At 65.7% G+C, this 55,707-nt stretch carries 57 protein-coding genes, 1 tRNA gene and 5 pseudogenes (1 of these 63 only partly in view); 35 read left to right on the top strand and 28 right to left on the bottom strand.

What is annotated here, in order from left to right:
* The 25 genes and pseudogenes from NEZ08_RS22575 to NEZ08_RS22455 form a co-directional block, all read left to right on the top strand.
* Nucleotides 1-266, top strand: the 3' portion of a protein-coding gene (locus NEZ08_RS22575; RefSeq protein WP_367278452.1) for a DUF6499 domain-containing protein. Its footprint begins 43 nt before the window's first position; the window shows 266 of its 309 coding nt (coding positions 44-309); the start codon falls outside the window, past its left edge; the stop codon is at nt 264-266.
* Entirely contained in the window at nt 157-732 is a 576-nt protein-coding gene (locus NEZ08_RS22570) for a DUF2285 domain-containing protein (RefSeq protein ID WP_298112019.1), read from the top strand. Before NEZ08_RS22575 ends, NEZ08_RS22570 begins: the two co-directional genes overlap by 110 nt.
* A 140-nt stretch (nt 733-872) precedes the next feature.
* Nucleotides 873-1,154, top strand: coding sequence for a helix-turn-helix domain-containing protein (locus tag NEZ08_RS22565; protein ID WP_298112016.1), 282 nt, complete (start codon nt 873-875; stop codon nt 1,152-1,154).
* Between the two features lie 18 nt (nt 1,155-1,172).
* On the top strand, nt 1,173-2,333 hold the full coding sequence (locus tag NEZ08_RS22560; RefSeq protein WP_298112013.1) for a replication initiator protein A: 1,161 nt from the start codon (nt 1,173-1,175) through the stop codon (nt 2,331-2,333).
* Nucleotides 2,330-2,968: a ParA family partition ATPase gene (gene parA / locus NEZ08_RS22555; protein WP_298112010.1), complete on the top strand. Its 639-nt coding sequence runs from the start codon at nt 2,330-2,332 to the stop codon at nt 2,966-2,968. The genes NEZ08_RS22560 and parA overlap by 4 nt, the downstream gene beginning before the upstream one ends.
* Nucleotides 2,965-3,219: a hypothetical protein gene (locus NEZ08_RS22550; RefSeq protein WP_298112008.1), complete on the top strand. Its 255-nt coding sequence runs from the start codon at nt 2,965-2,967 to the stop codon at nt 3,217-3,219. Before parA ends, NEZ08_RS22550 begins: the two co-directional genes overlap by 4 nt.
* Nucleotides 3,216-3,737 carry a DUF2840 domain-containing protein gene (locus NEZ08_RS22545; protein ID WP_298112007.1) on the top strand — a complete coding sequence of 174 codons (522 nt, stop codon included), beginning with the start codon at nt 3,216-3,218 and terminating at the stop codon, nt 3,735-3,737. Before NEZ08_RS22550 ends, NEZ08_RS22545 begins: the two co-directional genes overlap by 4 nt.
* Nucleotides 3,734-4,279 carry a S26 family signal peptidase gene (locus tag NEZ08_RS22540; protein WP_298112004.1) on the top strand — a complete coding sequence of 182 codons (546 nt, stop codon included), beginning with the start codon at nt 3,734-3,736 and terminating at the stop codon, nt 4,277-4,279. The genes NEZ08_RS22545 and NEZ08_RS22540 overlap by 4 nt, the downstream gene beginning before the upstream one ends.
* Before the next feature lie 68 nt (nt 4,280-4,347).
* Complete coding sequence (locus NEZ08_RS22535; protein WP_298112036.1) at nt 4,348-4,695, top strand: DUF736 domain-containing protein; 348 nt, start codon at nt 4,348-4,350, stop codon at nt 4,693-4,695.
* Nucleotides 4,696-4,698: 3 nt separating this feature from the next.
* Nucleotides 4,699-5,472 carry a lytic transglycosylase domain-containing protein gene (locus NEZ08_RS22530; protein WP_298112002.1) on the top strand — a complete coding sequence of 258 codons (774 nt, stop codon included), beginning with the start codon at nt 4,699-4,701 and terminating at the stop codon, nt 5,470-5,472.
* A 244-nt stretch (nt 5,473-5,716) separates the two neighbouring features.
* Nucleotides 5,717-7,456, top strand: a complete 1,740-nt coding sequence (locus tag NEZ08_RS22525) for a VirD2 family relaxase/mobilization nuclease (RefSeq protein WP_298111999.1) — start codon at nt 5,717-5,719, stop codon at nt 7,454-7,456.
* Nucleotides 7,457-7,481: 25 nt separating this feature from the next.
* The gene (locus tag NEZ08_RS22520; protein WP_298111996.1) at nt 7,482-9,467 is read left to right on the top strand and encodes a conjugal transfer protein TraG; all 1,986 of its coding nucleotides are present in this window, start codon (nt 7,482-7,484) and stop codon (nt 9,465-9,467) included.
* A 7-nt stretch (nt 9,468-9,474) separates the two neighbouring features.
* Nucleotides 9,475-9,927, top strand: a complete 453-nt coding sequence (locus tag NEZ08_RS22515) for a ribbon-helix-helix protein, CopG family (protein ID WP_298111994.1) — start codon at nt 9,475-9,477, stop codon at nt 9,925-9,927.
* A gap of 167 nt (nt 9,928-10,094) precedes the next feature.
* Entirely contained in the window at nt 10,095-11,111 is a 1,017-nt protein-coding gene (gene trbB, locus NEZ08_RS22510) for a P-type conjugative transfer ATPase TrbB (protein ID WP_298111991.1), read from the top strand.
* Between the two features lie 35 nt (nt 11,112-11,146).
* On the top strand, nt 11,147-11,440 hold the full coding sequence (locus NEZ08_RS22505; protein ID WP_298112033.1) for a TrbC/VirB2 family protein: 294 nt from the start codon (nt 11,147-11,149) through the stop codon (nt 11,438-11,440).
* Nucleotides 11,440-11,721, top strand: coding sequence for a VirB3 family type IV secretion system protein (locus tag NEZ08_RS22500; protein ID WP_298111989.1), 282 nt, complete (start codon nt 11,440-11,442; stop codon nt 11,719-11,721). The genes NEZ08_RS22505 and NEZ08_RS22500 overlap by 1 nt, the downstream gene beginning before the upstream one ends.
* A 14-nt stretch (nt 11,722-11,735) precedes the next feature.
* Nucleotides 11,736-14,174 (top strand): conjugal transfer protein TrbE, encoded by a 2,439-nt coding sequence (gene trbE / locus NEZ08_RS22495; RefSeq protein WP_298111987.1) that lies wholly within the window; start codon nt 11,736-11,738, stop codon nt 14,172-14,174.
* Nucleotides 14,171-14,929, top strand: coding sequence for a P-type conjugative transfer protein TrbJ (gene trbJ, locus NEZ08_RS22490; protein WP_298111984.1), 759 nt, complete (start codon nt 14,171-14,173; stop codon nt 14,927-14,929). The genes trbE and trbJ overlap by 4 nt, the downstream gene beginning before the upstream one ends.
* 10 nt (nt 14,930-14,939) lie before the next feature.
* A complete protein-coding gene (gene trbK-alt / locus NEZ08_RS22485; protein ID WP_298111981.1) occupies nt 14,940-15,341 on the top strand; it encodes a putative entry exclusion protein TrbK-alt in 402 nt (133 codons plus the stop codon).
* A gap of 1 nt (nt 15,342) precedes the next feature.
* Nucleotides 15,343-16,689, top strand: coding sequence for a P-type conjugative transfer protein TrbL (gene trbL / locus NEZ08_RS22480; RefSeq protein ID WP_298111979.1), 1,347 nt, complete (start codon nt 15,343-15,345; stop codon nt 16,687-16,689).
* Between the two features lie 2 nt (nt 16,690-16,691).
* Entirely contained in the window at nt 16,692-17,375 is a 684-nt protein-coding gene (trbF, locus tag NEZ08_RS22475; RefSeq protein WP_298111977.1) for a conjugal transfer protein TrbF, read from the top strand.
* Nucleotides 17,372-18,439, top strand: coding sequence for a P-type conjugative transfer protein TrbG (trbG, locus tag NEZ08_RS22470; protein ID WP_298111976.1), 1,068 nt, complete (start codon nt 17,372-17,374; stop codon nt 18,437-18,439). The genes trbF and trbG overlap by 4 nt, the downstream gene beginning before the upstream one ends.
* Nucleotides 18,436-19,689 (top strand): TrbI/VirB10 family protein, encoded by a 1,254-nt coding sequence (locus NEZ08_RS22465; RefSeq protein ID WP_298111973.1) that lies wholly within the window; start codon nt 18,436-18,438, stop codon nt 19,687-19,689. The genes trbG and NEZ08_RS22465 overlap by 4 nt, the downstream gene beginning before the upstream one ends.
* 1 nt (nt 19,690) lies before the next feature.
* Nucleotides 19,691-19,798, top strand: a pseudogene (locus tag NEZ08_RS22460) (DUF2274 domain-containing protein); the annotation flags it as partial.
* A 44-nt stretch (nt 19,799-19,842) separates the two neighbouring features.
* On the top strand, nt 19,843-20,139 hold the full coding sequence (locus tag NEZ08_RS22455; RefSeq protein ID WP_298111971.1) for a DUF2274 domain-containing protein: 297 nt from the start codon (nt 19,843-19,845) through the stop codon (nt 20,137-20,139).
* Nucleotides 20,140-20,512: 373 nt separating this feature from the next.
* Here the strand turns inward: NEZ08_RS22455 and NEZ08_RS22450 are convergent, their stop codons facing one another.
* Genes NEZ08_RS22450 through NEZ08_RS22440 form a run of 3 tightly spaced genes read right to left on the bottom strand, consistent with a single transcriptional unit; the run spans nt 20,513 to nt 25,820 of the window.
* Nucleotides 20,513-22,678, bottom strand: a complete 2,166-nt coding sequence (locus tag NEZ08_RS22450) for a hypothetical protein (protein ID WP_298111968.1) — start codon at nt 22,676-22,678, stop codon at nt 20,513-20,515.
* Nucleotides 22,675-24,495, bottom strand: coding sequence for a hypothetical protein (locus NEZ08_RS22445; protein WP_298111966.1), 1,821 nt, complete (start codon nt 24,493-24,495; stop codon nt 22,675-22,677). The genes NEZ08_RS22450 and NEZ08_RS22445 overlap by 4 nt, the downstream gene beginning before the upstream one ends.
* Nucleotides 24,492-25,820, bottom strand: a complete 1,329-nt coding sequence (locus tag NEZ08_RS22440; RefSeq protein ID WP_298112030.1) for a tyrosine-type recombinase/integrase — start codon at nt 25,818-25,820, stop codon at nt 24,492-24,494. The genes NEZ08_RS22445 and NEZ08_RS22440 overlap by 4 nt, the downstream gene beginning before the upstream one ends.
* Nucleotides 25,821-26,209: 389 nt before the next feature.
* On the opposite strand from NEZ08_RS22440, the pseudogene NEZ08_RS22435 reads away from it, so the two are divergent.
* Nucleotides 26,210-26,377 (top strand): annotated as a pseudogene (locus tag NEZ08_RS22435) (DUF2274 domain-containing protein); the annotation flags it as partial.
* Here the strand turns inward: NEZ08_RS22435 and NEZ08_RS22430 are convergent.
* The 7 genes and pseudogenes from NEZ08_RS22430 to NEZ08_RS22400 all read right to left on the bottom strand — a co-directional run bounded on the left by NEZ08_RS22430 (nt 26,349) and on the right by NEZ08_RS22400 (nt 30,576).
* A complete protein-coding gene (locus tag NEZ08_RS22430) occupies nt 26,349-27,047 on the bottom strand; it encodes a LysR family substrate-binding domain-containing protein (RefSeq protein WP_298111963.1) in 699 nt (232 codons plus the stop codon). The pseudogene NEZ08_RS22435 and the gene NEZ08_RS22430 overlap by 29 nt on opposite strands.
* A gap of 111 nt (nt 27,048-27,158) precedes the next feature.
* Nucleotides 27,159-27,257: pseudogene (locus NEZ08_RS22425) on the bottom strand (LysR family transcriptional regulator); the annotation flags it as partial.
* Between the two features lie 29 nt (nt 27,258-27,286).
* Complete coding sequence (locus NEZ08_RS22420) at nt 27,287-28,108, bottom strand: alkylmercury lyase family protein (RefSeq protein WP_298111959.1); 822 nt, start codon at nt 28,106-28,108, stop codon at nt 27,287-27,289.
* A 33-nt stretch (nt 28,109-28,141) separates the two neighbouring features.
* The gene (gene merA, locus NEZ08_RS22415) at nt 28,142-29,575 is read right to left on the bottom strand and encodes a mercury(II) reductase (RefSeq protein WP_298111956.1); all 1,434 of its coding nucleotides are present in this window, start codon (nt 29,573-29,575) and stop codon (nt 28,142-28,144) included.
* Nucleotides 29,572-29,871 (bottom strand): mercury resistance system transport protein MerF, encoded by a 300-nt coding sequence (gene merF / locus NEZ08_RS22410; RefSeq protein WP_298111954.1) that lies wholly within the window; start codon nt 29,869-29,871, stop codon nt 29,572-29,574. Before merF ends, merA begins: the two co-directional genes overlap by 4 nt.
* The gene (locus NEZ08_RS22405) at nt 29,837-30,097 is read right to left on the bottom strand and encodes a heavy-metal-associated domain-containing protein (RefSeq protein ID WP_298112028.1); all 261 of its coding nucleotides are present in this window, start codon (nt 30,095-30,097) and stop codon (nt 29,837-29,839) included. The genes merF and NEZ08_RS22405 overlap by 35 nt, the downstream gene beginning before the upstream one ends.
* Nucleotides 30,098-30,165: 68 nt before the next feature.
* Complete coding sequence (locus NEZ08_RS22400; RefSeq protein WP_298111951.1) at nt 30,166-30,576, bottom strand: mercuric transporter MerT family protein; 411 nt, start codon at nt 30,574-30,576, stop codon at nt 30,166-30,168.
* A 60-nt stretch (nt 30,577-30,636) separates the two neighbouring features.
* On the opposite strand from NEZ08_RS22400, the gene NEZ08_RS22395 reads away from it, so the two are divergent.
* The 4 genes from NEZ08_RS22395 (at nt 30,637) to hisI (ending at nt 33,684) form a co-directional block, all read left to right on the top strand.
* Nucleotides 30,637-31,080 carry a helix-turn-helix domain-containing protein gene (locus NEZ08_RS22395; RefSeq protein WP_298111950.1) on the top strand — a complete coding sequence of 148 codons (444 nt, stop codon included), beginning with the start codon at nt 30,637-30,639 and terminating at the stop codon, nt 31,078-31,080.
* A gap of 100 nt (nt 31,081-31,180) precedes the next feature.
* Nucleotides 31,181-32,527, top strand: a complete 1,347-nt coding sequence (locus tag NEZ08_RS22390; protein ID WP_298111947.1) for an NAD(P)/FAD-dependent oxidoreductase — start codon at nt 31,181-31,183, stop codon at nt 32,525-32,527.
* A 330-nt stretch (nt 32,528-32,857) separates the two neighbouring features.
* The gene (locus NEZ08_RS22385) at nt 32,858-33,145 is read left to right on the top strand and encodes a hypothetical protein (RefSeq protein ID WP_298111944.1); all 288 of its coding nucleotides are present in this window, start codon (nt 32,858-32,860) and stop codon (nt 33,143-33,145) included.
* A 146-nt stretch (nt 33,146-33,291) separates the two neighbouring features.
* Nucleotides 33,292-33,684 (top strand): phosphoribosyl-AMP cyclohydrolase, encoded by a 393-nt coding sequence (gene hisI, locus NEZ08_RS22380; RefSeq protein WP_298111942.1) that lies wholly within the window; start codon nt 33,292-33,294, stop codon nt 33,682-33,684.
* Nucleotides 33,685-34,239: 555 nt separating this feature from the next.
* Here the strand turns inward: hisI and NEZ08_RS22375 are convergent.
* The 7 genes and pseudogenes from NEZ08_RS22375 to NEZ08_RS22345 all read right to left on the bottom strand — a co-directional run.
* The gene (locus NEZ08_RS22375) at nt 34,240-34,935 is read right to left on the bottom strand and encodes a cytochrome c biogenesis CcdA family protein (RefSeq protein WP_298111940.1); all 696 of its coding nucleotides are present in this window, start codon (nt 34,933-34,935) and stop codon (nt 34,240-34,242) included.
* Between the two features lies 1 nt (nt 34,936).
* Entirely contained in the window at nt 34,937-35,197 is a 261-nt protein-coding gene (locus tag NEZ08_RS22370; RefSeq protein ID WP_298111937.1) for a thioredoxin family protein, read from the bottom strand.
* Nucleotides 35,187-35,618, bottom strand: coding sequence for a heavy metal-responsive transcriptional regulator (locus tag NEZ08_RS22365; protein WP_298111935.1), 432 nt, complete (start codon nt 35,616-35,618; stop codon nt 35,187-35,189). Before NEZ08_RS22365 ends, NEZ08_RS22370 begins: the two co-directional genes overlap by 11 nt.
* An 86-nt stretch (nt 35,619-35,704) precedes the next feature.
* On the bottom strand, nt 35,705-36,943 hold the full coding sequence (locus NEZ08_RS22360; RefSeq protein WP_298112026.1) for an MFS transporter: 1,239 nt from the start codon (nt 36,941-36,943) through the stop codon (nt 35,705-35,707).
* A 33-nt stretch (nt 36,944-36,976) separates the two neighbouring features.
* The gene (locus NEZ08_RS22355) at nt 36,977-39,430 is read right to left on the bottom strand and encodes a cation-translocating P-type ATPase (RefSeq protein ID WP_298111932.1); all 2,454 of its coding nucleotides are present in this window, start codon (nt 39,428-39,430) and stop codon (nt 36,977-36,979) included.
* A gap of 29 nt (nt 39,431-39,459) precedes the next feature.
* Nucleotides 39,460-39,675 (bottom strand): heavy-metal-associated domain-containing protein, encoded by a 216-nt coding sequence (locus NEZ08_RS22350; protein WP_298111929.1) that lies wholly within the window; start codon nt 39,673-39,675, stop codon nt 39,460-39,462.
* 283 nt (nt 39,676-39,958) lie between these two features.
* A pseudogene (locus NEZ08_RS22345) lies at nt 39,959-40,594 on the bottom strand (FAD-dependent oxidoreductase); the annotation flags it as partial.
* 23 nt (nt 40,595-40,617) lie between these two features.
* Between NEZ08_RS22345 and NEZ08_RS22340 the strand changes: the two are divergent.
* Nucleotides 40,618-40,953: pseudogene (locus NEZ08_RS22340) on the top strand (DUF6088 family protein); the annotation flags it as partial.
* Nucleotides 40,954-41,246: 293 nt separating this feature from the next.
* Here NEZ08_RS22340 and NEZ08_RS22335 read toward each other — a convergent pair.
* Both NEZ08_RS22335 and NEZ08_RS22330 read right to left on the bottom strand, forming a co-directional pair.
* Nucleotides 41,247-41,323 (bottom strand) — tRNA-Arg (locus NEZ08_RS22335).
* Between the two features lie 406 nt (nt 41,324-41,729).
* Entirely contained in the window at nt 41,730-42,794 is a 1,065-nt protein-coding gene (locus NEZ08_RS22330; RefSeq protein ID WP_298111926.1) for a hypothetical protein, read from the bottom strand.
* Nucleotides 42,795-42,996: 202 nt separating this feature from the next.
* Here NEZ08_RS22330 and NEZ08_RS22325 point away from each other — a divergent pair, with 202 nt between their 5' ends.
* Nucleotides 42,997-43,461 carry a (2Fe-2S)-binding protein gene (locus tag NEZ08_RS22325; RefSeq protein WP_298111924.1) on the top strand — a complete coding sequence of 155 codons (465 nt, stop codon included), beginning with the start codon at nt 42,997-42,999 and terminating at the stop codon, nt 43,459-43,461.
* 5 nt (nt 43,462-43,466) lie between these two features.
* On the top strand, nt 43,467-45,710 hold the full coding sequence (locus NEZ08_RS22320; protein WP_298111922.1) for a xanthine dehydrogenase family protein molybdopterin-binding subunit: 2,244 nt from the start codon (nt 43,467-43,469) through the stop codon (nt 45,708-45,710).
* A gap of 20 nt (nt 45,711-45,730) precedes the next feature.
* Here the strand turns inward: NEZ08_RS22320 and NEZ08_RS22315 are convergent, their stop codons facing one another.
* From NEZ08_RS22315 to NEZ08_RS22285, 7 genes are read right to left on the bottom strand one after another with little or no spacing between them, the layout of a single operon-like run.
* The gene (locus tag NEZ08_RS22315) at nt 45,731-46,141 is read right to left on the bottom strand and encodes a PaaI family thioesterase (protein ID WP_298111919.1); all 411 of its coding nucleotides are present in this window, start codon (nt 46,139-46,141) and stop codon (nt 45,731-45,733) included.
* Between the two features lie 7 nt (nt 46,142-46,148).
* Nucleotides 46,149-46,790, bottom strand: a complete 642-nt coding sequence (locus NEZ08_RS22310; protein WP_298111916.1) for a carbonic anhydrase — start codon at nt 46,788-46,790, stop codon at nt 46,149-46,151.
* Nucleotides 46,787-47,206, bottom strand: a complete 420-nt coding sequence (locus tag NEZ08_RS22305; RefSeq protein ID WP_298111913.1) for a heme-binding protein — start codon at nt 47,204-47,206, stop codon at nt 46,787-46,789. Before NEZ08_RS22305 ends, NEZ08_RS22310 begins: the two co-directional genes overlap by 4 nt.
* Nucleotides 47,203-48,573, bottom strand: coding sequence for a glycolate oxidase subunit GlcF (glcF, locus tag NEZ08_RS22300; protein WP_298111911.1), 1,371 nt, complete (start codon nt 48,571-48,573; stop codon nt 47,203-47,205). Before glcF ends, NEZ08_RS22305 begins: the two co-directional genes overlap by 4 nt.
* Nucleotides 48,570-49,781: an FAD-binding protein gene (locus tag NEZ08_RS22295; RefSeq protein ID WP_298111909.1), complete on the bottom strand. Its 1,212-nt coding sequence runs from the start codon at nt 49,779-49,781 to the stop codon at nt 48,570-48,572. The genes glcF and NEZ08_RS22295 overlap by 4 nt, the downstream gene beginning before the upstream one ends.
* A 16-nt stretch (nt 49,782-49,797) precedes the next feature.
* Nucleotides 49,798-51,288 carry an FAD-linked oxidase C-terminal domain-containing protein gene (locus tag NEZ08_RS22290; RefSeq protein WP_298111906.1) on the bottom strand — a complete coding sequence of 497 codons (1,491 nt, stop codon included), beginning with the start codon at nt 51,286-51,288 and terminating at the stop codon, nt 49,798-49,800.
* Nucleotides 51,289-51,295: 7 nt separating this feature from the next.
* Nucleotides 51,296-52,402, bottom strand: coding sequence for an S-(hydroxymethyl)glutathione dehydrogenase/class III alcohol dehydrogenase (locus tag NEZ08_RS22285; protein ID WP_298111904.1), 1,107 nt, complete (start codon nt 52,400-52,402; stop codon nt 51,296-51,298).
* Between the two features lie 356 nt (nt 52,403-52,758).
* Between NEZ08_RS22285 and NEZ08_RS22280 the strand changes: the two genes are divergently transcribed.
* Nucleotides 52,759-53,277 carry a c-type cytochrome gene (locus tag NEZ08_RS22280; RefSeq protein WP_298111902.1) on the top strand — a complete coding sequence of 173 codons (519 nt, stop codon included), beginning with the start codon at nt 52,759-52,761 and terminating at the stop codon, nt 53,275-53,277.
* Here the strand turns inward: NEZ08_RS22280 and NEZ08_RS22275 are convergent.
* Entirely contained in the window at nt 53,253-54,821 is a 1,569-nt protein-coding gene (locus NEZ08_RS22275) for a YifB family Mg chelatase-like AAA ATPase (protein WP_298111899.1), read from the bottom strand. The two genes, NEZ08_RS22280 and NEZ08_RS22275, sit on opposite strands and share 25 nt — an antisense overlap.
* Before the next feature lie 37 nt (nt 54,822-54,858).
* Entirely contained in the window at nt 54,859-55,116 is a 258-nt protein-coding gene (locus NEZ08_RS22270) for an accessory factor UbiK family protein (RefSeq protein ID WP_298111897.1), read from the bottom strand.
* 248 nt (nt 55,117-55,364) lie between these two features.
* Between NEZ08_RS22270 and NEZ08_RS22265 the strand changes: the two genes are divergently transcribed.
* Nucleotides 55,365-55,703, top strand: a complete 339-nt coding sequence (locus tag NEZ08_RS22265) for a P-II family nitrogen regulator (protein WP_298111894.1) — start codon at nt 55,365-55,367, stop codon at nt 55,701-55,703.
* Nucleotides 55,704-55,707 lie beyond the last annotated feature (4 nt).

The raw sequence follows: 55,707 nt of genomic DNA, 5'->3' as shown, positions 1-55,707 counted from the left end.
ATCATGTTGATGACATGACCGCATCCGACCTCGCGTGGGAATGGCTCCGCCGTAACGAGTCCTACGACAAGGACTTCCAGGCACTGAACGATAGCAAGATTGATCCACACCCGCTGACCGACAAGATCCGGCAGCGGTGGGGGTTGCGATTTCGCGGTGGACCCGTTGCAGTCCCCGCCCGAAGCGCCGGTGTTCTGGCTCCCCCGCGAGGACACAAGCGCCATCGTTCTGGGCGAGCCGCCCGCTGTCATTTCCGCAAGCACTGAACAGCAGCCGACGATCGACGCCGCAGTTACCGTTGCCGCTGACGGTGAGACCAACCTGCTCTACGACCTCGGCAACGGCCAGCATGTCCAGCTTGTTCATGCCGCCAACGCGTCGGCGGATAAGCCTCTCGGCGCGTTTGTGCCCCTCGGCCTTGATGGGTTCGACCAGATTGAATCCATCGGCCGCCTGCTCGCTGCCCTCCATGGCCGCGCCATTCCACCGGACACGCGCCTGACCCGCCAGCAGCGGGTGCGATTGCGAAGGATGCTGCAAGCCTTCGATGGCTACCGCGCCGGTGCGACCCAGCAAGAGATCGCACAGGTCATATTCCGGCTCGGCCCTCTCGATCGCGACGACTGGCAGGCATCCTCCGCGCGCCATGCCATCAAATCGCTGCTGCGTGATGCCCGCGCGATGATCGCGGGCGGCTATCGCTCTCTTCTTCGTCATCGCAGGCAAACCTAGCTGCCCAGCCCGCGATTCATGGTGGGCGAATTTAGGCCACCCTGAATTCGCCCTGCATCTCGCCGGTGCTGCTTCGCCATCGTGGCCTTCGTCACCCGCCGTTTTCCGGCAGGCCCAACGAACCCACGGAGGCCCCTCCCATGCGACCAGACCTCGCCGTTCTCCCGCCGCGCTACCTCCGCACCAAGGAAGCCGCCGAGTTTCTCAGCCTGTCGGCGCGCACTCTCGAAAAGCACCGTACCTACGGCACAGGCCCCGCTTATCGGAAGCTGGGCGGGCGCGTGGTCTATGCCATCGACGATCTCGAAGCCTGGGCCGATCGCGGCTCCGTCACCTCGACCTCCGATCCGCGCGGCTCTGTCCTTCCGGCCAAACGCCAAACCTTGCCCGCGGTGCCACAGCCCGGCCGCTACGCACGCTGATCGCGGACGGCTTCCCGAATGGCGGCGCGGCATCAGTCCCTTTCGGAGCGCGGGCAGCTCGACCTGTTCCGGGCGCTCCCCGGCGACTTCGCGCCACGAGACGCGCAAGATCTCATGGCCTATCCATTTTTCTCCCTCGCCAAATCCCATCGCGTCGCCCCGATCGATTTCGCCGCAGGCAACGTTTCGATCCGGGTCGAGGCCGTGCCCGATCACGGCATGGCGACCATCTGGGACGCCGACATCCTCATCTGGGCCGCCAGCCAGATCGTAGAGGCCCGTGACGCCGGCCTTCGCACCTCTCGGCTGATGGCGGCGACTCCCTACGAAATCCTCATGTTCGTCGGGCGCGGCACCAGCCTGCGCGACTATCAGCGCCTGAAAGCGGCGCTTGATCGTCTGCAATCGACCACCGTCTCCACGTCGATCCGCCAACCTGCCGAAGGCCGGCGACATCGATTCTCCTGGATCAATGAATGGCAGGAGCGAACCGATCGCGACGGCAAGCCGGCGGGGATCGAACTGATCGTGCCAGATTGGTTCTATCGCGCCGTCCTCGACGACGCGCTCGTGCTCACGATTGACCGCGCGTATTTCGATCTCACGGGCGGGCTCGATCGCTGGCTCTATCGCCTGGTCCGCAAGCACGGCGGTCGCCAGCGCGGCGGCTGGCGATTCGACTTCCGCCACCTCCATCAGAAGTCCGGCAGCCTGTCGCCGTTCAAGCGCTTCGCATTCGAGCTGCGCGACATCATCCGCCGACAGCCTCTACCGGGCTACACCCTGTTTCTCGAAACGGAGATCGGTGGCCGCGTTCTGCTGGCCTTCGAGCCATCCCCAGCCTGTGGACCGGCTGTGGATAGCCTCGTGCTATCGGGAACCCGAACTATCGTGCCATCGGGAACCCGAGGCTCGTGCTATCAGGAACCGAAACAGGGTCTAACCCACGGAAATAACAGCCAGAATCGCGCCCTTAACTTAGAGTCTAACAGAGAATCTAACTTTGAAGAGCGCGCGCGCGATGTGCAAAAGCTCATCCGCGACACCGCCCGCAGCCTCAGCACGGCCGCCAAGAAGAGCGTCGGACCCGCCTCTGCGTCTGCCGCAGCGCCGGAGCGCGCCGCTCCAAAACCCGCGCCCGAACTGCCCCTTCCGCCGCGGTCAGGAGCTGCGCGATGATCATTGCGCTCCTCAATCAGAAGGGCGGCGTCGGCAAGACGACGCTGGCGCTGCATCTCGCCGGCGAATGGGCTGGCCGCGGTAAGCGCATCACGCTGCTCGACGCTGACCCGCAGGGCTCCGCGCTCGACTGGTCGCAACAGCGTAGTCGCGGCGGCCTTCCGCGCCTGTTCGGCGTCGTCGGCCTAGCGCGCGATACGCTGCACCGCGAGGCGCCCGAGCTGGCGCGCGACGTCGATCATGTCGTCATCGACGGGCCGCCGCGTGTCGCCGGGCTGATGCGATCTGCATTGCTCGCCGCCGATCTCGTGCTGATCCCGGTGCAGCCTTCACCGCTCGACGGCTGGGCATCGGCCGAGATGCTGGCGCTCCTGTCGGAGGCGCGCATCTATCGACCGGAGCTACGCGGCCGCTTCATTCTCAATCGCTGCGGCGCGCGCACCGTGATCGCCCGCGAGACGGCCGAAACGCTTGCCGACCACGATCCGCCAGTGCTGCGCACAGCGATCGGGCAGCGCGTCATCTATGCCGACGCTGCGCAGTCGGGCCGTCTCGCCTTCGAGATCGATGACGACGGTCCCGCGGCGCGCGAGATCGCGGCGCTCGTCACCGAAATCGAGAGGATCGCGCCATGAGCGAGCGATCCAGCAGGCGGACCTTCGCATCGCGCCCGGCCGATCCCGAGACATGGATCAAGACGGCCGAGTCACCTTCGAATCGACCGGGTGATGCATCCAGCTTCACCGCCCGCCTGACCATCGACGTCACGCCGGAACTGCGCGGACGCATCAAGATCATCGCGTTCAAGCGCGGCGTCACCGTCGCCGAGATGCTGCGCGAGCTGCTCGCGCGCGAATTCCCGTCAAGCCCAGGAGACACACCATGACCGACATCGCGGCCTCCCGCATGCGCGGCGGCCCGTCGCCGGCCGCGCTCCCGCACGACAACCTCACCCATGTCGAGCTGACCTGGGTCGAGAAAAAGATCGAAAACTGGATTCGCTTCGGTTCGCACGCACACGAACAGATCCTCGATCGGCGGCGGCGCGTCCTGTCCTTCCGCCCCGGCACGGTCTTCGCCTTCGTGCGCTGGGCCTCGAACGACTTCGGCACGATCATCTCGCGGATCGACATCGTGCGCGCCGTGGCACGCGGCGAGGCCTACCAGACGCTGCCCTTTGTCCGGCCGGGCGGCGACATCCTGCTGAAGATCGAGAGCTGGCCCAAGGTCGAGCGCGTGCTGCAGGCGATCGACGCCATCGAGCGTCAAGGCATCGACCCGGAAGCGGTTTCGCCCGACCACTGGCGTCACGTCCACAATCGATTGACCGCCGGACATGAGCCGCGCGGCTACACGCTCGATCATCACCGCGCCTTCTTGGCTCGCCGGAGGGCCGAGCCGTGAGCCGCGCCGGACTACTCCTCGCGACCACGCTCGCGGCGCTTGGCGCCAGCTATCCCGGCCTCACGCCAATGCCGATCAAGTTGATCTGGAACGCATCGGCGAGTGCGCCAATCGGCTTCTACACGATCGACTTCGACGCACCGTCCGAAGTCACCGATCTGGTCGCCGTGGATGCCCCGGAACCGCTCGCCACCTTCCTCGCCGAGCGTGGCTATCTGCCCAAGGGCGTGCCGCTGATGAAGCGCATCCTGGCCGTATCGGGGCAGACCGTTTGCCGCTCGAACCTCACCATCACGGTGGATGGCGTCGAGGTCGGGGCGGCACTCGAACGCGACCGCGCCGGCCGCGATCTCCCCGTCTGGCAAGGCTGCCGCCGTGTCCAGACCGGCGAAGTCTTCCTCATGAACTGGCAGGTCCGCGACAGCCTCGACGGCCGCTACTTCGGTTTGACCTCCACCGACCAGATCATCGGCCGCGCGGTCCCGCTGTGGACCGACGAGGACGGAGCCGGCCGCTTCGAATGGCGCGCACCGACACGCTGACCGCTTCCCCGTCGACGGGAGCGGTGCCCGCCGATGGTTTTCCCAACCTCACCGCCGAGGAGAAAGTCATGCCGCAAATCGGAGAATTTAAGTGCGGGCCATCCGGCTTCGCCGGGCGCATCGAGACACTGACGCTGTTCCGCGACATCGCGGTCGTTCCGGCCGACCCGTCCGATGCGGAGAACGCGCCAGACTACCGTGTTCATGCGCGCGACGACGGCAGCGACGAGAACGGCCAGGAGATCGGCGCGGGTTGGAAACGCACCGGCGAACGTGCGGGCGAATATGTCGCGCTGCTGATCGACGATCCGGCTTTGCCGCATCCGATCCGGGCCAACCTGTTCCGCGACGACGATGCCGGCAACGCCTGGTCGTTGCACTGGTCGCGTCCGCGCGATCGCGGCGAGAAGGATTGAGCGATGATTGCTCGCCGCCAATCGACGAGCCATCCGCGTGCGTCCGGGCTGCGCAGCGCCGCCCGGCGCATGGCTCTCCTTCTCCTTTCCGGCCTCTCCATCGCGAGCGTCATGCCGGCGATCACGATGGCGCAGGACGCGCAGAGCGCCCGACCGTCGCAGCGCGATCCTTATGCGGATCACGTCGCGGAGGCATCGCGGCGCTTCGGCGTTCCGATCGCATGGATCAGGGCGGTGATGCGCGCCGAAAGCGCCGGAGAGCCCCGCGCCATATCATCGGCCGGGGCGATGGGCCTCATGCAGATCATGCCCGCGACCTGGGCCGATTTGCGCGCTCGGCATGGTCTCGGCCGCGATCCCTACGACCCGCGCGACAACATACTCGCGGGCACGGCGTACCTTCGCGAGCTGCACAATCGCTACGGCTCGCCGGGATTTCTGGCGGCCTACAATGCCGGACCCGGACGCTACGAGGAGTCGCTTGCCGGCCGCTCGTTGCCGGCCGAGACGCGCGCCTACGTCGCCTTGCTCGCTCCCATCATCGACGGTTCGGGCGGCACGAATCCGACCGTCGTCGCTGAGATCGATCGATCGGCCTGGACACGCGCGCCACTATTCATTGTGCAGTCCGAACGCACCGCGGCCGCCGCTTCCGTGTCGGCCGATCGACTTGGCCGTAGCGCGCCGGCCACGACCACCGTGCGCGATGTCTCTGCGATTGAGCCGCAGTCGAACGGCCTGTTTGTGGCGCGCGCGACAGCCGGAGAGCCGCGATGACGGTGCGCAACGGCCTTCGCAACATATCGCACCCCAGCGTGTCCAAGAGGGCGCAGAGGTGGGAGGCAGGCAACACGACCGAAGGATGGCAGGATAAAAGGCCGCGAGGTGCGGCATCGGTCGGTTGTGTTGTTTCAATAGGTTATGAGGCGATTTCGCGAGGTGCGGGATTTCCTCGCACCTCGCGGCTTCGCCGTTTTTTCATGATTTTCCGTGCCTTGGCGCGATGTGCGGGGCATCGGCCATGACCGGCGACAACGATTTCCGTATCCGGCCAGGCCGCATCCGCTCGACGCGCGCGCAGGCTGCGCGCCCCTTCATCGCGCAGGCCCTCGCGGCGGCCAAGAAGGCCGGGGCCGGCGTCTCGCGTTCCGGCCGGATCGTATCCGGCAACCGCTCTCGCTTCGGGCGCGGTCAGCGCGCGAGCATCCAGGCGAACCGGCTGCTCACCGCCCGCTCACGGGGCGCCGTCATCAAGGCGCGCGTCGTCCGCCACACCGCTCGCGCCGCGCCGCTCGCAACCCATCTCAACTATCTGCGTCGCGAGGGCGTGACCCGTGATGGAGAGAAGGCCCACCTGTTCGGCCCCGGCGGTGACGACGTCGATCCGAAAGCCTTCGCGGAGCGATGCCAGGACGATCGCCACCATTTCCGGTTCATCGTCTCGCCCGACGACGCGACCGACATGGCCGATCTCAGATCCTTTGCCCGCGATCTCGTCACGCAGATGAAAAAGGATCTCGACGCCCGGCTCGATTGGGTGGCCGTCGATCACTGGAACACCGAGCATCCCCATGTCCACCTGATCGTGCGCGGCGTCCGCGACGACGGGCAAGACCTCGTCATCTCGCGCGACTACATCAAGGAAGGCATGCGCGATCGGGCGCGTGACCTCATCACGCAGGAATTAGGCCCGCGCACCGATCTCGACATCCGGCGTAGCCTGGAACGTCAGATCGAGGCCGAACGCTTCACACAGCTTGATCGGCAGCTCGCCCGAGACGGCCGCGCCACCGGCGTCATCGACATGGCGCCCGGTCTGAACACCCGGCCCGACGAGTATCACGCACTGAAGGTCGGGCGGCTGCGCAAGCTCGAGACCCTTGGTCTCGCCGATCAGGTCGGTCCGGGCCAATGGGCACTGTCGGAAAATGCCGAGGCGACGCTTCGCGAGCTGGGCGAGCGCGGCGACATCATCAAGCGGATGCACCGGGCGTTGACGGAACGTGGCATCGAACGCGGCTCCGCAAACTATGTGCTGGCGGCCGAGAGCCTGGACACGCCGATCATCGGTCGGCTGGTCGACCGTGGCCTCGACGATGAGCTGAAGGGCACGGCCTATGCCGTGGTCGATGGCGTCGACGGCCGCACCCATCATATCAAACTGCACGACCTCGATGCAGCCGGCGACAGCTCGCCCGGCTCGGTCGTCGAGCTGCGGAGGTTCGATGATGCGCAAGGGCAGCGTCGCGTTGCGATCGCCGTCCGTTCCGATCTCGACATCGACCGCCAGATCACCGCGTCGGGCGCGACCTGGCTCGACCGACAGAATATTGCCCGCGAGCCTATTGCGCTCTCGGAGGGCGGCTTCGGCGCCGAGGTGCGGCAGGCGCTGGAGCGCCGTGCCGATCATCTGGTCGGACAGGGCCTCGGCGAGCGGCAGGGCCAGCGCGTCACCTTCACCCGCAACCTGATCGACACGCTGCGCCGCCGCGAGCTGGAGGCGCTCGGCGAGAAGCTTTCCGCCGAAAACGGCCAGCCGTTCAGCCGCGCCGGCAGCGGCGAGTATGTCGCCGGCACTTACCGTCAGCGCTTCACGCTTGCCTCGGGCCGCTTCGCCATGATCGACGACGGCCTCGGCTTCCAGCTCGTGCCATGGACGCCCTCCCTCGAAAAGCAGCTCGGCCGCCATGTCTCCGGCGTCGCTCGCGATGACGGCGGCATCGACTGGAGCTTCGGCCGCAAGCGCGGCCTCGGCCTCTGATCCCTCGCAGAAAGACTTAACCGCTATGTCCGCTACGAAAATCCTCTGGGGCCAGATTCTCACCGTCTTCGCCATCGTGCTGGTCACGACCTGGGGCGCGACGGAATGGGTCGCCTGGCGGCTCGCCTTCCAACCAGAACTCGGCGCGCCGTGGTTTCGGCTGTTCGGCTTTCCGTTCTATCTGCCGCCCTCGTTTTTCTGGTGGTGGTACGGCTTCGACGCCTATGCCCCCGCGATCTTTGTCGAGGGCGCCTACATCGCGGCATCGGGCGGCTTCATCTCGATCGCGGTCGCGATCGGCATGTCGGTCTGGCGGGCACGCGAGGCCAAGAAGGTCGAGACCTACGGATCGGCGCGATGGGCCGAGCGGCAGGAGGTTCAAGCCGCCGGCCTGCTCGGCCCCGATGGCGTCGTGCTGGGCCGATACGAGCGCGATTATCTTCGGCACGACGGGCCGGAGCATGTGCTGTGCTTTGCGCCGACGCGATCGGGCAAAGGTGTCGGCCTGGTCGTGCCGTCGCTGCTGACCTGGCCGGGCTCGGCCATCGTTCACGACATCAAGGGCGAGAACTGGCAGCTCACGGCCGGCTTTCGCGCCAAGCACGGTCGCGTGCTGCTGTTCGATCCGACCAACGCCAGATCGTCGGCCTACAATCCCTTGCTCGAGGTGCGCCGCGGTGAATGGGAAGTCCGCGACGTCCAGAACATTGCCGACATTCTGGTCGACCCCGAAGGCTCGTTGGAGAAGCGGAACCATTGGGAAAAGACCAGCCATGCCTTGCTGGTGGGCGCGATCCTCCATGTCCTCTACGCCGAAAAGGACAAGACGCTCGCCGGCGTCGCCGCCTTCCTGTCCGATCCGAAGCGGCCGATCGAGTCAACGCTCGACGAGATGATGAAGACTGCGCATCTGGGCGAGGCTGGCCCACACCCGGTCATTGCCAGCGCCGCCCGCGAGCTGCTCAACAAATCCGACAACGAACGGTCGGGCGTGCTGTCCACCGCCATGTCGTTCCTGGGCCTCTACCGCGACCCAGTGGTGGCCGAGGTGACGCGGCGCTGTGACTGGCGCATCACCGACATCGTGGGCGGAAAGCAGCCGACGACGCTCTACCTGGTCGTGCCGCCGTCCGACATCAACCGCACCAAGCCGCTGATCCGTCTGATCCTCAACCAGGTCGGGCGACGGCTGACCGAGGATCTGCACGCCAAGGCCGGGCGTCATCGCCTCCTGCTCATGCTGGACGAGTTTCCGGCGCTCGGCCGTCTCGATTTCTTCGAGTCGGCGCTGGCCTTCATGGCGGGCTATGGCCTCAAGAGCTTCCTGATCGCGCAGAGCCTCAATCAGATCGAGAAAGCCTATGGCGCGAACAACTCGATCCTCGACAACTGCCATGTGCGCGTGAGCTTCGCCACCAACGACGAGCGGACGGCCAAGCGCGTCTCAGACGCGCTCGGCACCGCGACCGAGATGAAGGCGATGCGGAACTATGCCGGGCATCGGTTGTCGCCGTGGCTCGGACATCTGATGGTGTCGCGCTCGGAGACCGCCCGCCAGTTGCTCACCCCTGGCGAGATCATGCAGCTTCCGCCAACCGACGAGATCGTCATGGTGGCGGGCACGCCGCCGATCCGGGCGAAGAAGGCGCGCTACTATGAGGATGCCCGGTTCAAGGAACGCATCCTGCCGCCACCGGCACTCGTGCAACCGAAACAGGGACGCCCCGATGACTGGACGGCGCTGCCGCTTCCGGCCCAGCCGGAGGTGACGGAGGCGAAGCCCGCGGCGGAGGCCGGCGATGAAGATCCAACCGAGTCCGAACGCCGCCTGCAACCCGAACTCAACCGCGTGAAGCCGGTCGAGAAGAAGGTGCCCATCGAGAACGAGTTTGAGATCGGCCTTGCCGACGAGAGCGAAGATGACGCGGCCCGCAACAGCCGGATGAACCGGCTCATGCAGGGCGTTGCCCGGCAAGTCTCGCTGGATCCCGGCGACGATATGGAGCTGTGAGCCGGTCATGATGAAACCACCCAGGAAACAGCGCCTGTCCGTGTATCTCGACCCTGCCGTGATGCGCCGCCTCGCCGAACATGCCGCACGCCGCGATCACTCGCGATCATTGGTCGCGGAAGCGGCCATCGAGTCCTTTCTGTCGCCCGATGCGGCCGAGCGACAGGAAGCAGCCATCACCAAGCGCCTCGACCAGCTCGATAGGCGCATGACACGGATGGAGCGCGATGTCGGAATCTCGGTCGAGATGCTCGCCGTGTTCGTGCGGTTCTGGGTCGCCACTACACCGGCTTTGCCGGAGCCTGCCGCGCAGGCCGCCCGCGCCAAGGCCGGCGAACGCTATGATCAATTCGTCACCGCGCTCGGCCGCCGCCTCGCCAGAGGGCCGAAGTTGCGGCAGGAAATCACAGAAGACATCAGCGACTCGCACACAGGAATGGGGCTAGCGCGCGACGAATAGTGCCTGACATCTGGCGTTCAAGATAAAGCCTGCGCCGCCGTTCTCCTGTATTTGCACGCCACGCTACTACGCCTCCCGTTTCTTGTTGAAGCAGCCCAAAATCTGGCTCCTTTAATCATCCCCGTCCGGGGAAGGACTATCTCGACCCCGATGGAATCGGGGGTCATGTGGCGGCTTCGCATCAAAATTCGGAAGGTCTCGCGCGCGGCGCCAGGATGCTGCGCACGGCGCTCGGGCCGGCCATCGCGCGCTATCTCGACGACGCCGGCATCGTTGAAGTGATGCTCAATCCCGATGGGCGGTTGTGGATCGACCGCCTGTCCGAAGGGCTCGCCGATACGGGTGAGCGACTGTCGGCGGCGGACGGCGAGCGCATCGTCCGCCTGGTTGCCCACCACGTTGGCGCCGAAGTCCATGCCGGAGCCCCGCGCGTCTCCGCCGAACTGCCCGAGACAGGGGAGCGGTTCGAGGGCCTGCTGCCGCCTGTGGTTGCGGCTCCGGCGTTCGCGATCCGCAAGCCCGCTGTCGCCGTGTTCACCCTAGACGATTACGTCCACACCGGGATCATGTCGGCCGGACAGGCCGAGACGCTGCGCCAGGGCGTGACGTCTCGCGCCAACATCCTCGTCGCCGGCGGCACATCCACTGGCAAAACCACGCTGACCAACGCGCTGCTCGCCGAGGTCGCAAAGACCGCCGATCGCGTCGTCATCATCGAGGATACGCGCGAGCTGCAATGCGCCGCGCCGAACCTCGTGGCGATGCGCACAAAAGACGGCGTCGCCTCGCTCTCCGATCTCGTCCGCTCGTCGCTGCGCCTGCGCCCCGACCGCATTCCGGTTGGCGAGGTCCGCGGAGCCGAGGCCCTGGAGTTGCTCAAAGCCTGGGGCACCGGCCATCCCGGCGGTGTCGGCACGATCCACGCCGGCAGCGCCATCGGTGTGCTGCGCCGGATGGAACAGCTCATCCAGGAAGCCGTCGTCACCGTCCCGCGCGCGCTGATCGCCGAGACGATCGACCTCATTGCCGTCCTCTCTGGCCGCGGCTCCGCGCGCCGGCTCTGCGAACTCGCGCGTGTCGAGGGCCTCGGCCCGGACGGCGATTACCGCGTCGTGCCCGCCGTCGTCGAGGGTAGCGGTGGCCCGACCTTGCTCACCCAAAACCCCGAAGGAGAAAGCCTGTGATCCAACGCCTGCGCCTCGCGCGCCGCCATCTCGCCATGACCGTTTCGGTCGCCACGCTGTCGATGGTGATGGCCGCGCCCGCCCACGCCTCCGGCTCGTCGATGCCGTGGGAACAGCCCCTCCAACAGATCCTCCAGTCTATCGAAGGCCCGGTCGCCAAGATCATCGCGGTGATCATCATCATCGTCACCGGCCTGACGCTCGCGTTCGGCGATACCTCGGGCGGTTTCCGCCGGCTCATCCAGATCGTCTTCGGCCTGTCGATCGCCTTCGCCGCGTCGAGTTTCTTCCTGTCCTTCTTCTCGTTCGGCGGCGGAGCGCTGGTCTGATGACGGGCGCTGTCGAACAGGGCGGTGAGGTGCCGGGTTACACGGTCCCCGTTCACCGGGCGCTGACCGAGCCGATCCTGCTCGGCGGCGCCCCGCGCGCGATCGCCATCATGAACGGCACCCTCGCGGGCGCCGTGGGCCTTGGCCTTCGCCTCTGGCTCGTCGGCCTCGCCATCTGGGCGATCGGCCACGTCGCCGCCGTCTGGGCCGCCAAGCGCGATCCTCTCTTCGTCGACGTCGTGCGTCGGCATCTGCGCGTCCCGGCGCATCTCACCGTCTGAACGAGAGCGCACCCATGATGAACCTCGCCGAATATCGCAATCGCAACAGCCGGCTCGCCGACTTCCTGCCCTGGGTCGCATTGGTCGGCGCCGGCATCGTCCTCAATAAGGACGGCTCGTTCCAGCGCACCGCCCGCTTTCGCGGCCCCGATCTCGACAGCGCCGTTCCGGCCGAGCTGGTCGCCGTCGCCGGCCGGCTCAACAACGCCTTCCGCCGTCTCGGCAGCGGCTGGGCGATCTTCGTCGAGGCGCAACGTCACGCGTCGAACCGCTATCCGGACAGCCGTTTTCCCGACGCCGCCTCCGCGCTGGTCGATGCCGAGCGCAAGGCGGGCTTCGAGGAGGCCGGCGCACATTTCGAGTCGAGCTACTTCCTGACCTTCACCTATTTGCCGCCCGCCGAAGACGCCGCGCGCGCGGAAAGCTGGCTCTACGAGGGGCGCGAGAAGTCAGGCATCGACCCGCAAGAAGCCCTGACCGGCTTTGCCGATCGCACCGACCGCATCCTGCGCCTGGTCGAAGCCTTCATGCCGGAATGCCACTGGCTCGACGACGCCGAGACCCTGACCTATCTGCACGGCTGCGTCTCGACCAAGCGCCATCGCGTCCGCGTTCCCGAGACCCCGATCTATCTCGATGCGCTGCTCGCCGATCAGCCGCTCGCCGGCGGACTCGAACCCCGCCTTGGCGCGTCGCATCTGCGAATCCTCACCGTGACGGGTTTTCCGACCGCGACGACACCTGGGCTGCTCGACGAGCTGAATCGGCTCGCGTTTCCGTATCGGTGGTCGACGCGCGCGATCCTGCTCGACAAGACCGACGCGACCAAGCTGCTGACCAAGATTCGCCGGCAATGGTTCGCCAAGCGCAAGTCGATCGCCGCTATCCTCAAGGAGGTGATGACCAACGAGGCGTCCGTCCTCGTGGACACCGACGCCTCAAACAAGGCCGCCGACGCTGACATGGCGCTGCAGGAACTCGGCGCGGATTATGCCGGCATGGCCTATGTCAGCGCGACGGTGACGGTGTGGGACGACGATCCGCGCGCGGCCGACGAGAAGCTGCGGCTGGTCGAGAAGGTCATCCAGGGCCGCGACTTCACCGCCATGGCCGAAGGCATCAACGCGGTGGACGCCTGGCTCGGGTCATTGCCCGGCCATGTTTATGCCAACGTCCGCCAGCCTCCGATCTCCACGCTCAATCTCGCCCACATGATCCCGCTGTCAGCGGTGTGGGCGGGGCCGGAACGGGACGAGCATTTTGCAGCGCCCCCACTGCTCTTCGGAAAGACCGAAGGCTCGACCCCGTTCCGGCTTTCGCTTCACGTCGGCGACGTCGGTCACACGCTGATCGTCGGCCCGACCGGCGCCGGCAAGTCCGTGCTGCTGGCGCTGATGGCGCTTCAGTTCCGGCGCTATGCGCGCGCCCAGGTCGTCGCCTTCGACTTCGGCGGCTCGATCCGCGCGGCGGCGCTCGCCATGGGCGGAGATTGGCACGATCTCGGTGGCGATCTCAGCGATGGCGCGATCGACAGCGTCAGCCTACAGCCGCTCGCCCGCATCCATGACGTTCCCGAGCGCGCCTGGGCCGGCGATTGGATTGTGTCGATCCTGACGCGCGAACGCGTGCCGATCACGCCCGAGGTGAAGGAGCACATCTGGACGGCGCTGACCTCGCTGGCGTCCGCGCCCATCGAGGAACGCACGATCACCGGCATGGTCGTGCTGCTCCAGTCGAACGATCTCAAACAGGCATTGCGGCCCTATTGCGTCGGCGGTCCCTACGGCCGGCTGCTCGACGCGGAACGCGAGCATCTCGGATCGACCGCGGTTCAGGCGTTCGAGACGGAAGGTTTGATCGGCACCGACGCGGCGCCCGCCGTTCTCTCCTACCTGTTCCATCGCATCGAAGATCGGCTCGACGGTTCTCCAACCCTCCTCATCATCGACGAGGGTTGGCTTGCGCTGGATGACGATGGCTTCGCCGGCCAGCTCCGCGAATGGCTGAAGACGCTGCGCAAGAAGAACGCCAGCGTCATCTTCGCCACGCAGAGCCTGTCGGACATCGACGGCTCCGCGATCGCGCCCGCTATCATTGAGAGCTGTCAGACCCGGCTTCTCCTGCCGAACGAGCGCGCGATCGAGCCGCAGATCACCACGATCTATCGCCGCTTCGGCCTCAACGATCGCCAGATCGAAATCATCGCGCGAGCCATGCCGAAGCGCGATTACTACTGCCAGTCGCGGCGCGGCAACCGCCTGTTCGAGTTGGGGCTGTCGGATGTCGCGCTCGCGCTCTGCGCTGCGTCGTCGAAGACCGACCAGGCCGCCATCGCCCGCGTCGTCGCCGAACATGGCCGCGATGGATTCCTCGCCGCCTGGCTCAACCACCGTGAGGTCGGTTGGGCGGCTGACCTCATTCCCACGCTCACTAACAAGGAGAAGTCCTCATGAAACTGCGCCAATCCCGCGCAGCGCGGTTCGCTGCCGCTCTGCTTATCGCTCCCGTCGCGCTCACGCCGATGCTGGCGACGCCGGCCCACGCCATCATCGTGTTCGATCCCTCGAACTATGCTCAGAACGTGCTGACGGCGGCGCGTTCGCTCCAGCAGATCACCAACCAGATCACCTCGCTTCAGAACGAAGCGCAGATGCTGATCAACCAGGCCCGGAACCTCGCGAGCCTGCCATTCTCCTCGCTGCAACAACTTCAGCAGTCCGTGCAGCGGACGCAGCAATTGCTCCAGCAGGCGCAGAACATCGCCTATGACGTCCAGCAGATCGACCAGGCGTTCCAGACCAAATACGCCAACGTCTCGCTGTCGGCCTCCGATCAGCAGCTCGTTGCCGACGCGCGCTCACGTTGGCAGAACACGGTAGGCGGCCTGCAGGACGCCATGCGCGTGCAGGCGGGCGTCGTCGGCAACATCGACACCAATCGTGCGCAGATGTCGGCGCTGGTCGGGCAGAGTCAGGGCGCGACGGGCGCGCTGCAGGCGACGCAGGCCGGCAACCAGCTTCTCGCGCTGCAGGCGCAGCAGCTCGCCGATCTCACCGCCGTCGTCGCAGCGAATGGCCGGGCGCAGGCATTGCAATCAGCCGAACAGGCGGCCGCTGCCGAACAGGGCCGTGAGCAACGCCGCCGCTTCCTGACGCCGGGCGCGGGCTACCAGCCCGGTAACGCGCAGATGTTCTACGGCAATCACTGAGGGCAGCGCGATGGACGGCAAGACCCTCGCTCGCATCGGCGCCATCGTCTTCGTCGCGGTCGCCATCACGGCGACCGCGATCGAGATGAACCGCAAAGATGATCGGCCAATCGACTTCGCGACGCGGGGGCGTCCCGTCGCATCGCAAGATCCTCTCGCGGCCGAATTACTCCGCTGTTCGGAGATCGGCGAGGCTGGCCCGCGCGATCCCGGCTGCCTGAGAGCGTGGGCCGAGAATCGGCGACGTTTCCTCGGCCAGGCAGCGCCACCATCGTCGCCGGCTCCCGGCTCGCCGACGACACTGTTTCCGAGTGCGCCGGCGTCGGCCGATCCCATCCGCAAAGAAAGCGCGCCGGCGGGGCTGACCGCGCCTGCAATGCAGGCTGATCCCACCCGGCCGGAGGTTCGCTGACATGGGGGGCACCGGCGTCATCGACCATTTCCTCGAAGTCTTCACACGCTACATCGATGGTGGCTTCGGCCTGCTCGGCGGCGAGGTCGCCTTCATCGCCACCACGCTGATCGTCATCGATGTGACGCTGGCCGCGCTGTTCTGGTCGTGGGGCGCTAACGACGACATCATGGCGCGCCTCGTCAAGAAGACGCTGTTCGTCGGCGTCTTCGCTTACCTGATCTCCAATTGGAACAATCTCGCACGCATCATCTTCGAGAGCTTCGCGGGGCTCGGCCTGAAAGCCTCGGGCACCAGCTTTTCCGTCAGCGACCTTTTGCGCCCCGGCAAGGTGGCGCAGACGGGACTCGACGCGGGACACCCGCTGCTCGACTCCATCTCAGGCCTGATGGGCTACTGGTCTTTCTTCGAAAACTTCATCCAGATCGCCTGCATGTTCTTCGCCTGGGCGCTGGTACTGCTCGCCTTCTTCATTCTCGCGATCCAGCTCTTCGTCACGCTGATCGAGTTCAAGCTGACGACGCTCGCCGGCTTCGTGCTGATCCCCTTCGGCTTGTTCGGCAAGTCGGCCTTCATGGCCGAGCGCGTCCTTGGCAACGTCATCTCCTCCGGCATCAAGGTGCTGGTTCTTGCCGTCATCATCGGCATCGGCTCGACCCTCTTCTCGGAATTCACCGCAGGATTCGGCGGCAACACGCCGTCGATCGACGACGCCATGGCGATCGTGCTTGCCGCGCTGTCATTGCTCGGCCTCGGCATCTTCGGCCCTGGCATTGCCAACGGCCTCGTCTCCGGCGGACCGCAGCTCGGCGCGGGCGCGGCGGTCGGCACGGGTCTCGCCGCCGGCGGCATGGTCGCGGCGGGTGCAGCTACGGTAGGCGCGGTCGTCTCAGGCGGTGCCGCGCTGGCAGGAGGAGCCGCCGCGGCCGCGCGTGGCGGGGCTGCCCTCGCGGGCGGAGCATCCACGGCCTACAGCCTTGGCGCCGCTGGTCAGTCTGGCGCATCGGGCGTCGCATCTGGTCTCGGCAATGTAGCCAGCACGGGCGCGAAGGCCGCCGTCTCGCCGTTGAAGCGCGCTGCCGGCCGTGCGGCCGACAGCCTGAAGCAGAGCTACCAAGGCGGCAGCCAGGCCGCGACGCAGATCGCCACAGGGTCATCCGACGTAGCGGCGGGTGAAGCCACCGCTGAGGCCGCATCCTCGTCGGCCACCGAAAGCCCGCCAGCCTGGGCGAAGCGCATGAAGCGCTCGCAGCAGATCACCCATGGCGTTCAGGCCGCCGCCCATGCCGTTCGCAGCGGCGACAGTCATGGCGGCGGCTCCTCCGTCAACCTCTCCGAAAGCGACTGAGCATGTTCAAACGACCAACCACCCATTACGGAAAATCCCCGCAGCCAGAGACGCCCTACCAGCGTGCGGCGCAGGTCTGGGACGAGCGCATCGGCTCCGCCCGCGTTCAGGCCCGTAACTGGCGCTACATGGCGTTCGGCTCGTTGGCGCTCGCGGGCGGGCTCTCGGCTGCGCTGGTCTGGCAGTCCGCCAACGGCTCGATCGCGCCCTGGGTCGTGCAGGTCGATCGACTTGGCCAAGCGCAGGCCGTGGCGCCGGCGACCGCCGACTATCAGCCGAACGATCCGCAGATCGCCTTCTACCTCGCGCGCTTCATCGAGCAGGTCCGCTCGATCCCGGCCGACGCCATCATCGTGCGACAGAACTGGCTGCGCGCCTACGATTTCACGACGCAGGGCGGTGCCCTCGCACTCAACGACTATGCCCGCGCCAACGATCCGTTCACCAAGGTCGGGAAGCAGCAGATCGCGATCGAGGTGTCGTCGGTCATACGCGCCTCGCCGTCGAGCTTCCGCATCGCCTGGATCGAGCGTCGCTATCAGGATGGCTCTCTGGCTTCCACCGAACGCTGGTCCGCCATCCTCACCGTCGTCGTGCAGCCCCCGCGCGATGCCGACACGCTGCGGAAGAATCCTCTCGGAATCTACATCAACGCCATCAACTGGTCGAAGGAGCTTGGACAATGATGCCAGCACTCCGTAAAGCCGCCCCCTGGAGTGCAGGGCGTCCGGCTTTCCGCATCCACGTAATGCCGGCTTTCCGTAAATCCGCGTTGCCGGCGATCCTGCTCGCCGGTTCGGCGTTGGCAGGGTGCGCCACCCATACGCCGCCGCCGGAGATCTCCTACGACAATGCGGCCCCGGCCGTGCAAACGAGCGATCTGCCAGCGCCCGTCAGGGTGGTGGAGCTGCCAAGGCCGCTGCCGCTTCCCGGCCAGTTGAAGCCGATCGGCAAGGACGGCAAGCCCGAGCCGGAACCGGCCGATCCCGCTGCACGCGTCAACCAGGCCAACGCCGCCGCACGCGTCCAGCCCGTTCGCAACGGTTTCATCAACTCGATGCAGATCTATCCCTTCGTCGATGGCGCGCTCTATCAGGTCTATGCCTCGCCGGGGCAGATCACCGACATCGCGCTCCAGCCGGGCGAGCAACTCGTTGGCTCCGGTCCTGTCGCCGCCGGCGACACCGTGCGCTGGATCATCGGCGATACCGAGAGCGGCATTGGCGCGGCCAAGCAGATACACATCCTCGTCAAGCCGACCCGCGCCGAGCTGATGACCAACCTCGTCATCAACACCGACCGGCGCACCTATCACATGGAGCTGCGCGCGACGCCCTCGACCTACATGGCGTCGGTGTCCTGGCAATATCCGCAGGACCAGCTCATCGCGCTGCGCCGCCAGAACCAGCAGGCCGAGGCCGCGCAGCCGGTGTCCGGCGGCATTGATCTCGCCCGCGTCAACTTCCGCTACGAGGTTACGGGCGACCGCGCGCCGTGGCGGCCGCTGCGCGCCTTCGATGACGGCAAGCAGGTGTTCATCGAATTCCCACGCGGTATCGGCCAGGGCGAGATGCCGCCCTTGTTCGTGGTAGGGCCGGAGGGCGACACTTCCGAACTGGTGAACTATCGCGTGCGCGGCAACTACATGATCGTCGATCGGCTGTTCGCTGCCGCCGAACTTCGCTTCGGCGCGGTCAAGAACCAGAAGCGCGTCCGCATCTCCCGCACCGATGGGAGGCCGGCATCGTGAGCGACAAGTCGAATCCCGAGAAGGAAGAAGAAGGTCGGGTGCCAGCGAATGACGCCGGGCCGGAGACCCAGGCCGAGGATGACGCCCGGCCGCTCACCGGCGAGCCGGCCGCGACCATGCGGTTGCGCGCCGAGCCGCCAAGGGTGACGCGCGTGTCTCGCAAGGTCCTCGCCGGACTGGGTCTCGCCGCTAGCCTTGGTGTTGGCGGCGCGCTGATCTTTGCGCTTCAGACCCGTCACAATGGCCAAGGCCAGGAGCTATATTCGACCGACAATCGCTCAACGCCCGACGGGCTTGCCGGCTTGCCGAAGGACTATTCGGGCGTTCCGAAGCTCGGCCCGCCGCTCCCTGGCGATCTCGGCCGCCCGATCCTCAACGCGCAAAATGGCGGTCCCGTGCCGGCAATCGGTGCGCCGGCATCAGGCCCTGTCGGGCCAAGCCCGGAGGAGCAGCGCCGGGCGCAGGAGCTGGAGGCGGCGCGGACCGCGCGGCTGTTTGCGTCAACGGAAACGCGGCCGGCAAATAGCGCGCAGCCTGCGACAACCGTCGCGCCGCAACCAGACCTCACTAGCCTTGGCCTCGCGCCGCAGCCCGCAACGCCCTCGGCGCAGGACCGCCAGCTCGCGTTCCTCAATCAGACGCCGGACAAGCGGACCGTCTCGCCGGATCGTGCTGCAGCGCCGGCGTCGAAGAACGTCCTGCAGGCCGGTGCCGTCATCTCCGCCGCGCTCATCACCGGCATCCGCTCTGACCTGCCAGGTCAGATCACCGCGCAGGTGACTGAGAACATCTATGACAGCCCGACCGGCAAGATCCTGCTCGTGCCCCAGGGTACGCGCGTCATCGGGCAATATGACAGCGGCGTCGGCTTCGGTCAGCGGCGCATACTCCTCGTCTGGAATCGGCTGATCTTCCCGAACGGTCGCTCGATCGTCCTCGAACGCCAGCCCGGCGCGGACGCCCAGGGCTATGCCGGCCTCGAGGATGGCGTCGACTACCACTGGGGAGAATTGTTCAAGGCCGCTGCGCTCTCCACGCTTCTCAGCGTCGGGGCGGAGGCCGGCACATCCGGGCAGGAGAGCGATATCGTCCGTGCGCTCCGCAACGGCGCCTCCGACAGCATCAATCAGACCGGTCAGCAGATCGTTAGCCGCCAGCTCAACATTGCGCCGACGCTCACCATTCGACCTGGATACCCGGTCCGCGTAATCGTCACCCGCGATCTGGTGCTCGAACCCTACAGAGGCTGATATGGCGAAGTTGAAACTCGGCCCGATCGCCGATGACAAGCCGGTCAAGGTCTCGCTCGAACTGCCGGCCACGGTTCACCGCGATCTCGTGGCCTACGGCGATTATCTGAACGGTCAACATGTCTCTGTCGCATTTTGGGTGGGAGGCGACGAATGGCGGATCTGAAACTTGGCCGCTTGCCGAAGGTCGGTCTCGTCCGCATGACGATCGGCATCCCTGAGCCCCTGAAAGAAGAACTCGACCGTTATGCCGCCGAGCACAGCCGGCTGTACGAGCCCGTCGACGCCGCGACGTTGATCCCACACATGCTCGAAGCCTTCATCCGGTCGGACCGCGGCTACCGGCGCCGACGCTCACAATCCGAGCGAGGAAAGATTCGTCAACGTGGCGGCGTCGCGGCAAGTGCGAAGAGCGTTGCAACGCGTCCCGATTCCGAGGGTTCGGCCTGAAGCCGGGCAATCCGTTGCTCTTGCTGGCGCACGAGGAGGCTGAGAGCCTGGATATGTTGCGCCATGTTCCGGTTGGATGACCGCAGGGCGCGAAGCTCCTCGGTCTCACGTCCGCGCAGGGCGGCAATCTCGGCTTCGAGTTGGCGGACCCGATCTGCGCTGGATGCGGGACTCTTCACCTCTCGCGGATGCGACGCGATGGCGGACCGGAATCTCACGAGCAGTTCGGGCGCCCTGTAAAGTGTTGCGCGCGAGAGTCCGGCCTCCGATGCCAAGCGGGTAATTGTGAATGTCGTCTGGACATCGCCGCTGCCTATCAGCCGCGATATGGCTGCCTCAATGGACGAGGCGGCGGCAGCGCTGATTGGCTTGGTCATTCTGGTGTTCCTTCGAGGAGTGGCGCGATGAGCCGCCGCTTGCGCTCATTGTCCTCTGTCAGAACCTGGCGCTGCAGCGACGAGAGCCGCCGATCCTGGAGCAGATGTTCGCCCTCGGCGATCGACGCCTGCCAAGGCGCCAGATGACGACGCGTGACACAGGCGTTTGGGCAACGATCCGGTCGGCAGTGGGATAGTGCCGGAGCGCTTCGGTCGGTCGTGGCGTTCTCACGGTCGAGGCAGAGCGCCGTATCGGGATCGAAGAAACAGTCGGCCAGCAGACCGACGTGGAGCGCGCGCCCGAGATGTCCGAGCATCGATCGCAGTCGCTGTGCATCGACGATGCGGCCCGGCAGATCGCCGAGTTCATCGCGGATCCGTGCGAACTCGTTCCGCAGTCGCGCCGCTGCTGGCCCCGCTGGAGGCAGTCCGCGCTTGATCGCTTCCTCGTAATGTTCGACCACATCATCGATCTGGCCGAGCGCGCGTTCCTGCTCGACCTCGCGGCGAAAGCCCGATGGACTGGAGCCGGAATAGCCCTCGAACATGGCGATCGACGCATGCTTGTACTGAATCTTGCCCGCCACGGTGCCGAACGGCCGGTTGGCGATGTACCAGGCGAGCGTCCTTCGAAACTGACGGGGTGTGAACCACCATGGGCCACCCTCGACGTGTGGGATCGCCGGCTCCTCGGGCGAGCGAGCATCGAGGTGGTCACGAAAGCCGTTGATGAGGCCGATCACACCGCCGCGAAGCACGGTCATCTTGCCATTGTGCATCGCAAGGGCCTGCCAGATGGTATCGGCACCGCGGACTTCCCGTTGCGGCATGGTGAGGCGCTCCACCACCTCAATCGCGCGCACCACCGGGGCAATGGTCACCCACTCGGCTTCCTCGCCGCTTGTCTCCCGCGCTTTATAAGTGATGCTCTTGATACGATGTCGCTCAACGATCCCGTCGGCGCTTCGGCCGAGCGACCAACAGCCGACGCGCATGGCCTGCAGTTCGCTATCGCGCATGCCCGTCAGGTAGGCGCAGATGACATAGGCTGCGGCTTGCAGCATCCGTTCTTCTTCGGCGATGCTGCGTTCGTCGAACCGCTCTCGCCAGGGCAAGCCGGTATCCGGGTCGACCGCGATAGTGCTATCCATGCCGCCGATCTCTCCGCCGAGACGCTCGATGGCGCGCTCCAAGCGCCTGCGGAGCGCCGGGCGAGAAATCAGGAGGCGCTTATCGCAGCCGAGTTGGAGGGCGATCAGATGAAAGTTGATGGCGGGCTCCAGCATGCCGGTCGACTGGCTTTGCGGCTTGCGCCGACCGCCCCGGTCGAAGGCGGAAATGGGAATGCCGCGACCGTCGGCACAACGCCGGCCGATATACACGTCGAGCCGATCAATGAGCGCAGCAGGTACCTCGGCGCTGTCGCGCAGATGTATGGCTTGTTCCAGCCGGTCGAGTTCGGCGCGGGCGGCGAAGATGTCGATGGCGAAGAGATCGACATACTTCAACGACCATCGCAATAGCGCACCAATGACCGGCTCCGGGATGCGCGGCGTGCGGTTCTCGGCCACCATCGGTCGCGGCGGCAGCCCGGCGACCCGCGCTGCGGGACGGCCTCGCCAGGGACGGCAGCAAAAGCCGCCGAGCGTCAGAAATGACGAATAGCGATCGAGTTCGATCGGTACGTCGAGCAGATGAGCGACGCGTTCGGCGGTTCGCCTCCGCTCGCGCCGAAGCTCAGCGAGATAAGCGTCGAGCATTGCTTGATCGACCAGGTGCATTCCGAACGCGCCAGCATGCCGCGCAACGAACTGCATGAAGCCGCTCAGGTCCGTCAGCGTTGCGCGGGCGATCGTCGGCGCCATGCGAACCCGCGTCGGGCAGGGCGAAGGCTCGTTCAGCCGCGCCCAGATGAACTCTTTGGCGGTCAAACGCTGCAGCGGATCGTCGAGCACGGCGAAGTTGACGGCTGTAAGCGCATGCGGTGCGTTCTCACGGAAGACCGCGGAAGCGAGATCCCAGCGGTCGTCGCCAAAGCGCGACAAGCTGGCCTCATTCGTTCCCGGCTTGAGGGCGTGCGTCGCCAACACCAGTTCGTCGTCGCGCCGCATCCGCGAAACGACGCCTCTGGTATTGGGCGACGGAGCAGAAATCGCCGTCACGTCGCGCTCGCTTCCGGCGGCAGGTAGACGATGCCTGGCGTTGCTTCGGCCTCGGTGCGCGCAGCGGTAACCACCGCCTTCGGGAAGGCGGGCAGGATCTGGTCGCGGATGCGTCGATAAGCCCGACCGAACTTGGCCTCCCAATCGGCTTCAGCGAGTGCCTCCCGCTGCGCAACTGTAAATGCAAGAAAGGCGATTAGCGCCGGAATCTTGCGGGCGGTGATGACGGCATTGCTGCAGTCGAGGCAACTCCAGAACGGCGATGGACAGGCGTCGCCCTTCGCCGCGAACGGACTGTCGTAGAAACTGGCGCAGCCGGCGAGCCACAGGTCCTGCGCTCCATCGAGGAAAGGTACGATCGCTTCGCCTGCGAGCGTTCCGGGTAGGTCGTTGCCGCCGGGATCCAGGCGGATCATCGCCTCTTCCTTGGGCGTGACGATGCGTGGTTCCGGGTTGGGCACGCGGCGGCTCGCGGCGAGTGCATCCTCGAGCGCAGCAGCGATCGTTGCTTCATGCACGCCCTTGAGCGCGGGAATGTCGGCATAGTGTTCCGCCGCTATCTCGACGGAGTGACCTTGCGCGAACGTCTCGAGCTGGCCACCAGTCTTCACATACCACTCCGCCTTGTAGGTTTTGCGCAGTCGCGAAAGCTCGATGCGGAGGGCGCGGCCCTGGTCATCGACGAGGCCGTATTGACGCACGAAGTAGCGCGGCATGAAATTGGCTCTCGTCATGCCGCCAATCAGGCCGTGGATGCATCCCCAGACCCAGAGCCGATCGGTATCAAGGCGGCGACGGGCTCGGGCAGTGAGCCTGATCGCAAGGCGCACGAGGCCACCCGGCGTGGTCGCCCCGCCGTCGCGGACCCTGACCGTCTTCCACTCCGCACCGTGCGCGCGGCGCTTGAAATATGCGATATCAACAAAACCCTTGGTCGAGTTCTTCAGGCAGTCGGCCTTCAGCTCGCGCAAGCATTCGATCTCGAGCCCTGTCCCAAGCGACAGCAGAATGATGAAGGCGACCACGTCGACCGCCGTCAGGTAGAAGCGGGCATGCGTCGCCGGACAACTCAGATCCACGCGGCGAGACGCTCCGTAGTAGATGGCGCGCTGACGCATGTTGTCGAAGAGCGGATCCTTTGACGCGACCCAACTGTCCCTGTCGATCGCCTCGATGAGCAACTGATAGCGCTCCTGGACTCTCGGATGAAGATCGGCTGGCAACGTCGGCAGCTTGCCTTCCAGCGCGATCCGGCGGGCCGCTTCGACGATCTGCTTGCGTGCCGCGCGCCGGATGTTCGCGGCGACGGCTCCGCTGTAGGCGTCGCGCGGACGGCTGTTCTTGTACGGGTCCAGGCTGAGATAGGTGAGTCGCGGCAGAAGAGCGGAGGGCAGGGAACCCGGCTCCAACTCCTCCATCTGGCGCAAGAGAAGGATCGGACGGGAGAGCAGATGCCGGCGAAAGATGGCGCCAGCGTAGGTGTTGCGCTTCAGCCAGGCTTCATAGCGGTCGAAAAGCGTCGGTTCAATCATCGCGACGGTGTCGACAGCCTCGCCGGCGGCATCGAGGAAGTACAGGAACCGGCGTAGCTGATCGACATGCGTGCGCACCTTGGCGGGCGTGCACACGACACCCGGCGCCGTCAGACTGTCGCGCAGCGCCGCGCCGAAAGCGCGGGCAAGCCGCGGCCGCGAGGAATCGCTCAAGGTGACGGTGACGCGCTTGCCGCTCTCTACCGGTATCTCGAAACGGAGTGCGCCGAGCGGCCTCGCCATGGCGGTCTCGGCCGGCGGAAAGCTTGCCCGCCTGCCGCTCACGACACATCCTTCGTCGAAGCATTGACCGCCGCGCCCCAGCGCTCGGCGGCCGCCTCGACGAGCGCGCGGCTCTCCTCCAGGCTGTCGAGATAAATGTAAGTGCTGGCAATACTGGCATGCCCAAGAAGGCGCTGCAGCTTCTGCAGCGGATCGCCGATCATCCGTCGGTAGGCGGCGGAGCCCGGTTCGTCAGGCGGACCATCGGCCAGGACGGCGCCGATCTGTTCGCGGATCAGCATGGAAAGCATGTGGACGGCGAAGGTGTGCCGCAACGCATGTGGGGTGACATCGAGATCGATGCCGAGAGTGCGGCACCGCGTGCTTGCCCGGCGGAACACTGCCGCCCAGGCAGGCGACGTCATCGGCCGACCCGCTTCGTTCAGCCAGAGGATCATCGGCTCTCCCGACGACGTGACGAGCCGCCTCCGCTCGGTCGGGCTGAGCACATCGAGGCGAACAGATCGGACTTGGCCGGTACTGTCGGCAAGACCAATCGTGCCGCGGGTTGGGCCATCACCAACGACGATCGAACCGGAATTGACATCGCGGAAATTGGTGAGCGCATTGGCGCGCTCGATCGCCACAAAGTCGGCGAGGCGATGCAGAAGCCGCGCTGGTAATCGGATCTCTCGCGATCTCCCGCCTTTGGCGATCGAGGCCGGAAGCCGAAACGGGATCGATCTGGGAGCCGATCGGATCCGATCAGCTACGGGTAATTCGACTATAAGCAGGCTCGCCGCCTCTTCCAGTCGCAGGCCGGTTGTGACGAGCAGTTCCGCGAACAGGGCATTGCGCTCGCCGTGGCGCCCGCTCCATGCAGCGTCCTCACATCCATCGAGCTGGCGGCCCCGCAACCCAACATCCCGGAAAGCAAAGAAATGATCGAGACCGACGAACCGGAGGTCGCCACGTCGGGCGCCGGCTTCGCGGGCACGGACAGTCCTAACCGGTGTTAATCGTCCGCCGCGAACGCGCCGCCACGTCGTACTCGATCCGAATGGCGATGCGGCGATGAGCTCTTCTTCGATTGCCCAGCCATAAAACTTCTCAAGCGCGGCCACAGCACGGTTCCACGAGGCCGCAGAGATCCGGTGAACTGGTGCCGATCGGCGGCGCGCGGCATGATAGGCTGCGACATCTTCGCGATCGGCCTGCCAGATCGGCTTGCTCCCCCGCCGCTCGCAGAGGAATCGCATCCAAACCAGAAGATCACGGGCATACGCCCTGAGACTGTTCGACGAGCGCACGCCCATCGTAGGACAGGTCCGAAAGAAGCGATTGAGATCGACGTCGTAGCCGCCGCAATCATCCAGAATGAATGGCATGCCGTCGCTGAGTCCTGTTGCCTCCACCGCCGCGATCGTCTCCGCCTGGAGTTCGTGCGTGACACCATCAACGATTGCTGAGCGGCGCAACATCGCGAGGTCTGTGAAGTAAAGTTGCGGCATTCGCTCTCCAAAACGGAGCGCCTTCGGCGCAAAGCCCTTTATTTAGAATGCGAGGGGTTCCCCTCGCGCTCTCCCGCTCGCCGCGTGGCAGGGGTGCAGGACTTCGCCTGCACCCCATAGCCAGTTTATGGTGTCGCCGCCGCGTCAAGCGTTGTCCTCGCTTCGCTGCGGGAACGCTTGACTCGGACGTCTGACGAGCTTCATCGGCAACCCTGATGACTGATCCGCATGACATGTCTGAGACACGTGCGTAGAGTCAGGATAATGCCCAGGTACTCGCCCGCGAGACAGGAAGATCCGTGGGCGATCCGGTGAAGCTGATTCCGCCGATGATCGAGCGATTCATGGCGACCGACCGAGGATTCGCGAAGGCGCGACGCGACGGCGAACGCGGGCACCCGCCCGCTAGCTCAGGCTCGACGTTGCAGAATTAGCGATCAGTCCCGGCACTGTGACGGCGTTCGATCGTCGCGACATTGTTCTGGCTAGGCTCAGCAACCGCCGTAGAGCCGGATTATCATTGTGCGGCGACCAAATCGCGCAGAATGGCAGAATCTCCTCGCTGAGTGGGCGGTAAACGACGCTGGGAAAGCGCGCCGCGATAGTCGCTTCGCTGGTCAGCGTGAGGCCCTGACCCAGGGCGACGAGATTCATCAGGTTGTCTCGACCGACACGGCAGCGTTCGACGTTGGGGTGGTGCCCAAGGTCAGCGAGGTGCTTCACCAGGTAGTCGTGGATCTCCGGACCCGGGTCGGTCTCACTGACGATGAAGTGTCGGCCTCGCAGGTCCGTCCAAGAAATCTCGCGATTCCGAGACAGGTCGTCGTCGTTTGGCAATACTACGAAGACACGCTCATTCCAAAGATGCGCCAGATCGCACCCGTCCGCGATCGGCTCACCGGTCAGGAAGGCGACATCCAGGTGATGCCGTTGAATCGCGGCGATGTGGCCGGAGGGCCCGCCTTCAATCAGATCGGGGCGGATGGTTGGGTTTGCCGCAGCATAGGCGCGGAGGAGATCGGCGAGAAAGCCGGATGCAAGCGACGAAAATATCCCGATGCGCACGGTGCCCGCTTCGCCGCGCCCAATTGAACCAACGTCCATGGCGGCATGACCGATCTGAGTGATGGCCTTGCGAGCGCGGACAAGAAATCTCTGGCCGGCTTGAGTGAGATCGACACCACCATGGTGGCGAATGAATAGAGCCGCTCCTAGTTTATCTTCCAGATCCCGAATACGCCGGCTGATGGCGGACTCCTGAATCTCAAGCGCCTTCGCCGCGCGTCGGAAGCTACCGCGCTCTGCCGCTGCAATAAAGTAGCGAAGATGGCGCAGTTCGATTGTCAGCGAAGCGCCTTCCTCAACTTGGAAGATGCGCTCGACTCTTCCTCCGACGCTGCGCTAGGCACTGTCAGAACTGGACCAAAGATCGCACGGCCTACTTCCAGGGCCTCTTCAATCGACAACACGACGCCGTGTCGCGGCGGCGTCTGCTGATCAAGCCAACGCTGCAATTTCTCTTCCGAACAGAAGAAGGCGATCGACGGGCAACAAGAGTTTGCCGCCGCACCTCCTTCTTCATAGGCAAAGTCGTACCAGACTACGGCGCCAGCCGGCGACACGTTACGCAAGGTACGACCCTCATCGCCTGTCGTCACCCGGACGCTCCCACCACTTAGCTGGCAGCGGGACTCGACCGTGACGTCGCTGCGATACATTCTACCGACCCCGAGCGCGTCGATGGCGCAGAGGCTGTTCAAGGTGTGGCTCTTCAGTGCGACGTGGTGACCTGTCTGTGTCTCCGTGAAAGGGTAGGCATAGCGGATCGCGTCTGTGCCGGGTTCAAGGCCCACGAGATCGCGCAGTTGCAGCTTGTGCAGAACGACGCGCACGCGTTCCGCAGAGATGTCCGAGCAGGCGGCGATCTCGCTAGCGCGAGGCGGCCGACCGTTCTCGGCGTAAAGGTCGAGGGCCATCCGCCACACCAGATCCTCATTCGGTTCGAGCGCCTGCGACCACTTGTCCAAAAGTCCAGCCCGCGCCGCCATGCGCCCGCTGAGCGCATGCCGCGCGGCCGGCGTGGTAACGGCCGACCAGTCCGGGCGGCATACGCCCGGCCTGATCTCGACACTGAGCTCTTCCGATGTTGTCGCGTCGATCGCCATCACATCTTCCTCGACTGATCGTTTGGCCAATCGTCAGCCCGCGCAGCAGGACAGCTTCTTGACATCCCTGTCGAATGTCTGCGCTGCAAGCTTGAGCCCTTCGACTGTGGTCAAATACGGGAAGATCGTCTCCGCGAGGTCATCGATTGTTAGACCGCCACGAATCGCCATCGTCGCCGTCTGGATACTGTCCGCGCCTTCAGGCGCAAGGATGTGTGCGCCAAGCAGCCTGCGTGTGTCGCCGTCCGCCACAAGCTTGATCAGCCCGCGTGTATCCCGGGCCGCGAGCGCGCGAGGCACGTTGTCGAGCGAAAGCACCGAAGTGCGGACACTGTAGTCGGCGGCACGCGCCTGCGCTTCCGTGAGGCCGACGCTTCCGACCTGCGGATCGGTGAAGACTACCGCAGGCATCGCCGAGTTGTCGTAGCGGAGGCTGTCGCCGTTGAGCGCATTCTTTGCCGCGAGCTTTGCGCCATAGGCCGCCATGTAGACAAACTGGTCCCTGCCCGTCACATCGCCGGCCGCATAAACGCCAGCTTTGGAAGTGCGCATCCGGTCATCGACCACGATCGCGCCCACAGGCGTCCGGGTGATCCCTGCTTCTGGAAGGCCAAGGCTTTCGGTGTTCGGGGCACGACCGGTCGCAACGAGAACCTGCTCGGCCGCAAGCGTCTCTGGGTGTTCTTCCCGAATCACCGTGAGCGCGACGCCATCCTCCGTCCGACGGATCGACTCGTAGGTCACACCGCCGACGACCTTGATACCTTCGTCGGCGAGATAACCGGCGAGGGCCGCCCCGATCTCAGGCTCTGCTTCCGGCAGGAGGCGGCTGCGGAAGACAAGCGTCACCTCGACTCCCACTCGAGCAAAGGTTTGCGCGAGCTCAGCGCCGATATAGCCACCGCCGAGCACGATCATCGAGCGTGGCAGCGCGGTCAGCTCCAGCGCCGTGGTGCTATCGAGGATTGAGATGTCCGTTATGCCCGGGATCGCCGGCAACGCCGGCCGGGTCCCGGTGGCAATGATGATACGATCCGCCGCGAAACGCTTGCCACCGGCGTCGACGCCGCCATCGACGAGGCGGGCACGGCCTTCATGATATGCGATGTTGTTGTAAGATGGCAGGAGATCGGCGTACTTCGCCTGACGCAGCCCCGCGACCAGTGCATCCTTTTGATCGACCTGCGCACCCCAGTCTGCCACCCGCGCCTGCGCGGCGATCCCGGCAAACCTGGGTGCGGCGTTGGCGTGGTGCACCGCTTCTGCGGCCCGGATAAGGGCCTTCGACGGGACGCAGCCGACATTGACGCACGTCCCTCCGATCGTGCCGTGGCCGATCAACGCAACGTGCGCCCCTTGTTCGGCCGCCGTAATCGCGGCCGAGAACCCGGCCGAGCCGGCGCCGACGACGATGAGATCGTAGCGGCCGTTCCCGTTCTTTGCGCTCGGAGCGCAGCAATCACTCATGACTTGAACTTTCCTGTGTTCTTATCCGTCTCGCAGCAGTCAGGGCCAGCTGAGGCAGATGTGTTGCGTCGATAGAGCCCGATCCCCACCAGCCCGAGCGAGACGACAAGAACCGGAATCAGGACATAATCGGCCTTGCCCGCGAGCGCCGAGAGCCCGATCGCTCCCAGCACAATCCCAAGGATTGGAGTCGCGCAGCAGAGCGCCGCCACGACCGCCCCAATGCTGCCGGTTCGAAAAAGGGTGCGACTATTCACGTCATCAGCCTTTTGTCGCGCGCGCCGGATATCCGGCATTGGTCGACGCCGCAATGAGGGTCGCGACATTAGTGACCGCATCGTCGAAAGTGACCGTTGCCACTGCGGCCGACGTTCCGTTCGCCTCCTGGACCACTACTGCCTTTACGCCTGAGACGCGGGAGAGCGTTTTCTTGACAATCGGGGCGCAGAGTTCGCACGTCGCGTTATCGACGTTTAGGACAACGGTTCTTTCGGCGGCTTGGGCCGCAAAAGGCGAAAGCATGGCAATAAGCGCAGTCGCTGCGAGGATACGTCGGAACATAGGTTTTCTCCTTCAGATTAAGCGGTCGATCAGAGGAACAAGGGCGCCAGTTTCGGGAAGCCGAGTGCGACGATAACGAGCACAGTAGCCGTCCAAAGCCCGATCTTTGCGATGCGACCCGAGCTGGGTTTGGCGCAGTAGGAGCCTTCGGCGCAGGCGCCTTTGGGCTTCCGGTAAACGAGATAGAATCCGTAGCCTAGGAAACCAATCGTCACGGCGGCAAAGATGGGCTGATAGGGCTCGAGGGCCGTCAGGTTACTAATCCAGGCGCCGCTGATTCCCAACGTGAACAAGGCGAAAGGTACAACGCAGCAGCTAGACGCAAGGATCGCGCCGATGATCCCACCAGCTGCAAGCCACCCCTGCGCCTTAACCTTTCCCGCATCCGGCGAGTCGACCAGTTTGGTACTGATATCGCTCATGAAAAAAATGCCCTTCAATTCGAGTCGGACACACGATAAGGTCTGTAGTCACTACAGACTCAAGAGGTTTTTTTGGCCATGACGGATCGCGCTATCGGACGAGGTTTCAAACGTAGTGAGTTGGCGCGTCAGACGGGCTCTAATTTAGAGACAGTCCGCTACTACGAAAAAATTGGGCTTCTTCCCGAGCCGCCGCGCAGCGCTAACGACTACCGCGTTTATAGCGAAGCCCATGTCCGGCGCCTCCGCTTCGTCATGCGTGGACGCGAACTCGGTTTCAGCATCGAGGAAATCCGCGGCCTTTTAGAGTTGGTCGACGGCGGCAAACAGACGTGCGCGGAGGTCAAAGAGCGTACCGAGCACCACCTCAGTGATGTTCGCGCAAAGATCGCAGACCTCAGACGGATCGAAAAAATTCTAGCCCAAACCGCTGCACGGTGTTCGGGTGACGCCATTCCGGAATGCCCGATCCTCGATGCGCTTTCGTCATATCCAGACGTTGGCGATGCGGGGCACCGTTGAGGCCGCGGAAATTGTCGGCCGTTTCGCCGTTGAAGCCTAGTTGCGGCTGCGAAAGTTAGCTCGGCAATGCGCCCACGACGAATAAATAGGAGAGAGACGAATGGCGAACCAATTCGACCTTGTAGTCATAGGAACCGGCACGGCAGCCATGGCCGCCGCGATGCGCGTCCGCGCAGCGGGCTGGAGCGTGGCTGTCATCGACCACCGGCCTTTCGGAGGCACCTGCGCCCTGCGGGGCTGCGACCCGAAAAAGATGCTTGTCGGCGGCGCCTCGGCTGTCGACCATGTCCGGCGCATGAGCGGTAATGGCGTTGCCGGCGACGTCCATATCGCCTGGTCCGAACTGATCGCCTTCAAGCGTACCTTCACCGACCCGGTCCCCAAAAAGCACGAACACCGTTACGAAGAAAAGGGCATCCATAGCTATCACGGTCATGCGCGCTTCGTAGGCCAGAACAGTCTGACAGTGGGTGGCGAGAGCCTTGAAGCCCGTCACGTTTTGATTGCTGCGGGCGCCGAGCCGATAAAGCTGCACATTCCCGGTGAAGAGTATTTCGTCACCAATGAGGACTTTCTGGCAATGGAGCGGCTGCCCCAACGCATCGTGTTGGTCGGCGGCGGCTATATAGCGTCAGAATTCTCCCACATCGCCGCTCGCGCAGGCGCGCAAGTGACCATTCTTCAACGTGGCGAGCGGATGCTCACGCACTTTGATCCTGACCTTGTCGGCTGGCTCATGGACAAATTCGCCGAGATCGGGGTCGATGTGCGCCTGCGGACCACTGTAGAGGCGATTGAGAAGAAGGGAGCGGGCTTTGTCGTCCACACCTCATCAGAAGGTGGAGGCGCAATCTTTGAGGCCGACCTCGTTGTTCATGCGGCCGGCCGGGCACCCTCGCTGGACGGGCTTGATCTTGAGGTCGGCGGCATCGCCACGGAGAACGACCGGCTCAAGCTGAATGAGCACCTGCAGAGCGTCTCCAACCCAGCCGTGTACGCCGCCGGAGATGCGGCACAGAAGGGGCCGCCGCTCACTCCTGTCTCTAGCCACGACGCCAAGGTGGTCGCCGCTAACCTTCTGGAGGGCAATCGGCATACAGCCGACTATCGCGGTGTGCCGAGCGTGGCCTTCACGATCCCGCCGATCGCTGCTGTCGGACTGAGCGAGGACCAAGCACGTCAGCAGGGCCTGAAATTCCAAACCAAGTCCCAGAAGGCGTCCGAGTGGTTTACCGCCCGCCAGGCCGCAGAGAAGACCTATGGCTTCAAGGTGATGGTGGAGGACGACACCGGACGTATCCTAGGCGCACATCTTGTCGGACCGCACGCCGATGAAGTGATCAATCTGTTTGCCCTTGCGATCCGCCACGACCTAACGGCCGACAATCTGAAGACGACGATGTTCGCGTATCCCACCGGCGCCTCGGATATCGGCTACATGCTCTGAATGCCTTCGCGTCTTCTGGAATCACCGAGGACGGATTCATCTGGCTCTACTCGTTAAAGGACACCGCACTGGCACGCGCGGAGCTTCGACGTAGCTATGCGCTTCGTCGGCGATGCACCAACCCAGGAGCGCGGGCGCGAACATGGTGAAGCCGGGGGCCAGCCAATCGGATCAAACTTTCCGTATTGACCCTGTATTTAGTACAGGGTGTAGCAGTTCTGATGTGACGATCGTCAATGTGAACCAACGAGCAGCGCCGCACAGATGACTTGGCGGCGCCACCAGCGCGGAAAGTGAGGTGTCGTGAACGAAAAGCCAGCAGCCGGGCTTATGACCGCGATTCTCGTCGCGCCATTGGTCGCGCTTTGCTGCCTTGGGCCGATTTTTATCGGCTCGGCAGTAGGTGGTGTCGTGGGCTGGCTTAGCGGACAGGGTCTTGCATTGACCGCCGTGCTGGCATTCTTGGCCGCGGCGATCGGCTACGCCGTGATGCGTTGGCGCAGGGCTTCATCCAATCGAGTGGAAGCGGGCCCGACTTGCGCATGCGATGTATCTGAGGCGCGGCAGGACGTCGAGCTTGATGTCGTCAAGCCTGCGAACGAACGGCGGACCCGTTAATCGCAACGATTCGGGCGGTCCGCAGCGCACGGTGGCGATCGCTCAGGCCGGACGATCATCCATAGAACTGGTACGTCCCAATCAAGAAATGCCACATGCCACTGGAAGATCAGCGACCTGACCCATTAAGAGCGGACCCTACGGAGATGATCGAAGAATGCTCGGCCCTATTGCCAGGGTTCAATGAGGACGGGCTCATTCCCGCTGTCGCGACAGACGTCGCGAGCGGAGTGGTGCTGATGCTGGCGTGGATGAATGCGGAGGCGTTGAACACGACGATCGAGACCGGCCAGGCCTGGTACTGGAGCCGGTCCCGCCAGCGTCTCTGGCATAAGGGCGCGACCAGCGGGCAGATCCAGCAGGTCGAGGAACTGCGCATCGACTGTGATCAGGACGCGGTCTGGCTCAAGGTGCGCGTCGCGGGCGACGGCGGCTGTTGTCACACAGGCCAAACCAGTTGTTTCTATCGCCGAATCGTGACCGGGTCGGAGGGCCCGACGCTCCGCCGGCTATCCCACGCTCGGCCATTGTCGCGCTGAGAGGCCGCCTCGGAAATGAGACAATAAGCTGTACATGCCCGTTGAGGAACATGCTTGTGCAGTTCAACTAACGGCGGAGCGTTTTCGTAGTTCGGCATCGATTGACGCAGCTCCGTGATAATCTCGTTCGCGTACACGCGGCTCATTTCCGACCGAAAGTGAAACGAGCTCACAAGATCGACGGTGCCGGCCGATATCGTGGCTGCTCTGATCTGGGAGATGCGAGTAGGATCGTATCAAACTGCCTCATACTCAGACCCCCATCGTACCTGCGAGCCTGTAGCAACGGGAACACGAATGGCCCTGAGATCGCGCGTGCCCAAGCGACACCTCCCGCTACACGCTCAACCTGGATCGGCGGGCATGGCACAGAGCCATACGATCAAAAGACGCAGCACCCCCCGGCTTCGGCCGCATGGCCTCGCCGCAGCCGTTGCACGGGTCGAAGAACTGAACTGGCCAGCGTTGGTCGGCATAATCTCCACCGTCACGCTTCCGCAGTTCCAGCAAGTAATCGTTGATTGATCGATCATTGACATTCCGGCCATCCACGCTTCACATCGCCAATGTCGGAACCCAAAAGAAATACGCGTTCAGCATGTAGAGGCCGGACGCAATCAGCGTCACGCCACCTGCCGTCTCGAAAATGCGGCGATATGGGGCCAAGCCGTGTAAATTCTCGAGCCAGCCAATGCTGAAGGCGCCAAAAGCAACTGGCAGGGCCCGCCCTATTCCGAATGCGAGCAGCAGAACGGCCCCAATCCACGGGGAGCCGAGCCCTGCCGTCGCCCCAAGCAGTACGATAAGTGCGGGCGTGCAAAACGGGCAGACTGCGATCGAGAATATGGCACCAAGAACGAACGCACCCCAGGAGGCTGTAGGCCGTTTCGCTCTTAACGCGAAAGCCGGCAGCGGCAGCCGAATCCATCCGGCCCACATCAGTCCGAGAACAATCAGGAGAGGGCCGACCACGAGTCCCCACTCTCGTCCGATGAGAGACGCCACCCAGTGGCCACCCAGTCCAGCAGTGAAGCCCAGCGCGGCATGCGTGATAAGCATGCCGAGGATGAACATCGCGCCGAAGAGGATCGCTTGTTTCCTCTCGCGGGCTCTTGTGACGTAGGCGAGCGAAACGGGAATAGAGGCGAGCGCCACGGGATTGAAACTGAAGACCAAGCCTGTGAGGAAGCCGATGCCAACGGCGGCTATACCCGCATGCTCAACCGCCTGTCGGAGTGCATCGGCTTCCATCTCAATTCCTCGTCGTGCTGCGGCGGATAAGAGCGTCGCGAAGTTGATGGGGTGTGGGTAACGACGAGAATATGAGTTCGCCGTCAACGGCGATCGCAGGCAGACTCAGCACGCCCAGTTCGACCGCGTAGTCTAGATCTTCAAGGACATTTAGTTCGCGCCATTCGATGCCTGCGACGGTTCGTTCGGCGGTCGCCTTCAGATCCTCTCGCACAACGGCGCATTGACTGCAGCCTGGCGAATAAAACAGTTCAACTTTCATGACCGGGTGCCGGCATCAAGACTGTGGCTCGTTCCAATGCCGCGATGATGGTGCACTCCTTCACCGGTTGCGCCTCGTCCGCGCACTCGACGATCAATTGATCAAGCGCCTTTGACATCGCCCTCATCACTCGAATCTTGTGCTCGATTTGCAACTTCTTCTCGATCGCTCGCGAGCGAACGTCGCCGCAGCAAGCCTTTTCGCGACCACGCAAAACAAGGAGTTCGCGTATCTCCGCGAGCGTGAAGCCGCAGTGCTGGGCCTGCTTGATGAAGTGAATGCGCCGTGCGGACTCCTTGTCGTAGACTCGGTAGCCGCTTTCGCTCCTGTCAACCGGTTCGATCAAACCTTCTCGTTCGTAATAACGCAGAGTATCAATGCTGACGTCCACCAGCGCGGCGAGCTTCCCAATTTTCAACATTCTTAACCTCCTAAGCCTGACCCTCGACCCTTGAGTATACTCCAGAGTCAAGGATTTTATGAGGGATGTCAGGCCACTCGCCGCGCTTAGGGCTTGGATCCGGCGTCCAGTGTTGCACCAGAGGCGGATCGAACGGGCCGGGACGTGGTCTCGGAACGGAACAAAGCGAAGGACAACAAGGCGACAGCCAGCTCAACGGCCGCGAACAGTCCAAACGCCATCCCAAACCCGAAGCGCAGCAGCTCGCCAAAGATGAGGCTTCCCAAACCGAAGCCGACAAAGAGCGTGAAAACGTTCAAGCCCATCGCTTGCCCGGCACGCTTCCCGCCGAGCGAGGTGACGATTCCGCCGAAGAGTGGCTGGGTCATGTCATAGCCCAAGGACAGGACCATCGCGATGATGGGGGCAAGGATCACTGGGAAACCAAGCATCAGAGCTGCCGCCGCGACCGCGCTCAGAATGAGGCCAATGGGTATCAATCTGGCGCGGCCCCAGCGATCCGCCGCCCGGCCTATCAGCGGCCCGAACAGGAAGCCCGGCACGCCATAACCGAGGAGTGCCAAGCCGATACCAACGGGCCCGATGCCATAGCGCCGCTCGAAATACACGCCGAGCCAGGTGAAGACGCCGGAATGGAACATCGAATTGACGAGGACATAGCCGTAGGTGCGCTGCCCGCGCGGCGCCCCAAGCAAGTCCTTGTAGCCCCGAAAGAGATCCCGGATCGTGCCTGTCACCGGCTGAACCGTGGCGGCAATGACGGTTCGATAGGGCAGAAGGACGAGGAGGAGCGCCGCGCCGGCAGCACCGACGACGACGAACAATCCTTGCCAGCCGACGAAGGGCACGATCAATGCGCCCAACGGTGAACCAAAGGCCATGCCGCCGGCCATCGCGCCGAACAGCCAGCCAAGCGGTCGTCCCCGCTGCTCATAGGGATACAGCCGGCCCACCAGCGCCAATGCGAGCGGAACGACGCCGCTTGCGCCGATGCCAGTCACCATCCGCCACAGCGCAAGCTGTTCAATGGACTGCGCCATTGCGGTCAGCGTAGTGAGCGCCACGAAGGCCGCCAGGGACGTGAACATGACACGGTGGATGCCAAGCCGATCGGCCAGAAGGCCATATGCGAGGGTCGCGATTCCATACGGGATCAAATATGCCGGGACGATGAGTCCTACCGTCTCCACCGGCGTTCCGAAGGCGTTCGACAGTGCCGGTATGATCGGCGCCACCATGTAGGCTTGAAAGAAGATGATGAAGGTCGCCGCCGCTAGCATCTTGAGGAGCCGTTCGCGCTGGAGCTCGCCGATCGCCCCCGACATCGTTTGTTGAATTCCAGTCATGTCATTCCTTACTCAGACCGCCTGCACCGACGCGGGCACGATCGGGCGCCCGACGCTGCGGATCGCGTCGAAAAAGAGCCGCGGGCTACCCCACAGCGAGTTGAGGAAGATCGCCGTGACGCTCACCGCCATTGCCACCATCGCCCATACCGGGTGAATCAAGCCGCTCGCCGCGAGCGGGATGCCTAGGCCATTGAAGAGGAAAGCCAGCGCGACATTCTGGACCATTTTCCCGTAGCTCCGGCGGCTGATATCGCGAGCCTCGGGTAGCGCAGCCAAGCGGTTCGACAGGATGATGATGTCCGCCGCCTCGATCGCGATGTCGGTGCCGCCGCCCATGGCGATGCCGATATCGGCTTGCATCAGAGCGGGCGCATCGTTGATGCCGTCGCCGACCATCGCCACGCGGGCGCTGGCCTGCAGCTCCCGCACGATCCTGGCTTTGTCCTGCGGCAGCACGCCGGCATGCACTTGGTCGATACCGACCTCGCGCCCGACCCGCTGTGCCGCGCGCTCGTTATCACCTGTGACCAGAATCGTTTTGAGACCGGCACTGCGCAACGCCGCAACGGTCGAAATGGCGTCAGGTCGAAGTGCATCGCCCAACGCGATGACCCCCAGCGCGCGCCCGTCCCGCGCGACGGTGATCACCGTGCGCCCTGCGGCTTCGGAAGCTTCGATGCTCTTGTGAAAACCCGTTAGGTCAATGGTCCGGTCCGTGAGAAACCGCGGGCTTCCGACGAGGACATCATCGGCCCCGATGCGCGCGATGACACCCCTTCCAGGGAACGCCTCGAATGATTCAACATCCGGAGGCGTTGCGCCGCGCTCGAATGCTGCCTTCACCACGGCCTGCGCGAGCGGGTGCTCCGAAGATGCTTCGGCGGCGGCAGCTATGGCGAGAAGCTCCGCCTCACTCACATCGACGGCTTCGATCTCGCGCACGACAGGGCGGCCCTCGGTGAGTGTCCCCGTTTTGTCGAGCACGATCTGCTTCACCAGCCGGAAGCCCTGGAAGGCTTCGCCTGTCCGCATGAGGATGCCACGCTCGGCGGCTTGACCGGCGCCGCGCACGATGGAAAGGGGCGCCGAGATCCCGACGGCACAGGGATAGCCCATTACGAGGACGCTCAAGCCAGCGAAGACGGCGCGTTCCACATCGACCAGCCCGGTGGTGAGCCAGGACCCGACGAGCCAGCCGACAACCGCGAACGCGGCGATCAGAAGGACAGCAGGCGTGTAGACCCGCAACACTCGATCGACGAGATGCAGGAGACCGGGCTTCAGCGCCCGTGCGTCCTCGACATGACGGATCACCTGGTTCAGGAAGCTGCCCTCCCCGACCGCTGTGATCTTCACCAGGAGCGTGCCCGTACCGTTGATCGAGCCGCCGATGACTGAATCGCCCTCGAACTTTTCGACCGGGACGGACTCCCCGGTCACCAGCGATTGATCGACGCCCGAATGGCCGCCGACTACAGTACCATCGGCGGGGATGCGATCGCCGGGACGGATCCGCACGAGATCGTCAGCTCTGACGTCCTCGATCGGTACCTCGACCTCCTGGGCCCCACGCACGACACGCGCGGTCTCGGGTTGCAGGTCCAAGAGACGCTTGACCGCCTGGGAACTTCGCGTCTTGACGATGAGCGAAAGCCATTCCGAGAAGATGTGGTAGGTGCCGACCATCACCGAGACGGCGAAGAATGCCGCGGTCGGATAGCCAGGCCGATCGAGCACGAGCCCGATGACACCGCCGGCCATGCCCGCGAACGCGCCGATTTCGAGAAGCACATGCTGATTGAGGATGCCGCGCCGCAGCGCCTGGAAGGCCATGTAGAGAATATGTCTGCCGACTCCGAAGACCAGAGCCAAAGCCAGCGCGCCGGCGAGCCATGGCGCGACATTAGTCAGATATCCTTGCAGGTTGAGATAGAGCAGGCTCAGCGCCATGACGGTGAGCCCGCCAGCGGCACCGATGGCGGTCCATAGCCCGCTTGACCGCAGGACCAAGAACACAAATCCGCCGAGGCTCAAGCAAACCAGAGCCGGCAGAAAGCCGATCCAGCCGACCGTCGGATCCGCGATGATAGGGATGGAGGCAACGCTGAGGACCACAGCGACGACGAAGCGTCGCGCCTCGCGGACAAGATCAAGCTCTTCCTCTTCGAAGGCCCGGAGCTTGCGAGGATCGGAGATGGTATAGCCGATATCGCGCAAGGTCTGCAGCAATTGCTCAGGGCGCGCGACCGCCGGATCATACTCGACCAGCGCCTGCTCGTGCGTGAGACTCACGGCTACCTTGTCGACGCCAGGCATTCGGCCGAGCGCCTTCTCGATCGTGCCGGTGCAGAGCGAGCAATGGAGACCGCCAATCCGGGCACGGATCTTCCGGCGATCGGATCGGGTCGAGGGCTCCTCGCTCCATGGCTGGAAGGACGACGGGGCTGTTGCCGCAAGGCTCATCGCGATCTCCTCTTCATCGTGCCCATCGGTCACAGACGTTCCACCACCCGGAAGCCGGGCTTCTGGACCGCGGAGACGAGGCGATCTTCTGTGACTATGTTCGGGTCGTAGAGAATGCGTGCTTGACCGTCATCGAACGAGACGGTCGCTAACTGTACGCCGGGTTCACCTTCGACCAGGGTCTTGATAGTGTTGGCGCAACCCGAACAGTTCATGCCTTCGATTTTGAAAACTACGGTCTTCATCTGCGCACCATTCGTGACGACCAAGATTAAGCGATCAACGCTTCGGCTCGCGGCCGCGTCATGCCGGGATCGCTTGACGCTAACCTCTGGAGTTAACTCTAGAGTCAAGTAGTTTTTTAGCGGCCTCGCGCGCCTGACTGTCTGTGTGTGTTGAGCGCCGCTCTGGGCGGCGAGGCTGCCTTCAGACCGCAAATTTCAGCTTGGCGCGCGAGCAAGCATCTCGCTGCCCACGAAAGTCGGAAGCGGGCCTCGAAATCGGTGTCGAGCTAAGCTCGGCCCGCGTTTACCCAGCGCAACAGGACAGCGTGGCAACGTCTTTGCCGAACGACAGCGCCGCGAGATTTAGGCCCTCGACCGTGGTAATATACGGAAAAATCGTATCGGTAAGATCGTGTCCAGTGAGGCCTTGCCGGATGGCGAGCGTCGCGGTTTGGATGCGCTGTCGACTCCTTCTGGTGCAAGGATGTGTGCGCCGAGCAACCGACTGTTGCCGGCGTCGGCAATGAGCTTGATGAGCCCCGGGGTGTCGCAGGCGGCAAGTGCGCGCGGTACCTGGTCGAGGCTAATCGTCGAGACGCGCACGACATGCCCTGCGGCGCGGGCTGCCGCTTGGGTCAACCCGACGCTTGCGACTTGCGGGTCGGCGAACACGATGGGGCAAGGCGCTGTTGTCGTAGCGCAAGGTATCGCCATTGAAGGCGTTCTTCGCGGCGAGCTTCGCACTATAGGCGGCCATGTACACGAACTGGCCGCGGCCGGTGACATCGCCGGCGGCATAGATGCCAACCTTGGTCGTTCGCATCCGGTCGTCGACGACGATCGCACCTTTCGGCAAAACAGAGACGCCGTGCTCGGGGAGCCCAAGGCCTTCGATGTTGGGTGCGCGCCCGGTGGTGATCAGCACTTGATCGGCGTCGATCGCACGCCGTCTCGCGTGACCATCTCCACCTCGGCAGTCGTGCCGGAGTGGACCAAGCTTTGTCGCGCCTTCCGGAGCGCGGTCAGCTGATCCGGGCTGGGCGCGGTCTCTGTCTACGTCCGGTCACCAGCCGGTTCGGCACGCATGCGCCATCCGTCGAACAGGCGGTCGAGGCGCTTGCGGTCCAACGCGGTGAGGTGATCGTGCCAAATGGGGCGGTGGCGGCTAATGCACTCGGCCTGACCACCCAAGTGCCGGTCCGGTCGATTTACTTGACGTCCGGACGCAGCCGCACGATGAATTTTGGCAAGCAACTTGTCGAGCTGCGCCATGCGCCTCGCTGGCAATTGGCCTTGGCTGGCGCCCAATGCTTTTGCTGCATCCGTCACGGACAGGCCGTAGGCATCGATAATCTCGGTTTTTACGAACCCGCCGGGATGGGCGGGCTGGTTGAGTCGAGCTCCTGTTCGCACGTGACAACCCTTCTCCTTCGAACATGGGGATGGTTCGTGCGCTGGATCGTCAAGCGGCAAGCAGCACCCGAAGGGCAACGACGCCCCTGCTGCCACTAGCCGCAACCATGGCCGCCGTGTGTTTACACGCGTGAAGTGGGAGCGAAGCGAGCGATTGGTTCTATGGCCATCAAGAGAGATGGCGCACCCGACACGATTCGAACGTGTGGCCTCCACCTTCGGAGGGTGGCGCTCTATCCAGCTGAGCTACGGGTGCATCGGTGTTCAGATAGTGCCCGAGATCGAGCAGGGTCAATCTCGAATTCAACGATCGAATCGGCTCAATCGGAGCGAGGCTTAAGCCGGGCCGATTGTCGCCATTCGTACTCCACAACCTCCTTTCGGTTTGCTTCCGTGGTGCTTCCGCGACCTCGAACGCGATATTCGTGCATCCTTCGAGTTTTGCCAATCGCTTGGTTTCGCTCGATTTTTACGACACCCTCGATCGGCAGAAAGAGCTTGCGTTTGCCTTCGGAGGGCAGTACTCTATCCAGCTGAGCTACGGGCGCTCTTTCGGGTTGGGGGCGGGATACTACAGTCCCCGGGCACACCCCGTCCAGAATGAAGGCGCCGGGCGGTCGCCCGGCGCCTTCGAGTGGTCCACCGACCTGTCGAGCCCGTCCTCAGTACGAGAGCACGCAGCCGCCGGCGTCGTTGTTGAACGCGTTGCTCCACAGCGACTGCACCGGGAAGGTGCTGCCGTTCGAGAAGGTCACGTTGGCCGATGCGCCCTGACCGGAGGAGATCCAGGCGCACTTGTCGCCGTTCTCCGCGCCGCCGCCGTCGGTCCAGCCGGTGCTCGGGAACTGGTCCGTCATGGTCTCGCCCATCTCGTGACCACCCACGATGGTGATGCCCGCCTTCGGCCCGAGCCCGTTGAAGTTGGCACCGCAGCTCGAGCCGGCGTCCGTGATGTACGGCAGGTTGGTATACGCCACGTTGCCGTACGAGGAGCTGGTCGAGGAGTGATATGCACAGTACTGCGTGCCGAAACCGCTCGAGCTGTTGCCCGTGGAAGTCGCGATCACGTATTGCACGCTCGCGTTGCTCGACGCGCTCGTGTTGCCGAAGTGCGCCGCCGCCTTGACCGCCTCGGCGGCGATCTGCGACTGGCTGGGGCGCGACGGCGCCGCCGCCGCGTTGTCGTACCACACGCCGGCGTAGATGTTGGCCTGATTACCGCCCGGCGTACCGGCGCCGTTGCAGAAATAGGTGCCGCTCGCCACGCCCTGGCAATACTGCGTCACCGAATTCGCCCAGCTCGAACCACCCACCGCCGTGTAGAAATTCTCGAGGATCGGAATCTCGCCGCTCGGATCGTTGTTGTTCCACTGCGACCCCCAGACCACGAGATAAATCTTCGGTGCCGTCTCGACGCCGATGCCACCGGTGCCGCCGTGATAGTAGAGATTGCCGCCCGAGGTCTTGTGTCCCGCGCCCTGACGCGCGTTGGCCGCGCGAACTCTCGCCGCATCTTCCACCGTGGCGTGCACCATGGCCGGTGGCTGTCCTTCTTCCAACAAGCGGGGACCGCCCGCCGTGCCTTCGTACACCATCGGTTGCGTCGGATTCTGCGCACTCGCGAGCGGCGCGCCCGCCGCGATCATAACGGCCGATACCGCCAGCCCGCGCAGTGCAATCGACACCGCGCCACGCAGCGAAACGCTGTTCTTTTCGACGTCGCTCATAGGAACTCCCATGTTTGAAAAACACCTGGGGGTCGATGCGCAGATGAATGCTTTTCTTCTCTCGACCCACCCCAATGCTGTCATGCCGCATGAACGTTGGCTAGTGTCGCGATATCGCACCATTGGCCCCGGCGCGCGACGCTGGCGCCGTCGGCGCGGTATTCGCTAGATTTGCGAAGGCTCGACGCCCAGAGGAGACGCGATGATCACCCTCGAAATCAACGGCAGCGCGCGCGAGTTCGCGGTCTCGCCCGACATGCCGCTGCTCTGGTTGCTGCGCGACCTGGCGCGTCTCACCGGCACGAAGTTCGGCTGCGGCATCGGCCTGTGCGGCGCCTGTACGGTTCACGCCAATGGCGAGCCGATCAGAGCGTGTATCACGCCGGTATCCGCGGTCGCCGGCCGCAAACTCACCACCATCGAAGCCGTCGGCGGCACGCCCACCGGCCAGGCGGTGCAGCAAGCCTGGTTGGAATTGGGCGTGGTGCAGTGTGGCTACTGCCAGTCCGGCCAGATCATGTCCGCCGCGGCGCTACTGGCGCGCAACCCGCAACCGGCCGATGCCGACATCGACGCCGCGATGGCGGGCAACCTCTGCCGCTGCGGTACGTACGACCGAATTCGTGCAGCGATCAAGCGCGCCGCAGTGCGCGCAGGCTCGAGGTGATCATCGTGAGCGAGCAGACGCCATCGACCCCGCCTCGCACCGCCGCCACGGTCAGTCGCAGACGCTTCCTGCAGGCGAGTGCCGCGGCAGGTGGCGGATTGCTGATCGGCGTAGCGCTGCGCGGGCGCGAGCACGTCGCCATGGCGGCGACCAGGGCAGAGGCGGGATTTTCACCCAACGCCTTCATCCGCATCGATCGCGCCGGTGACGTCACGCTGATCATGCACAAGGTCGAGATGGGCCAGGGAACGTACACGGCCATGCCCATGCTGATCGCGGAGGAACTGGAGGTCGACCTCGACAAGGTGCGCCTCGAGCACGCGCCGGCGAACGACGATCTCTACGCGGAGCCGTTGTTCGGGGTGCAGGAGACCGGTGGTTCGACCTCGGTGCGCGGCAACTTCGACTTGCTGCGCGAGGCCGGCGCCTCGGCGCGCGCCATGCTGGTCGCGGCGGCCGCGAACGGCTGGGACGTCGATCCGACGACCTGTCACGCAACGCACGGCGAGGTGGTGCACGCCGCGAGCGGCCGGCGCGCACGCTACGGAGATCTCGTGGACGCCGCGGCCAGATTGCCGATCCCGGACGACGTCGTTCTCAAGCAACCCGCACAGTTCCGCCTGATCGGTACCCCGGTCGCGCGCCTCGACGGTCCGGAAAAGGTGAACGGCAGTGCGACCTTCGGGATCGACGTTCGGCCACCGGGACTGGTCTTTGCCGCGGTCTGCGCTTGCCCGGTGTTCGGCGGCACGCTCGGAAGCCTCGACGATCGGCGCGCACAGGCGATCCCGGGCGTGCGCCAGGTGGTCCGCCTCGCGGACGCGGTGGCGGTGATCGGCGAACACACCTGGGCGGCGCAACAGGGGCTTGCGGCGCTCGACTTGCGTTGGCAAGAAGGGCCCAACGCACGGCTGACGACCGCGGACATCTTCGCCGCGCTCACCGCGGCTTCGACACGCTCCGGGGTGACGGCGCGCAACGACGGCGATGCCACGGGGATTCTCGCGCGCTCCAACCGCAAGCTCGAAGCGGTCTATGAACAGCCCTTCCTCGCACACGCACCGATGGAGCCGGTCAACTGCACCGTGCACGTACGCTCCGACGGCTGCGACGTCTGGGTCGGCACACAGGTGCCGACCTTCGCGCGCACCGCGGTGGCGAATGCGACCGGCCTGCCCGCCGAACGCGTCCGCATTCACAACCACCTGCTCGGCGGCGGCTTCGGCCGGCGACTGGAGATCGATTTCATCGCCCGTGCCGCGGCAATCGCGGCGCAGGTGCCGGCGCCGGTACAGGTGCTCTGGTCCCGCGAGGAAGACGTCCGCCAGGACATGTACCGTCCGGCGTACGTGGACCGGATCGCGGCCGCGCTCGACGAGCACGACCGGCCCGCAGCGTGGTCGCATCGCATCGCAGGCTCGTCCGTGGTCGCGCGCGTCGGTCGCGACTTGATGCCCAAGACCTTCAAGGTCCTGCGGGCCGCGGGCCTGAGCGGACTCGTCTCCATGATCCGCGGCGTCGACATCGATGCCGTCGACGGCGCCACGGATTTGCCCTACGACATCCCCAATCTGCGCGTCGAGTGGGTACGCGAGGAACCGCCGGGGATACCGACGGCGTTCTGGCGCGGCGTCGGACCGACGCGCAATGCCTTCGTGGTGGAGAGTTTCATCGACGAACTCGCGGCAGCCGCGCGCCAGGATCCGGTCGACTATCGGCGCGCGCTGCTGGCGTCGGCGCCGCGCGCACGCGCCGTCCTGGATACGGCGGCACGCGCGTCCGGCTGGGGAACGCCTGTGCCGCGCGGCCGCGGGCGCGGTGTGGCGCTGCTGCGCGGGTTCGGCGGGACCCACATCGCCCAGGTCGCGGAGGTCGAGGTCGGCACGGACGGCGCGGTGCGCGTGCAGCGCGTGGTCTGCGCCGTCGATTGCGGTCTCGTGATCAATCCAGACCTGGTCAAGGCGCAGATGGAGGGCGGCATCGTGTTCGGGATCTCGGCCGTACTCTACGGCGAGATCACCTTGAAGAACGGGCGCGTCGAGCAGGGCAACTTCAGCGACTATCCGATCCTTCGAATCGACCAGTCACCCCGGATCGAGGTGCATCTGGTGCCGAGCACGGCCCCGCCAGGCGGCGTTGGCGAACCTGGCACGTCCGTCATCATGCCGGCGGTGACCAACGCCATCTTCGCCGCCACCGGCAAGCGCATCCGCCGGCTGCCGGTGAAGGATCAGCTGCGCCCGGTCTGATCGCGGCGGCGCGCCAGCGATCACTTCGGATACAGGATGATCTGGGTGCAGCGGAACAGCGCCAGGGTGCGGCCGCTCTCCCGGTGGGACACCACCGCATCCCACACCTGCGTGGAGCGGCCGAGGTGGACCGGCTTGGCGACGCTCACCACGGTACCCTCGCGCGTGGTGCCGAGGTGGTTCGATTTCAGTTCGACGGTGGTGAACCCCGTCGCTCCGGCGGGCAGGTTCGCGAGGCAACCGTAGCCGCAGGTGGTGTCGGCGAGCGTGACGATGCCGCCCGCGTGCAGGAAGCCGTTCGAGGCCATCACACAGTCGCGCACCGTGTACTGCGCCTCGACGTGGCTTGGCTCGAGCCGGACCACCACGATGCCCAGGTGCCCCGGCAGCTTGCTGCGGCCGCGCTCGTTCATGATGTCGGCGGTGATCATGCGCTCCTCACTGGTCGACTTGAATTGGGTCCAGGAACTCGACGTAGCCGGAGTCGAGCGAGTACTCGGCGCCCACCACCCGCAGACCGTACGCCCGGATGGCCTCCTCCAGCACGTCGGATCCGTGCCGCAGGTGGTCGACGGAGGCGCGGATGTTGGCGCGCACCGCCTCGCGCGACAGCGCGACCGGGTCGTGCCGCAGCTCGGAGTGCAGCAGGTCCTCCACCGACGGCCGGATCAGGTCCACGATCGAGCGCAGATTGCGCGACTGGTTCTCCGCCGGCCGCAGCAGTTCATCGATGGTGGCGCCGATGGCGCCGCACTTGGAGTGCCCGAGCACCACGACCAGCCGGGTGCCGAAGCGTTCGGCGGCGAATTCCACGCTGCCGATCTGCGAGGGCGCGACGATGTTGCCGGCGACGCGGATCACGAACAGGTCGCCGAGCCCCTGGTCGAACACGATTTCCACGGGCACGCGCGAATCCGAACAGCCGAGGATGACCGCGAAGGGCGCCTGGCCGGTCGCCAGCGCCACCCGGCGCGCCCGATTCGACGACGCGCCACCGGCGCGCAGCTCTTCGACGAAGCGTCGATTGCCCTCGACGAGCCTTTGCAGCGCCTCGCGCGCGGGCACGAGGTGCCGCTTCAAGACTTCACCGCGAGCCCCACCGCCTGGATGGCCGCGAGCGCACAGCGCTCGTCGTTGTCGGAGCTGTCGCCCGAGATGCCCACCGCGCCCTGCACGGCGCCGTCGGTGGACACGGCGATCAACCCGCCCGCCGCCGGCACGAGTCCGCCGGCCGACAGCGCACTCACCGCCTGCACGAAGGCCGGGCGCTCCGCCGCCATCTCGCCTACTCGGCGCGAGGAGACGCCGAGCGCGAGCGCGCCGACCGCCTTGCCGGTCGCCACCTGCGGACGCAGCATGGAGGCGCCGTCCTGGCGGGCGAGCGCCACCAGGTGCCCGCCGGCATCGACGACCGCGACGGTGAGGGGTTGCAGACCGAGTTCCGCGCCCTTGGCAAGTGCCGCGGCGATGATGCGATTGGCCTGATCGAGCGTCATGCGTGTCCTCCACCGACCGATGCCGGCGCGGTCGTGGCGACGGCGCCGTCGCCCATCGCCGAGTGTAGCGCGTCTGGTGGCGGGCCTCCCGTGGCCCAGTCGAGCAACTCGGCGACGTGCAGCACGGGCGCGCCAGAGAATCGCCCGATCTGCACCGCGCAACCGACGTTGCCGGTGGCGATTGCGTCCGGCTGGCACGCGGCCAGCCGCTCCGCCTTGCGTCTCCCGAGCCGCGCCGCGATCCGCGGCTGCAGGATGTTGTAGGTGCCGGCCGACCCGCAACACAGATGCGACTCCGCCGGCTCGATCACGGTGAAGCCCGCGGCTTCCAGCAGCGCGCGGGGCCGACCGACGATCTTCTGTCCGTGTTGCAGGGAGCAGGCAGCGTGATACGCGATGCGCGCGCTCACCCCGACCTTGAGCCGCTGCACGGCCTCTCCTTCGACCAGTTCGGACAGGTCGCGCGCGAGCGCAGCGGCGCGCGCGGCGAGCGGTGCGTAGTCCGGGTCGTTGCGCAACAGGAAGCCGTAGTCCTTGAGCTGCGAGCCGCATCCGGAGGCGGTGGCGAGAATCGCGTCGACTCCGCCCTCCTCGAGTCTGCCGCGCCACGCATCGAGATTGCGGCGCACGTACGCAAGCCCGTCGTGTTCACGACCCAGGTGATGCACCAGCGCGCCACAGCAACCTTCGCCGGCCGCGAATTCCACTGCGTAGCCGAGGCGCTCGAGGAGACGCACCGTCGCGGCGCGAATCGACGGCAGCAGCACCGGCTCCGCACAGCCTTGCAGCAGGAGGACCCGGCCGCGTCGCGGCCCGTCGGGGTGGGGTGCCTGCATCCGCACCCGCGGCGAGCGTTCGCCGTGCGAGCGCCGCCGGGGTACGAGCTCGAGCATGGTCGCGAGGCGCCCCGAGCGGTCGAGTCCCGCCACCAGCGGCGCGAAGGGCCGCGCGAGCGCGCCCAGCCGAAGCGCCCAGGAAAAGCGGCCCCGATGCGGCAGGAGCCAGGCGAGCAAGGTCCGGAACACCCGTTCCGGCAGCGGCCGCCGGTAGCGGGCTTCGACGTAGGCGCGCGCGTGGTCGACCAGGTGCCGATAGTCGACACCGGAGGGACAGGTGGTCGTGCAGGCGAGACAGGAGAGGCAGCGATCGATGTGGCGCACCACGTCCGCGGTGGGCGCGGCGTCCCGCTCCAGCATGTCCTTGATGAGATAGATCCGGCCGCGCGGACTGTCGCGCTCGTCGCCGTCGAGGACGTAGGTCGGACAGGTCGCGGTGCAGAAGCCGCAGTGCACGCACTTGCGAATGGCCTGCGAAGAGACCGCGGTGGCGGGATCGGCGAGTTGCTCCGCCGTGAATTCGGTCTTCATGACGATGCCTCCTCGAAGCGTCGCGGATCGAGGATCTGCGCGGGATCGAAGGCGAGCCGTACCTGCCGCGCCAGCGCCGCGAGTGCGCCCTCCTCCTGCTGGCGCGCCGGTGTGTGCAGCCGGTAGTCGCGCGGCGCGTCGAGCAGCAGCGCGTGACCACCGCTGCGCCGTGCCAGCTCGCGCACCAACGGACCCGGCACGGTGACGGGCACGCGCGCGTGCACCACGCCGCCGGCCCAGTCGAGCCAGTAGCGTGCGCCCAGCGCCCGCAAGCCGCTGCAAGCGGCGAGCGGATCGGCGCCGGTGACGACGCGCCACAGCGCGTCGCCGCGCCCCTCGAGCACCCGCGTCTGCCGCAACAGGCTCCAGAGCAGATCCGCACCGGAGTCGGTCAAGCGTCCGAGCGTGGCGCCCAAGGTCTGCGCCAGGGTCGCGGCACGCGCCTCGACCGACGGCCCGAAGCCCTCCAGGCGAAAGAGAGTCACGGCGCCCTCGTCGCTCGCGGTCGCCCCTCCCTCGGCGGTCGGCCACGCCTCGGCGGCCGGCCAGAGGTCCGGCCGGGCCGGCAGATGCGCGGCGGCGGCGACGGCGGCCTGCGAGCCGAGCGCCATCCGCATCGCTTGCAGGGCGCGCGCCTCGTCGAGCCCGCCCCGCCAAAGCGTGAGCGTGCAACGCGGCCTGGGCACGACCTTCAAGGTCACCTCGGTGAGCACGGCGAGCTGGCCCCACGATCCGCAGACGAGCTTCGGAAGGTCGAACCCGGTCACGTTCTTGACCACCCGACCGCCGGCGACGAAGCACTCGCCGCGGCCGGAGACGGCGCTGAATCCGAGTACGTGGTCGCGCACGTTGCCGGCGGACACACGCCGCGGGCCGGCGAGTCCGGCGGCGACCGCGCCGCCGATGGTGCCGCTCGCTCCGGTCAGCAGCGGCTCGAAGGAGAGCATCTGGCCGTGTTCGGCCAGCAGGCGTTCGATCGCCCCGAGCGCGGTGCCCGCGCGCACGGTGAGCACGAGTTCGGACGGGTCGTAGTCGACGACGCCGTCGAAGCGCGCCGTGGACAGCACGCGGGTCTGCCGATCGGGACGGCCGATGCCGCGCTTGGTGCCGCCGCCGACGACCTCGAGCGCGATCCCGGTCGCGCAAGCCTCGGTCACCGCCGCCGCCAGTTCGGCGGGCGTCGCGGGCACGATCGCGGGACTGTCCATCCGGCCGGCGGACCCGTCAGAACCGCGGCAGGTCGGGGTGCGGCAGCGCCCCGGCGTGCACGTGCACGCGGCCGAGTTCGGCGCAGCGGTGCAGCGTCGGGAAAACCTTGCCGGGGTTGAGCAGCTGCGCGGGATCGAAGGCGCACTTCAGCCGCTCCTGGTGTGCAAGATCGGTCTCGCCGAACATCACCGGCATGAGGTCCCGCTTCTCGATGCCGACGCCGTGCTCGCCCGTGAGCACGCCGCCGACCTCCACGCAGGCGCGCAGAATGTCGTTGCCGAACTGCTCGGCGCGCTCCAGCTGGTCCGATTCGGCGGCGTCGTACAGGATCAGCGGGTGCAGGTTGCCGTCGCCGGCGTGAAACACGTTCGCCACCGCAAGCCCGTACTTGCGCGACAGCTCCGTCATGCGCGACAGCACCTCCGGCAGGCGCCGGCGCGGGATGGTGCCGTCCATGCAGATGTAGTCGGCGGCGATGCGGCCGACCGCGGGAAACGCCGCCTTGCGTCCCGCCCAGAATTTGAGTCGTTCCTCCTCGTCTCGTGACACGCGCAGCGACGCGCAGCCGCGGGCGCGCGCCAGCGCGCTGATCTCCCCGGTGAGGTGCTCGCACTCTGCCGGCGGACCGTCCACTTCGACGATCAGCAGCGCCGCGACGTCGAGCGGATAGCCCGCGTGCACGAACTCCTCGGCCGCGCGGATGGCCGGTGCGTCCATCATCTCCATGCCCGCGGGGATGATGCCCGCGCCGATCACGTCGGCGACGCACTGGCCGGCGTCCTCGACACTGCGAAAGCCGATCAGCATGGCCTGCGTGGCCGCCGGCTTGGGCAGCAACCGCACCGTCACCTCCGTCACCACGCCGAGCAGGCCCTCGGAACCCACCACCACGCCCAAAAGGTCGAGCCCCTGTGGCTCGAGCGCGCGCCCGCCGAGCCGCACCACCTCGCCGTTCATGAGCACGAACTCCACGCCCAGCACGTTGTTGGTGGTGAGACCGTACTTCAGGCAATGCACGCCGCCGGAATTCTCGGCGACGTTGCCGCCGATCGAACAGGCGATCTGGCTCGACGGGTCGGGCGCGTAGTACATGCCGCGGTGCTCGACCGCGCGGGTCACCGCCAGATTGGTGACGCCCGGCTGTACCACCGCAACGCCGGCGTCGTAGTCCACCTCGAGAATCCGGTTGAAGCGCGACATCCCGAGCAGCACCGCGTCGCCGAGCGGCAGGGCGCCGCCCGACAACGAGGTTCCGGAACCGCGCGGCACCACCTTGATGCCCTCCGCCGAGCAGTAGCGCAGCACGGCGGCCACCTGCGCCGTGTCCTCCGGCAACACCACCACCAGCGGCGGTTGGCGATACGCCGAGAACCCGTCGCACTCGTAGGCTCGCAGGGATACGGGGTCCGCGAGGACCCCGTCCGGCACCAGGCTGCGCAGCGCATCGATCACGCGGTCGCGCCGGGCGACGATGGCGGGATCGATGGCCGGCAGCTGGATGCTCATCGTTGCGTCAGTAGAGCACGACGCTGCGGATGGACTTGCCCGCGTGCATCAGATCGAAGGCCTCGTTGATTTTCTCGAGCGGCATAGTGTGCGTGATGAGCTCGTCGATGCGGATCTTCTTGTCCATGTACCAGTCGACGATCTTCGGCACGTCGGTGCGGCCGCGCGCGCCGCCGAACGCGGTGCCCTTCCACACCCGGCCGGTGACCAGCTGGAACGGCCGCGTCGCGATCTCCTTGCCGGCCTCGGCCACGCCGATGATGATCGACTCGCCCCAGCCGCGGTGGCAGCACTCGAGCGCCTGGCGCATCACGTCGGTGTTGCCGGTGCAATCGAAGGAGTAGTCGGCGCCGCCGCCGGTGATTTCCACGATCTTGGCCACCACGTTGTCGACCGACTTCGGATTGATGAAATCGGTCATGCCGAACGACTTGGCCATGGCCGCCTTGTCGGGATTGACGTCGACACCGATGATCTTGTTGGCGCCGACCAGCTTCGCGCCCTGAATGACGTTGAGGCCGATGCCGCCGAGGCCGAACACCACGACGTTGGCGCCCGGCTCCACCTGGGCGGTGTAGATCACCGCGCCCACGCCGGTGGTGACGCCGCAGCCGATGTAGCAGATCTTGTCGAACGGCGCGTCCTCGCGAACCTTCGCCACCGCTATTTCGGGCATCACGGTGAAGTTCGAGAACGTCGAGCAGCCCATGTAGTGATAGATGGGCTTGCCCTTGTAGGAGAAGCGGGTGGTGCCATCGGGCATCAGGCCCTTGCCCTGGGTCGCGCGGATCGCGGTGCAGAGATTGGACTTGCGCGACAGGCAGGTCTTGCACTGGCGGCATTCGGGCGTGTAGAGCGGAATCACGTGATCGCCGGGCTTGACCGAGGTCACGCCCGCGCCGACCTCGCGAACGATGCCGGCTCCTTCGTGGCCGAGGATCGACGGGAAGATGCCCTCCGAGTCCTTGCCCTCCAGCGTGTAGGCATCGGTGTGGCAGACACCGGTGGCCAGGATCTCGACCAACACCTCCCCAGCCTTCGGTCCCTCGAGATCCACCTCGACGATCTCCAGCGGCTTGTTCGGTGCGAAAGCGACTGCTGCGCGTGTTTTCATGTTGAAGCCTCGCTGCTCATTATCTTGATCTTGCCTGTTTGGACCCGCCCTGACGCATCCTGCCCGTAAGGCGACCGGCGCCGGCGACGCCGAATCTTAACCTTCGCGCGACTGCCGTGGCGCGGGATCTTCCGAGAAAATTCGCGGATCTGCGCACGACTCGTCGAGCGTCTCGAAGCTGGCGCAGCCGGCGTCTCAGCGGCGGCGCAGCGACCGTTGCAACACTGACGCAGTGGCCGACGGGGCTCGCGAAATCGCGGCCCAGGACCGCTCGAAGAACTTCCGCGATTCCGGCGGTGGGGCTATACTGCGCCCCGCTCACAACAGCGATTCTCATCGATATTCAGCGAGTTACCGTGGCCAGCACCGAAACCTCCGATACCCAGTTCTTCAATCTCTTCAGCCTGGTGCTCGGGATCCTGATCGCCGTCGCCATCATGCTGTTCGTGACGGCGCGACTCATCGGCGCCCACACGCAGGGCGAATACGTCGAGAGCGATCCGCTGCGCGTGCACACGCTCGAACAGAACATCGCGCCGTTCTCGCGCGAGGCCGTGGCCGGGCAGGACAACAGCGCGCTGACGGCAGCCGCCGCACCGGCGGCGCCGGCGGGCGGCGGATCGGCCGCCGCGGTCCCCACGACCGGCCAGGCGGCGTTCCAGGCGGTGTGTTCGGCTTGCCACGGCGCCGGCATCAACGGCGCACCGAAGGCCGGCGACAAGGCGGCGTGGGCGGCGCGCATTGCACAAGGCAAGGACGTGCTCTACCAGCACGCCATCAACGGCATCCGCGCCATGCCGGCGCGCGGCGGCAGCACCTGGCCGGACGCCACGGTGCGCATGGCCGTCGATTACATGGTGTCGTTGGTGAAGTGATCCGCGTCGCCCGGCGAGCGCGCCGGGTCGTACGTGCCCCGGTCGAGCAGCCGTAGCGCGAGCGCCTCCGCGAGGTGCTCGTCGCGGATGTTCACGGCCCCGGCGAGGTCCGCCGCGGTGCGCGCCACCTTGAGCACGCGGTGGCACGCCCGCGCCGACAAGCCGAGCCGGCGCATCGCCTCCCCCAGCAGTACGCGCGATCCCGGGCCGAGTTCGCAGTGGGTGCGCATCGCCGCCGGCTGCAGCCGCGCATTCAAGCATCCCTGTCGCCGCCACTGCAGGGCTCGCGCCGCAGCGACCCGCGCCGCGACCGTGGCCGTCGATTCGACCATTGCGGCGGCCTCGCCGAACACGTCCCCGACGGCGAGCGCGACGAGTTCGACGTGCATGTCGATGCGGTCGACGAGCGGACCCGACAAGCGCGCCCGGTAGCGCGCCACCTCACCTGCCGTGCAGCGGCAGCGCCCGTGCACGTCGCCTGCATATCCGCACGGACAGGGATTCATCGCTGCGACGAGTTGGAACCGTGCCGGATACTCCACGCTCGAGCGCGCGCGGCCGATGCAGACCACGCCGCTTTCGAGCGGCTCGCGCAGCGCTTCGAGTGCATTGCGCGCGAATTCCGGCAATTCGTCGAGGAACAGTACGCCACGGTGGGCGAGCGACAGTTCCCCGGGCCGCATCGGCCCGCCGATCAGAGCGCTCACCGACGCCGTGTGCTGCGGACTGCGAAACGGCGGTGTACGCGTCGGCCGCGGGTGCAGTGCGGCGGCGGAGCGCAGGCACGCCACCTCCAGGGCCTCGCGCGCGTCGAGCGGCGGTAACAGTCCCGGCAGGCGCTGCGCGAGCATTGTTTTGCCCGCTCCCGGAGGCCCGACCAGCAATAAGCCGTGTCCGCCGGCGGCGGCGAGTTCGAGCGCGCGCCGGGCCGCGAACTGACCCCGCACGTCGGCGAGGTCGGGTGCCGGATCGGGTGGCTCGGCCGCCGCCGCGGCCGCGCCCGCGGCCGCAGGCAGCGCCGACAGGCCGCAGAGGGCCGCGTGCACCTCGCGCAGGCTCGCCGCGAGCCGCAAGCGTGCGTCGCCGACGAAGGCCGCCTCGACGGCGTTGGCCGCCGGCAGCACCACCTCCTGGTTCGCCGCCGCGGCCGCGACCAGCGCGGGGAGGATGCGTGGCGTCGCGCGCAGCGCCCCGGACAGCGACAGCTCGCCGAGGAATTCACGTCCGGCGGTGGCTCCGGCAGGAACCTGCCCGCTCGCCGCGAGGATGCCGACGGCGATGGGCAGATCGAAGCGCCCGCCTTCCTTGGGAAGATCGGCGGGCGACAGATTCACCGTGATTCGGCCGGGCGGGAAGTGGAGCCCGCTGGTTAGGATCGCCGCCCGCACGCGCTCGCGGCTCTCGCGCACCGCGGCCTCAGGCAAGCCCACCAGCGCGAAGGCGGGCAGGCCTGCCGCCAGGTGCACCTCCACCCGCACCGGCGGCGCGCCGAGTCCGGCGCTCGCGCGGCTCGCGACGATGCTCAGCGAGGAATCGCTGGCCACGGCGGCCGGCCGCGTCGAGTCGTCGCCCGCCGCACGCTCAGCGGGCGCCGAGCTTCGCCTCGAGTTCCTTCAGCCGCGCTTCCAGCGCATCGAGCGCCGTGCGCGTACGCGCGAGCAGCGCCGCCTGCACGTCGAACTCCTTGCGGTTCACCAGATCGAGCCGGCTCAGGTAGCTCTGCAGCACCGCCTTGAAATTGGCTTCGATGTCGCGACCCACGCCGCGCAGGCTGTCGGGTACCGCGTCGGCGAGTCGTCGCGCGAGATCATCGAGTCCGCGCGCATCCGAGATACTCATGGCTTTGGAACTCCTCCTCGAAAGACCAACCGTCGGGTCTCACCCCCGCGGCCGCACCTCGAACTGGCGCCGCCTCGGCCGCCACGCACCGCCGTGGTGCATGACCGCGCTCGTGCAACTCCAAGTGCTTGATTCGTGGCACTGCCGCAACTGGCACGGAACCTGCTTGAAGGTTCATGCGTGAGCATGGTACGCGCTCACCGAGTTCGCTGTCGCTACCGCAATCGGGCCGCTTCGGGAACAAATGCATGAAATTGATCACCGCCGTCATCAAGCCGTTCCGACTCGACGACGTTCGGCAGGCGGTGGCCGACATCGGCATCCAGGGCGTCACCGTGACCGAGATCCAGGGCTTCGGCGTGGACGGCGGCCACACCGAGGTCTATCGAGGCTCGGAATACCGGGTGCAGTTCGTACCGAAGACGAAGGTCGAACTTGCGGTAGACGACGGCATCGCCGACCAGGTGGTGGAGGCGGTGTGCAACGTGGCCCGCACGGGCAAGCACGGCGACGGCAAGGTGTGGGTGTTCGATCTGCCGCACGCGGTGCGTGTACGCACGGGCGAAACCGGGGTCGAAGCGGTGTGATCAG

The sequence above is a fragment of the Bradyrhizobium sp. genome (assembly GCF_027451485.1).
Lineage (GTDB): Bacteria > Pseudomonadota > Alphaproteobacteria > Rhizobiales > Xanthobacteraceae > Bradyrhizobium.
Note: the sequence above shows the minus strand (reverse complement) of the source record. Positions and strands in the feature narration are given on the sequence as shown.

Coding starts and splice junctions, on each gene's coding strand:
- trbF (WP_298111977.1), top strand. CDS start 16,692: ATGTTCAAACGACCAACCACCCATTACGGAAAATCCCCGCAGCCAGAG.
- NEZ08_RS22375 (WP_298111940.1), bottom strand. CDS start 34,935: ATGGAAGCCGATGCACTCCGACAGGCGGTTGAGCATGCGGGTATAGCC.
- NEZ08_RS22370 (WP_298111937.1), bottom strand. CDS start 35,197: ATGAAAGTTGAACTGTTTTATTCGCCAGGCTGCAGTCAATGCGCCGTT.
- NEZ08_RS22265 (WP_298111894.1), top strand. CDS start 55,365: ATGAAATTGATCACCGCCGTCATCAAGCCGTTCCGACTCGACGACGTT.
- NEZ08_RS22355 (WP_298111932.1), bottom strand. CDS start 39,430: ATGAGCCTTGCGGCAACAGCCCCGTCGTCCTTCCAGCCATGGAGCGAG.
- NEZ08_RS22295 (WP_298111909.1), bottom strand. CDS start 49,781: ATGGACAGTCCCGCGATCGTGCCCGCGACGCCCGCCGAACTGGCGGCG.
- hisI (WP_298111942.1), top strand. CDS start 33,292: ATGATCGAAGAATGCTCGGCCCTATTGCCAGGGTTCAATGAGGACGGG.
- NEZ08_RS22285 (WP_298111904.1), bottom strand. CDS start 52,402: ATGAAAACACGCGCAGCAGTCGCTTTCGCACCGAACAAGCCGCTGGAG.
- trbJ (WP_298111984.1), top strand. CDS start 14,171: ATGAAACTGCGCCAATCCCGCGCAGCGCGGTTCGCTGCCGCTCTGCTT.
- merF (WP_298111954.1), bottom strand. CDS start 29,871: ATGCCGGATATCCGGCGCGCGCGACAAAAGGCTGATGACGTGAATAGT.
- trbL (WP_298111979.1), top strand. CDS start 15,343: ATGGGGGGCACCGGCGTCATCGACCATTTCCTCGAAGTCTTCACACGC.
- NEZ08_RS22405 (WP_298112028.1), bottom strand. CDS start 30,097: ATGCTTTCGCCTTTTGCGGCCCAAGCCGCCGAAAGAACCGTTGTCCTA.
- parA (WP_298112010.1), top strand. CDS start 2,330: ATGATCATTGCGCTCCTCAATCAGAAGGGCGGCGTCGGCAAGACGACG.
- NEZ08_RS22385 (WP_298111944.1), top strand. CDS start 32,858: ATGACCGCGATTCTCGTCGCGCCATTGGTCGCGCTTTGCTGCCTTGGG.
- NEZ08_RS22315 (WP_298111919.1), bottom strand. CDS start 46,141: ATGATCACCGCCGACATCATGAACGAGCGCGGCCGCAGCAAGCTGCCG.
- NEZ08_RS22500 (WP_298111989.1), top strand. CDS start 11,440: ATGACGGGCGCTGTCGAACAGGGCGGTGAGGTGCCGGGTTACACGGTC.
- NEZ08_RS22565 (WP_298112016.1), top strand. CDS start 873: ATGCGACCAGACCTCGCCGTTCTCCCGCCGCGCTACCTCCGCACCAAG.
- NEZ08_RS22390 (WP_298111947.1), top strand. CDS start 31,181: ATGGCGAACCAATTCGACCTTGTAGTCATAGGAACCGGCACGGCAGCC.
- NEZ08_RS22505 (WP_298112033.1), top strand. CDS start 11,147: ATGACCGTTTCGGTCGCCACGCTGTCGATGGTGATGGCCGCGCCCGCC.
- NEZ08_RS22560 (WP_298112013.1), top strand. CDS start 1,173: ATGGCGGCGCGGCATCAGTCCCTTTCGGAGCGCGGGCAGCTCGACCTG.
- NEZ08_RS22550 (WP_298112008.1), top strand. CDS start 2,965: ATGAGCGAGCGATCCAGCAGGCGGACCTTCGCATCGCGCCCGGCCGAT.
- NEZ08_RS22305 (WP_298111913.1), bottom strand. CDS start 47,206: ATGACGCTCGATCAGGCCAATCGCATCATCGCCGCGGCACTTGCCAAG.
- trbE (WP_298111987.1), top strand. CDS start 11,736: ATGATGAACCTCGCCGAATATCGCAATCGCAACAGCCGGCTCGCCGAC.
- NEZ08_RS22325 (WP_298111924.1), top strand. CDS start 42,997: ATGATCACCCTCGAAATCAACGGCAGCGCGCGCGAGTTCGCGGTCTCG.
- NEZ08_RS22330 (WP_298111926.1), bottom strand. CDS start 42,794: ATGAGCGACGTCGAAAAGAACAGCGTTTCGCTGCGTGGCGCGGTGTCG.
- NEZ08_RS22430 (WP_298111963.1), bottom strand. CDS start 27,047: ATGGACGTTGGTTCAATTGGGCGCGGCGAAGCGGGCACCGTGCGCATC.
- NEZ08_RS22440 (WP_298112030.1), bottom strand. CDS start 25,820: ATGCCATTCATTCTGGATGATTGCGGCGGCTACGACGTCGATCTCAAT.
- NEZ08_RS22530 (WP_298112002.1), top strand. CDS start 4,699: ATGATTGCTCGCCGCCAATCGACGAGCCATCCGCGTGCGTCCGGGCTG.
- glcF (WP_298111911.1), bottom strand. CDS start 48,573: ATGAAGACCGAATTCACGGCGGAGCAACTCGCCGATCCCGCCACCGCG.
- NEZ08_RS22360 (WP_298112026.1), bottom strand. CDS start 36,943: ATGTCGGGGGCGATCGGCGAGCTCCAGCGCGAACGGCTCCTCAAGATG.
- NEZ08_RS22290 (WP_298111906.1), bottom strand. CDS start 51,288: ATGAGCATCCAGCTGCCGGCCATCGATCCCGCCATCGTCGCCCGGCGC.
- NEZ08_RS22395 (WP_298111950.1), top strand. CDS start 30,637: ATGACGGATCGCGCTATCGGACGAGGTTTCAAACGTAGTGAGTTGGCG.
- NEZ08_RS22515 (WP_298111994.1), top strand. CDS start 9,475: ATGATGAAACCACCCAGGAAACAGCGCCTGTCCGTGTATCTCGACCCT.
- trbK-alt (WP_298111981.1), top strand. CDS start 14,940: ATGGACGGCAAGACCCTCGCTCGCATCGGCGCCATCGTCTTCGTCGCG.
- NEZ08_RS22525 (WP_298111999.1), top strand. CDS start 5,717: ATGACCGGCGACAACGATTTCCGTATCCGGCCAGGCCGCATCCGCTCG.
- merA (WP_298111956.1), bottom strand. CDS start 29,575: ATGAGTGATTGCTGCGCTCCGAGCGCAAAGAACGGGAACGGCCGCTAC.
- NEZ08_RS22365 (WP_298111935.1), bottom strand. CDS start 35,618: ATGTTGAAAATTGGGAAGCTCGCCGCGCTGGTGGACGTCAGCATTGAT.
- NEZ08_RS22270 (WP_298111897.1), bottom strand. CDS start 55,116: ATGAGTATCTCGGATGCGCGCGGACTCGATGATCTCGCGCGACGACTC.
- NEZ08_RS22350 (WP_298111929.1), bottom strand. CDS start 39,675: ATGAAGACCGTAGTTTTCAAAATCGAAGGCATGAACTGTTCGGGTTGC.
- NEZ08_RS22420 (WP_298111959.1), bottom strand. CDS start 28,108: ATGGCGATCGACGCGACAACATCGGAAGAGCTCAGTGTCGAGATCAGG.
- NEZ08_RS22535 (WP_298112036.1), top strand. CDS start 4,348: ATGCCGCAAATCGGAGAATTTAAGTGCGGGCCATCCGGCTTCGCCGGG.
- trbG (WP_298111976.1), top strand. CDS start 17,372: ATGATGCCAGCACTCCGTAAAGCCGCCCCCTGGAGTGCAGGGCGTCCG.
- NEZ08_RS22455 (WP_298111971.1), top strand. CDS start 19,843: ATGGCGGATCTGAAACTTGGCCGCTTGCCGAAGGTCGGTCTCGTCCGC.
- NEZ08_RS22545 (WP_298112007.1), top strand. CDS start 3,216: ATGACCGACATCGCGGCCTCCCGCATGCGCGGCGGCCCGTCGCCGGCC.
- NEZ08_RS22520 (WP_298111996.1), top strand. CDS start 7,482: ATGTCCGCTACGAAAATCCTCTGGGGCCAGATTCTCACCGTCTTCGCC.